The sequence below is a fragment of the Terasakiella sediminum genome, assembly GCF_033100395.1.
GTDB lineage: Bacteria > Pseudomonadota > Alphaproteobacteria > Rhodospirillales > Terasakiellaceae > Terasakiella.
The window spans coordinates 1-57,671 of sequence record NZ_JAWLVJ010000022.1 but is presented as its reverse complement, the minus strand read 5'-3'; the positions used below and the strand labels follow the sequence as shown (position 1 = coordinate 57,671).

The window sequence follows — 57,671 nt, the reverse complement described above, 5'->3', positions numbered from 1 at the left end:
TCATTGGGGATTTGCAGGTTTTCGATATTCTGGCGGATCGTTTCGGCGAGACGGACCTGTTCTTCGCTGTTTGAGGAATTGGTCAGGATGGCGAATTCTTCACCGCCGATGCGGAAGCAAAAGTCGCTGGCGCGTTTACAGCAGCGTTTGATCTCTTGGGCCACTTTCTTCAGCGCAACATCCCCTTCCGGGTGACCATATTTGTCGTTCAGCCGTTTGAAATAATCCACATCCAGCATCATGAGCGTCAGCATGGTTTTCTTGCGCCGTGCCCGTTTCAGTTCACGCGCAAAGATATCGTCGAAATGGCGGCGATTATAAAGCTGGGTGAGTTGGTCGATGTATGAAAGTTTTTCCAGCTTTTCATTGGCTTCGCGCAGTTTTTCTTCCGCTTCCATTCTGGCTTTGCGTTCACGCAGCAAGCCGAGCGTGCGGTTGGACAACCCATCGTACATGGTCAGGACCGCATCTATCAACACACGGACAGACCCGTTCATTTTTCGATCCGCGATTTGTTTTGCTTTTATCAGATCATGACCTTTTTCCATACTTTCTACCACGATGGCGAGACGTTTGTCATCGTCAATGATATGGAAAATCAACCAGCGGATCAGGAACTGGATGATCTCTTCAATCAGATCATGCAGCGGCTTGTCTTTGCCATTTTTCTGAATTTCCAGCACCTTGGGCAGGAAGGAAGAATGCGTCAGCTGATGCGAGTGCAGCCAGGAATCATCATCAAAAAACTTTCGCCAAATCTCTTCTTCTGCTGCAAAATGGAAATCGGCATATTTCGCCAGATCATCAAACGCTTTGGACACATCCATGGTTTGGTTGTTGATCAGCGTTGTCGCCAGTTCATTTAAGAGTGACACCAGTTTTCGATGTTGTTCATCGATTTCTTTATGCCCGGTGTTAAAATTATCGTTCCACGGAAACACTTCAAACTTATCTTGTGACATAACCCCTCCTGCCATGGGGGCACTATACCCAAATGTATAAGGCCCATCTACAGGATTTTACGTATCTTTGTCATGAGTCGCACCCAAGGGCTGCAAAAGCTTTGTCCCAAAAGCTGATATATTTATTTTCAACGAAACCAAAAGTATATTACAGTGGTATTACCATGGATAAAATTAACCCCTGATATGCATTTTTTCGGGCCAAATCGCTATTCCTGTTTGTCACAAAGGCAAGAATAAGGCAGTATGTGCAGCGCAGTAAAGCAGACAAATTAAGGGGAAAATTATGACTGAGCCTGTCTTGAGCACCATCGAAAAAGCATTGGCCATTAACCTGGACCCATTGCACTACGGGACAATCGTTGAAATCGGTGCCGGTCAGGAAGTCGCAAGGCAGTTCTTTCAGGCAGGTGCAGCCGCCGGGACGATCGCCAAATCCATGTCTGCTTACGATATGGTTTTCAGCGACCAGATTTATGGCGCAAGCCCGGATAAACGTTATGTGTCGCGCCCCCGTCTGGAAACCATGCTGCAGCGGGAATTTGACCTGACTGTTGAACGCGTGGCCGATCACCGCGATAAAGACACCCGCTATTTCGCCTTTGCCAACACCGTGACTGCCCAAAGCTTCCACAAACGTGCAGAATGTCACGGCTGGCTGGGCATCAAACTGCAAACAAAACCGGGGGCTGAACCAGATGAGATTATCCTGCATGTGCGTATGCTGGATGACACCAACCTGGAACAGCAGGAAGCCATCGGTATTCTGGGTGTAAACCTGATCTATGGCGCATATCACTATGCCGATGATCCGGTTAAACTGATCAACAGCCTGAAAGACAATATCAAATGGGGCCGTATCGAGGTTGACCTGATTGAATTTAACGGTCCGAAATTTGATAAAATCGACAACCGCCTGATGGCGATTGAACTGGTACATGCCAGCCTTGTGCGCGCGGTCCTGTTCAGCCCGGAAGGCAAGGTCGTTATCCCGGCCGAAGCCCTTTACAAACAACGCATCCTTGCCATGCGCGGCAAGTTTGAAACGGTGGAACAACGCTTCATCGACCGTTTCACCCACGCGAAATCACGCTTTGAAAAACGCAATCCGGGTGAAGCACGCGGCATCATCAGTCTAGCGGAAATTTCCATGGCCCAGCTTGCCAACAAAGAAGGCACAGACGTTGAAACCTTCCTTGCCCGTGTAAATCAGTTGTGTGAAGCGGGCTATCATGTGCTGATTTCTGAACTTTATCGCTACTTCCGTGTGCGTCAGTTCCTCAACCGTTATACCAATCAGGACGTGGCACTTGTCAGCGGTGCAAATGCCATGAAAGACATTTTCCTGGAAGAAAACTACGAAGGTCTGGCAGGCGGTGTGCTGGAAGGTCTGGGGCAAACCTTTACCGATAAGACAGTTGCTTATGTCTATCCAAGTGACGATCAGCAGCTACGCATCAGTTCCATCAAAGTGTCTGATCATATGAGACCGTTAGTATCATACTTCCATGATAACGGTCAGATTGAACTGGTGAAGGACTTCCAAGAATAAAGCTTGAAACTGTTGCCACCAAAGGACACATGTGCCTATCATAACTGATAAAAACAGTGAGGTAGGCATATGACAGATCAATCAGAAGAAGCACGCTGGCAGTTTGTAAGAAAAGAACTGCAGCGCATTGACGGCACGTCCCCCACCAAATTCAAGGCGAGTGAGAAACATAAAAAGATGGCGCGCTCGCCTTTTCAGTTTTTACGCGGCAGTGCCCAGCTTTTCTATGCGGATATCGCCGCTAACCTGATCACGATCCCCTCTGCTTTCTATGATGCCCCGCTCACCCGGATTATGGGCGATTGCCATTTTTCCAACTTCGGTTTCTTCACCGAAGAAGGCAGCCACAGCGATACGGTCATCTGGGCACCCAATGATTTTGATGACGCCTGTGAAGGTCCCGCCGTCTTTGATATCCTGCGCTTTCTGACCAGCCTGCATTTACTGGGCGATTATCTGGAAGGCCTAAAAGCCGGACGGTACAGCACGGAAGAAATCGAAGACCCAGAAGACAAACCCGTCCCTTCTGCCAAGGCCATCAACAAAGCTTGCGCAAAGTTTCTGACGGCCTGGGCAGACACAGCCAAAGAGATTGCTGTCAATCTTGATTTGCGCGATCAAGAGATTGAAAAGTTCGGCAAGAAACATTTCCTCCATCCTCATATGGCAAAAACCCACCAGCGCACAGCCGTTGGCAAAAAGTTCATGACCAAATCCACCGTTGGCAAGCTTGCCCATATCGTAGGAAAAGGCGTGCGCTTTAAATCTCCACATGAAAAACTTGCCCCCATTGATGCGCGCCGCCGCGCTGCTGTTATTGCCGCTATGCGCCCCTATATGGATGATGAAATTCTGGATGTCGCCTTACGTCTGGGGGCTGGGACAGGTTCCGTCAATGTGGATCGTTTCTACCTTCTGGTCGGCCCAAAAGGCCCGGTGACAGAAGCTGAATTGCCGCTGGCCCATGTGGTAGAGGTAAAACAACAACGTGAAGCCGCCATGATCCATCACTTCCCGGATATGAGCCCCATCAACACATTAATGCCAGCGCATCTGACGGTAGAATGCCAGCGCCGTATGAACCGCCGCCCGGACCTTATCCTGGATGACCTGGAATGGGATGGGCATCATTGGCTGGTGCGATCACGCCACCACGCGCGCTACGGTGTGGACCCGGAAGATATCATGGAAGCGGACAATCCAGATAAGGCCTTCGTGCAATATGCCGAAGCCTGCGCCCAATCCCTTGCCATTGCCCATTCACGCGGGGATCGTCGTTCCACCCTGTTTGAAACAGCGATGGTCGATGCGATCAAAACCCATGGTGATGAACTGCTTGCAACGGCTGAAACCTATGCACAACAAGCGGTGACGGACCATGGATTGTTAACTCAGGCGATAGGATAAAAGATGCCAACAGTATTGATTACCGGGGCAAACCGGGGCTTGGGCCTGGAATTTGTCAAACAATATGCCGAAGCTGGCTGGAACGTCCTCGCCTGCTGCCGCCAACCTGATGCCGCCACGTCTTTGAAAGAAACTGACGGGAACGTGTCCCTCCATGCATTAGACGTGTGTGATTTTGGCGCGGTGGATCAGTTGGCACAGAACCTTTCTGACACGCCTATTGATGTGCTGATCAACAACGCAGGTGCCTTCGGGCCGCGCGGGGAAGCAATCAGCGAAATTTCTTACGGAGAATGGGAAGAGGTCCTGCGCATCAACATCCTCGCCCCGACCAAAATCGCCAGCGCCTTTTTGCCCCATATTGAAAAATCCGATCAAAAGAAAATCGTCTTTATCTCCTCCATCATGGGTAGCGTCGGCAACAATTCAGTGGGCGGGGAATATATCTACCGATCTTCGAAAGCTGGCCTGAACGGTGTCATCAAAAGCCTGTCCCTTGACGTTATGCTTAAAAACATCGCTGTCCTGGCCCTCCACCCCGGCTGGGTCCAGACCGACATGGGTGGTGCAAATGCTGCCATCACACCGTCTGAAAGCATCACAGGCATGCGAAAGGTGATTGACGGGTTGAGCATGGAAAACACGGGCCAGTTCTATTCGTATGATGGCACTGACATTCCCTGGTAGATCGCAAACTAATTCATCGTATAATAAGCAAAGACCCCAAAAGCAACCAAGGCAATCAAATTCAACACCAAACGATAAGGTGGTGCGTGCGTTACGTCTGTTTTACAGGACGGGCATTTGGTCGATTGCATATCCACCGGATTGCCGCAGTCAGAACAGACATATTTGGTGTGCGAAATTGTCTTGGGGACGCGTTTTTTATAAGCCATTTTTATCCTGGTTCATCTAAATAGGGATCAAGGGATATAGCCTCACGGCCTTCAAAATTCAATCGGCCATTCAGGAAATTGAAGATGCGATCCGTCATCACATCGCCTTAGACCACACCTGTCGCACTATTTCCCCTGCCTCTCTTTGCCAAACACATCTTTTGAAAGCGTATCATAGCGATCACGCATGGTTGGCGGAAGCCAGCGTGTATAGAAGGAGGTAAACATTTTGGATGTTCTGTGCGTTTTGGAAATTCGGTTTAAATCAGCGATCAACGCGTCGTTCCAGGCTCCTTTGGTGCATCCCACATGACCAAACTGATAGGGTTTATCCCAGGCAATGGACAAAAAAATCAGATCATCTATGCCCTTATTATCCTTTACCTGATAGTAAGCCTCTTCCGCACGGCCCAATACGGCATCAATATTGCGCGAAAGAACGTGTTTTAAATCCGTATGAAGATCAATCTCCCCAGTGCTTTTATCCAGTTTTTTCACCCGCCCGATATGATCTCTCAAAACCTTGTCGATGATGGGGGAATAAGATCGTTCCGCATCGTATCGAAGCCTGATTTGATCGGATTTCACCATCAGTTCAAAATCAACCGTGTGATCATCTGTCAGATAGGGCCGCATTTTTTCAAAACCTGCCTTAGTTGTCAGCACACCGTTGGGGTAGATCGCGATGTAAGGGGCAGCAAAATCGATAAATTCCTCACGTTCCTTATTCTTTAACAAGGCCCCGTTACAAACAGGCTTACCATCACGCATCATTTTCAGAACCCGTTGGATAGTCATCGGGACCTTCTTGTGATTATAATCCGGGGTTTGGGAGATATAAAAATCAACCGTCTTATCCGCAATCCCTTCCCCTTTATCAGTCCCTTGGGTCATCACAAAAGGAGGAAAGCTGGTGACAGACCAGGTCACCGTTTTCACCGCTGCACCAGGTTCAGGGACAGGAAGTTTGCGCACCTTCTCCTTAAGTTCCGCCAAAATCTGTTTTTTGCGCACCGATTTCTTGCTAACCCCGATATAAAGCGGAATATAGTCAATTTCGGTAAAAGAAAACCCTTCGGTTTCCCGTGCAAACAGGAAATTGCTGGGAATGATCGAATAATCAACGCGGCCTGAGCGGATCAAAGAAAAGATCGTATCGATATTGGGGACCTGCTGCACCTGCATGGTATCATCGGTGTAATCTTCCAGCAAAGAGGTGCCCAAATGAAAGACACCGCGCAAATCTTTGATCTGATCCAATGTTACGTCTTTTTCTTGCCTTGAAATCAGAACGATTGGCAAAACAGCGATGGGACCATAGAAATCCAGAAAGGTTTCCCGTTCGGCATTTTTAAAAATGCAAGGGGTAAGATCAGCCTTTCCGGTCTCTAACGACTGGATAATCCGCTTCCACGGTTCATCCTTGACCAGTACTTCTGAAAAATTTTCCTGAATTTTCTGCAGGCAGCGCGCATCGCGCGGAAGTCCCTTGAGCATATCATGCGAAACGGTCACCACAACAGGATCAGCCGCCAGTACTGGCACTGCGGCCCCAAAAATGAGGCAAGAAAGAATAAGAAGGAACTTTTGAATATTTTTCTTCACGATACCCTCCCCCAATCTTTCCAGTCTATCTCTTTACCCTCAATTCTTCAATGAATATCAGAGGTTACTCAATCTTGTCATTCATAATTCACAAGGTGATGAATATGGTACAAACCGCACGGTAATCGGTAAATAAAAAAAACACAAACAACTTAGGTATAAGAATCGCAGTTTAGGGTTTCTTTTTGAGATCAGTTTTGGTATCTACGGGCACAGAATTTGGGGGCCAACTCGAAAACCCATATTCAGGGCTGCTTATTGTCGGTATTCGCCTTGGAAATTCGATTTGGTTATTCCTGTTTTTATCTATGGCAAAAGGAATATTGAATATGACGGATTCAAGCGCGATTCACTTTGATAAGTGGAAAGATCAACAAAGCGCAGCTGAGCAAATGATCCCGCTGGTTGGTCAACTGTACCGCGATAACGGTGTAACCATCCGCGTTTTTGGACGTCGTATCCAAAACCACAACACTATCGACATCCTGAAAGCACACCGCTACGCAAACCAGATGGTTGGCGAAGTTCTGGACGTTCGCAAAAGCCTGGAACTGCTGAAAACCATGATCGACATGGATCTGGCGCCTGCCCGTGTTGATTTGGGCAAGCTTTGCCACACATTTACACAAAATGGTGGTGATGCGAAATCCTTCCTGACTGAACAACTGGCAAGCATCAACACAGGTAAAGGCACTGTACTGGACGAACCACAAGACGTTGTTCTTTACGGTTTCGGTCGTATCGGTCGCCTGCTCGCCCGTATGATGATCGAACGCGTGGGTGCGGGTAACAAAATGCGTCTGCGTGCCATCGTTGTTCGTGGCGGTAAAGACGGTGACCTGCAAAAGCGTGCCTCTCTGCTGCGTCGTGACTCTGTACACGGTCCTTTCAACGGTTCCATCACTGTTGATGAGGAAGAAGGCGCAATCATCGCAAACGGCGTTTACATCAAAGTCATCTATGCAAACAGCCCTGCTGACGTTGATTACACAAAATACGGTATCAAGAACGCTCTGGTCGTGGACAACACTGGCCTGTGGCGTGACGAAGAAGGCCTCGGCCAACACCTGAAATGCCCAGGCGCTGCCAAAGCGCTTCTGACAGCACCAGGTAAAGGCGACATCAAGAACATCGTATACGGTGTAAACCACGAAGATATCGCTGACAGCGACACCATCCTGTCTGCAGCGTCTTGTACAACAAACGCCATCACACCTGTCCTGAAAGTTCTGGACGATGAATACGGTGTTGAAAACGGCCATGTTGAAACAATTCACGCTTACACCAACGACCAAAACCTGATCGATAACTACCACAAAGGTGATCGTCGCGGTCGTGCTGCTGCCATGAACATGGTTCTGACATCAACAGGTGCAGCTTCTGCTGTTGCCAAATGTCTGCCACAGATGAAAGGCAAGCTGACAGGTAACGCGGTTCGTGTCCCAACACCAAACGTTTCCATGGCGATTCTGAACCTGAACCTGAAGAAAAACACCACTGCTGAAGAAATGAACGACTTCCTGCGTGAAGTTTCCTTGTATTCTTCCCTGCAGGATCAGATCGATTACACTGCTTCTACCGAAGCTGTATCTTCTGACCTTGTTGGTAACCCGCACGCAGGTGTTGTTGACAGCCAGGCTACCATCGTTGATGGCAACCGTCTGGTTCTCTACGTATGGTACGATAACGAAGCAGGTTATTCTGCACAGGTTATCCGTATGATGCAGGAAATCGCTGGTCTGAAAATGATCACTGTTCCTGCGGAATAAAGATCACATACTGATCCATAAAAAACGGCTGAGAAGGTTTTCACTTTCTCAGCCGTTTTGTTTCTTTAAGCCACTTTCGGGATTTCTTTTTTCGGGGTGGCATTTTCGATGATCTGCCCGATCTCACTTTGGCAGGACCCGCAGTTGGTTCCGGCCTTTAAGCTTTGACCGATGGCTTCCACCGTCATCGCCCCGCCTTCTGTGATGGCACGCTGAATTTCCAGCAAGCCCACATTAAAGCAGGAACAAACGATATCACCTTTTTCCGGCATGGCCCCCGCTGGCTTGGCGGTCAGAAGCGTTAAGCGTTCATCCGATGTGATTTGATCCTGTTCAAACAACTGGGCAATCCAGTTGCGTGACGGGATGGCATCTTTATCTTCAGAAACAATCAGAACACCTGTCGGTTTATCGTCCTTGATCACCGCAAAACGACGGTGATTGCGCTTCTTATCCACAAGGGAAATCGTATCCCCATTGCCCAACAGGACGTTGGCATAATCATCCCAGTCAGATGGTTCCCCCAAGCCTGCCAGATCATAGATATAACAGCCATTGGATTTGGTTCGACACCAATAGGCAAAGCCCTGTGTTTCGATCTTTTCACGTGTGATCAGCAAACCATGCCAATCAGGGACATATTTATCGATGGTCACAGGTGTGTGCTTGCTCTCCGGTTGGCCCGAAAACGGATCAACCACCGGATTGACCAGACGTCCCACAACCGCGTGGGAACTGTTTTCATCACTCCAATGCATGGGCATAAACAGTTCTGAGCTTCGCAACGCATCCGTTGTCTTAAGACGCAGAACCGCATGCCCCCATTTAGAAGTCACCTTGACCAGATCGCCTTCCGTCAGACCTTCTTTATTGGCCGCTTCCGGATTGATTTCCAGATATGGTTCATGGATATGGCGTGACAAGCGCGGCGTCAGGCCCGTACGCGTCATCGTGTGCCAATGGTCGCGAATACGCCCCGTATTCAGGATATAGGGGAATTCCGCATTGGGTTCATAAACTGGCGGCTTGAACTTGGTTTCCACCATATTGGCTTTGCCAGACGGGGTATAGAAAAAACCGTCGCTAAAGAAACGCTTCTTCGGATGAGTCCGGACCGGCCATTGGGTCGGGACCATATCGTCGAAATGCTCTTTATCCAGTTCGATCCAGCCAGACAAATCAAAATCACGCGTGCCTTCATTTTCAAAGGCAGATAAGGCGACATGTTCCTTAAATACATCGAAGGAAATGTCATACGGGAACTGGTCTTCATACCCCAGCGCATGGGCAACTTTGGTCAGAATTTTCCAGTCGGGCAAAGCGTCACCCGGCAGGTCGGTGAAATTGCGTTGGCGTGAAATGCGACGTTCCGTATTGGTCACCGTCCCGTTGCGCTCCCCCCATGTGGCGGCTGGTAACAGCACGTCCGCATAAGTTGCTGTATCCGTATTATCCATACAGTCAGACACCACAACAAACGGGCATTTCTCCAACGCTTCACGCACGCGATTGGCATTGGGTAAGGAAACAACCGGGTTGGTCGCCATGATCCAGATGGCTTTGATATCGCCATTATGGACCGCTTCAAACATATCAACTGCTTTAAGGCCGGGTTTACCCACCATGTGTGGCGCTTCCCAGAAGGTTTTAACCCGGTTCAGATCAGCCGGATTATAATCCATATGGGCCGCCAGCATGTTGGCAAGACCGCCAACTTCGCGCCCGCCCATGGCATTGGGCTGGCCGGTAACCGATAACGGACCACAACCCACCTTGCCGATCCGTCCCGTATAAAGGTGACAGTTCAGGATAGAATTTACTTTATCTGTACCTTGCGAAGACTGGTTCACCCCCTGGCTATAAGCGGTCAGAGTCTTTTCCGTCTTCAGAAACATTTCATAAAAAGCCATGAGGTCGGCCATGGGCAGATCACAACGACGCGCAACTGACTGATAATCTGATGCTTCCACGCGGGCGGTATTCAACGCATTGACACTATCTTCCACATGGTGGCTGACAAAATTATGGTCAATGGCGTCATGTTCCTGCAAATAGTTCAACAGACCATTAAACAGCAACACGTCATGGCGTGGTTTAATCGCCAGATGCAGGTCTGCGATATCGCAAGTTGCCGTCTTGCGTGGATCAATAACGACAACTTTGGTGCCCCATTTTTCCTTAGCCGCTTTCAAGCGCTGATAAAGAATAGGGTGACACCACGCAAGGTTTGATCCCACCAGCACAACCAAATCAGATTGTTCCAGATCTTCATAAGTTTGCGGTACGGTGTCGGACCCAAAAGCACGTTTGTGGCCTGCGACACTTGAACTCATACACAAACGAGAGTTCGTATCGATATTTGCTGTGCCCATAAAGCCTTTGATCAGCTTGTTGGCGACATAATAATCTTCCGTCAGCAATTGACCCGAAACGTAAAAGGCAACCGCATCAGGTCCATGCTTGGCAATGACATCCGCAAAATTCATCGCCACATGGTCGATGGCTTCGTCCCAGTCCGTATTGCGACCAGAGATTTTCGGTTTGAGCAAGCGCCCTTCCGGGGTCAGCGTTTCTGCCAACGCACTGCCTTTTGAACAGAGCTTGCCAAAGTTGGCAGGGTGATCAGGATCACCCTCAACTTTAATTGCGCCATCTTCTTGTTTGGTGACCAGCACCCCGCATCCGACGCCGCAATATGGGCATGTTGTGCGAGTTTGTTCAGCCATTGGTCCCTGTTGCCTCCGCTTCAACGAAGATACGGATAATGCCATCTTTGCTGGCAACCGGGATCACGCGTGTACATCCGTGATCCGGGTCCAGAACTTCCCCTGTGGTCAGATCGATGTTCCAGTTATGCAAGGGACAGGCAACAGCCTTGCCATGCATAATTCCCTGGGACAAAGGTCCACCGGAATGTGGACATTCATCCACAATGGCGAAAACCTCGTCATCTGCCGCACGGAAAACAGCGATATCACCACGGGCACTCTTTACAACGCGAGAGCCCAGTTTCGGGATATCATTCAAATGTCCAACTTCAATCCAATTGCTCATAATCATAACTCCCTGGTTTATTCTGCTGCCATAACGGCAAGTGGTTTAAATTCTTGTCCGGCTTCTTCTTCATTGACCGCCTTGGCCCATGGATCATCCTGCCAGAAGGATTGTGAGAAGATGAAGCGCTCATAAAGTTCTTTGCGGCGTGCTTCGTCATCCACGATGATGGATTTCACGTAATCAAGACCAACACGTTCCACCCATGGGGCAGTACGTTCCAGATAGCGGGCTTCCTGACGATAAAGCTGGATGTAAGCGCCTGCATATTCCAGCACTTCTTCTTCCGTTTTCACCAGACAAAGGTCATCGTTGGCTCGCACATGGATACCGCCGTTACCCGCAACGGATAGCTGATAACCGCTATCCACGCAGATCACACCGAAATCTTTAATGGTGGCTTCGGCGCAGTTGCGTGGGCAACCGGATACCGCCATCTTGAATTTGTGCGGCATGTAAGAGCCCCAGGCCATTTTTTCCAGCTTCACACCCATATCCATGGACATTTGCGTCCCGAAACGGCACCACTCTTTACCGACACAAGTCTTCACCGTACGAAGTGATTTACCATAGGCGTGACCTGATACCATGCCGGCGGCATTCAAATCCGCCCAGACAGATGGCAGGTCTTCTTTCTTGATGCCAAACAAGTCGATCCGTTGACCACCTGTCACTTTAACGGTCTTCACGTCAAATTTTTCAGCAACATCCGCGATGGCACGCAATTCTTTCGGATTGGTCAAACCACCCCACATACGGGGAACGACAGAATATGTGCCGTCTTTCTGAATGTTAGCGTGTGCACGTTCGTTAATGAAGCGAGACTGCGCATCATCGACATATTCACCCGGCCAAGCACACAGCAGGTAATAGTTCATGGCAGGACGACAGGATGAACACCCATTTGGCGTTTTCCATTCCAGCGCCTGATAAACGTCATGGATAGACTTCAGTTCCTGATCAATGATCGCTGCGCGTACGTCATCATGAGTATGTTCTGTACAGCCACACATTGGTTTAACAGAAACTTCGCTGTACGCATCGCCAATGGTTGCCTTAATGACATTTTCCACCAGATTTGCACATGTTCCGCAAGAGGCAGAAGCTTTGGTGTGGGCTTTGACTTCATCAAGCGAAGTCAGGCCGTTTTCATTAATTGCTGTTACGATATCGCCTTTACATACGCCGTTACAGCCACAGATTTCCGCATCCGCCGGAAGTGCTGCAACGGCTTCAATGGGGTCCTGCGCGGCACCACCACCCGAGGCAAAAGCCTGACCAAAGATAAGCAGGTCGCGCATTTCAGAAACATCAGCGGCCTCTTTCAACAAAGAGAAATACCAGGCGCCATCAGCCGTATCGCCATACAGAACCGCACCCTGAATTTTATTGTCTTTCAAAACAACGCGCTTGTAAACACCACGGGCCGCATCGCGCAAAACGATGTCTTCGCAGTCCTCCCCACCGGAGAAATCACCCGCAGAAAAGACATCAACACCGCTGACTTTCAGCTTGGTTGACGTAACCGAACCTTCATAAGCGCTATCTTCTTTGCCTGTGATGTGATCCGCAAGCGCTTTACCCATTTCATAAAGCGGGGCAACCAGACCGTAGCAAGACCCGCGGTGCTGCACACATTCCCCAACGGAATAGATATCCGCATCAGAGGTAACCAGCTGGTCATTCACCATAATGCCGCGTTCCACATCCAGATCAGCAGAAGCTGCCAATGTGGTGTTCGGGCGGATACCAACAGCCATAACGACCAGATCTGCATCGATTTGGCGGCCATCTTCCAGCACAACTTTGCTGACACGACCATCTTTACCAACGATCTCTTTGGTGTTCGCGCCCGTCAGAACGTCAATATCACGCCCTTCCAGTTCTTTCTTCAACAGATGACCTGCGGCTTCATCCAGCTGACGCTCCATCAATGTGTCCATCAGGTGAATGACAGTCGCTTTCATACCACGACGTTGCAGACCATAAGCTGCTTCCAGCCCCAACAGACCACCACCGATGACGACAGCGTTTTTATATTTGGAAATCGCATCATCCATGGTTTCGACATCTTTCATGTCGCGGAAGGTGATCACACCTTCAAGGTCTTTACCCGGGACCGGGATGATGAACGGGCTGGACCCCGTGGCGATCAGAAGCTTGTCATAAGATTCTTCAATGCCGTTTGCAGATTTAACAACCTTGTTTTCGCGATCAATTTCTATGACTTCCGCATTGGTGTGCAGCGTGATGCCGTTTTCTTCATACCATTCAGTCGAATTGATCATGATCTCATCAAATGTCTTTTCACCAGACAAAACCGGGGAAAGCATGATGCGGTTATAGTTCCCGTAGGGTTCGTTCCCGAACACAGTGATTTTGAAAGTTTCGGCATCGCGCTTGAGGATTTCCTCCACACAGCGCATGCCTGCCATACCATTACCGATTACAACGAGCTTTTTCATTTTTAAGTGTCCTTTCAAGCGGCTTCTTGATCATCAGAGGAGGAGTTTTCTGTTTCTTCAGAAGTCTCTGGCTCTGGATCGCCATGTTCATATTCTTCAAGGAAGGTAAGCAGTTCTGCGCGCAGTTCGTAGTAGCGCGGATGCTCCAGCAATTCTTTACGGGTGCGTGGACGTGGCAGATCCACTTCCATGATCTTACCGACAGTAGCGTGCGGACCATTGGTCATCATGATAACGCGATCCGCCAGAAGGATGGCCTCGTCCACATCGTGGGTCACACACATGGCCGTTACCTGGGTGCGTTTCCACACATCCATCAGTACTTCCTGCAACTCCCATCGTGTGAGACTGTCCAGCATGCCAAACGGTTCATCCAAAAGCAGGAATTTCGGTGACAGGGCGAATGCGCGGGCAATACCCACACGCTGACGCATCCCGTTTGACATCTCAGATGCCATCTTGTCCATACTGTCGGCCAGACCGACACGGGACAGGTAATATTCAACGATGTCACGGCGCTCGAACTCGTTTGCGTGTGGATACACTCGTTCCACACCGATCATCACGTTGTCACGCGCAGTCAGCCATGGGAACAGGCTGGGTGCCTGGAACACAACGCCACGATCCGGGCCTGCGCCGTCTACCTCGGTCCCATCAAGGATGATACCGCCGCGGGAAATTTCGTTCAGGCCAGCAGCCATGGTCAGAACCGTGGATTTACCACAACCGGAGTGTCCGATGACGGAAACGAATTCACCTTTCTTAAGCTGAAGGTTAAAGTCATCCACAACTTTCAGCGGGCCATTTGGTGTCGGGTAAACTTTATCCACGTGGGAAAAGTCAACGAAGCGATGCAAGTCACCACTGCGCGGTTCTGCACGTTCCTTCGCCTTTTTCGGCATACGCGCACCTGGCATGATGGGGCTTACGGCTGGCAGTGGAGAGAACTCCCCGGTTTCAGCGCTTTTTTCCATACCCACATTGATCAGATACTGGGTGACTTCCTTACGCAGCTTTTTAAAGTTTTCGTCATGGTTCATTGCTGTTCTGTCACGCGGACGTGGCAGATCTACAACAAAGTCAGGACCCAATGTCGCATTCGGCCCCGGTGTCAGTGGGATAATACGGTCCGCAAGCAAGATGGCTTCGTCCACATCGTTTGTAATCAGGATAACTGTTTTCTTTTCCTGATCCCAGATACGTTCAATCTCATCTTGCAGGTTAGCACGTGTCAGGGCATCAAGGGCGGAAAGTGGTTCATCCAGCAGCAGGATTTGCGGGCTCATGGCGAGCGCACGGGCAACGGATACACGCTGGCGCATACCGCCGGAAAGTTCAGATGGTTTGCGGTCTTTCGCGTGTGACAGCCCCACCATATCAATGTAATGCAGAACACGCTTTTCTTTAGACTCTTTGCTTTCATTTTTGAAAACACTGTCTACAGCCAGCATCACATTGCCAAAGACCGACATCCATGGGAATAGGGAATAGCTTTGGAAAACCAATCCACGGTCCGGCCCTGCTCCTTCGATCTTTTTGCCGTTAAGAAGGATTTCTCCTGTATCGGGCTCAATCAATCCGGCGATTGCAGAAATCAGTGTGGTTTTACCGCTTCCTGAAAAGCCGACGATGGCAACGAATTCACCTTCTTTGATGTGAAGATTGATATCGTTCAGGACATCTGTGCGATCAGCCCCTTTACCGTAGCCTTTATTGACGTTGTTCAATTCTAGAAATGCCATGGGAAAAAATCCTTCTTTTCGACGTTTGTTCGGCGCTTATCGTTTGTCAGAGAATGTGAAGAAGTCCTGTAGCGTGTACATCACACGGTCCAGCGCAAAACCAATCAGACCGATGGTAAATACAGCGACCATAATACGTGCGAGGGAGTGAGAGCTGCCGTTCTGGAATTCATCCCAAACGAATTTGCCCAGACCAGGGTTTTGAGCCAGCATTTCAGCGGCGATCAAAACCATCCAGCCCACACCCAGGGAAAGACGAAGACCAGTAAAGATCAGCGGCAGGGAAGAAGGTAGGATCATCTTGAAGATCGTTGTTTTAGAGTCCAGACGCAGAACACGTGAAACGTTCAGCAGGTCCTTATCAATCGATGCAACACCCAGCGACGTGTTGATCAGCGTCGGCCAAAGTGAACAAAGCGTCACAGTGATCGCAGACGTCAGGAACGACTTGTCAAACATCGGGTCTTTGGTCACGTACAGCGCTGAAACCACCATGGTTACAATCGGCAGCCAGGCAAGTGGCGAGACGGGCTTGAAGATTTGGATCAGCGGGTTAAAGGCCGCATTCACTCCTTTGGAAAGACCGCAGGCAATCCCAAGTGGGACCGCAACGATTGTGGCCAGAAAGAAGCCCATAAAGACTGTTTTCAGACTGGTCAAAATTTGGTCAATGTAAGTTGGCTTACCTGTATATTGACGAACCTTGACTTTGACATCTGGATTTTTGGCAAGCTTGGCAGCGTTGCGTTTTTCCTGACGCTCATAGAATTTCTTTTCTTTTTCACGTGTTTCAACGTGATCGTCCCACAGAATGAACGTTTCTTCCAGAACCGCCGCTGGGCCAGGAATGTTACCCAGACTGGTTTTGATAGAAGTGGACGCCTGCTGCCACGCAAAAAGGAAAATCATGATGGAAAGCAGCGGAATTCCGATCGCCTGCCAGATTTTCTTCAGCGCATCAGTGGAAGAGGTCGCATTTGGCACTACGCGGGCCAGAAGACCTACATCGGCTGTTTGTGTTGAAGTGTCAGACATAATACACCTGTAAAAAAGTAAATATAAAAAGGTTTTAACGAATAAGGTTGAGGGAAAGAGTGGGGCCGCCTTTATTGTCGAAGGGTGACGACCCCTACCCTTGCCGCGTTAGGGATTATTCAGCAGCAGCGACTTCAGTGCCTTTGATGACCTGCTTGCCTTTCAGACCGATCCCGAATTTTTCGAGATAAGCGTTTGGCTTGCGACCGTCATAAGAAACATTGTCGATGAACTGAGTTTGTTCTGGTTTAAAACCGTCTGTGTCCCAAGGAATATCTTCTTTGGCGATGTGACCTTCTTCCAGCAGCATTTTCGCAGCTTCCAGATAGATGTCAGGACGGTAAACTTTCTTTGCTGTATCGATGTACCACTGGTCAGACTTACCTTCGGCAATTTGGCCCCAGCGACGCATTTGTGTCAGATACCAGATGGCGTCAGAATAGTAAGGGTACGTCGCGAAATAACGGTAGAATACGTTAAAGTCAGGAACTTCGCGTTTGTCGCCTTTTTCATATTCAAACGTCCCTGTCATGGAGTTTGCGATTACTTCCGCATCCGCACCCACATATTCAGATTTCGCAAGAATTTTCACAGCTTCTTCGCGGTTGGCGTTGTTATTTTCATCCAGCCATTTCGCTGCACGGATCAAAGCTTTGACAACAGCTTTATGTGTGTTCGGGTTTTTCTCAGCCCAGTCATTGGATACACCAAATACTTTTTCCGGGTTGTTCTTCCAGATTTCGTAATCTGTGATAACCGGAACACCGATACCTTTGAATACAGCCTGCTGGTTCCAAGGCTCACCCACACAGTAGCCATAGATCGTACCAGCTTCCAATGTGGCAGGCATTTGCGGTGGTGGTGTTACAGACAGAAGCGCATCGCCCTGGATCTGACCGGAAATGTCCGTTTTGGAATAGTAGCCAGGGTGAATACCACCAGCCGCCAGCCAGTAACGCAGTTCATAGTTGTGGGTAGATACCGGGAATACCATACCCATGTTGAACGGCTTACCTTCTGATTTGTATTTTTCAACAACTGGCTTCAGGTAGTCAGCTTTGATCGGGTGAACGGGCTTGCCGTCTGCGCCAACCGGAATATGCTTTTTCATCTCTTCCCAAACTTCGTTGGAAACAGTGATGCCATTGCCGTTCAGGTCCATAGAGAAAGCAGTTACGATATGAGCTTGTGTGCCGAAACCAATGGTCGCGCCGAGAGGTTGACCAGCCAGCATGTGTGCGCCGTCCAGTTCGCCATCAATGGTACGGTCCAGAAGAACTTTCCAGTTCGCCTGTGGTTCAAGCGTTACATAAAGACCTTCATCTTCGAAGAAGCCTTTTTCGTAAGCAATCGCCAGTGGCGCCATATCAGTCAGTTTGATGAAACCGAACTTCAGTTCTTCTTTCTCCAGATCCAGCATCTCCGCAAATGCTGAACCGCTAAAGGCAGAAACTGCAAGTGCTGCACCAGCCAGAATGGATTTAAATGATTTCGTCGTCTTCATAAGGCTTCTTCTCCTTAAAGTTTGAGCCTGTTCCCCCTCGTTTGGATCGCCAGAACCAGATGAGGTAAAAAACAAAAACGCTGCTGACAAAAACGCACCAGAGAGTGTGTGCGTCTTGTCAGCAGCGTTGCTGATGGTATATGTGATCTAGCACCCTTGCCAGATTACTAACTTACAATACAAACATCGTGCCAACTTTGGCTCAAACTTGATATTTGTTGTTTTTCAATACCTTATGATTTTTTTGAGGTTTCCACCTGTAATCCTTTAGTATGAATACGTTTTGTGCAGTGCGTCATTTTTAATCATTAACCTTAAATTAACTGCATATTTTTTAATCATTTTTATTTAATGACTATTTTTTGATCACTATCAAAGAAATTCATTTCTGGTTCCGGCGTCACAGCACCGCCTGCGGAAAGTAACTCATCGTAAATTACTGAACAAAAAGAACGCGCTATCATCTCTGGTGCAGGCGCAATATTGGCCGTATGAGACCAGCGTGTCATTTGATCAAACAACCATTCCGCCCCTATTGCACTTGGTCTATTGGCATTTTCACCAGATAAAATAAGGAAATCCGGGATATATACCCGGTCTTTTTCATGATGAAGCCGCAAATCACCTGACAAAGACCCTACAATAATTTCTGCTGGGACATCCAGATATTCATGCCGGGACAGAATTTGGGCAATCACCGGAAAATTCCCGGTATCCCCCGCCCAGACAGCAGCTTGATGCAACGCCTTCATCAACCCGCCGAGAGATGCCGCATTTTCATCCACCCAGGTTTCGCGCAATCCCAAAAGCTTTTCCGGACACTGCGGCCAGATTTGCGAGGTTGCCCCAACAATCACGCCAATATCCTGTGCGACAGCCAGAGAATTCCAAGGCTCACCCACGCAAAAGCCATCAATGCGACCTTCACCCAGATATTGATCCATAAAGGGCGGCGGAATAACTTCCAGATGAACATCCTGATCAGGATCAATCCCACAGGCCGCCATCCAGTATCGCAAATGATAGTTATGACAAGAAAACGGAAAGACCATGCCAAAGCGCAAAAGCTCTAGCCCAGCTTTCTTTCGTTTTTCAATCACCGCCTTCAAAGCAGCCCCGGTCTTTTTAAGATCCAGTTGACCGAGAAGATCAGGTTCTTCTTCCTGCAGCAAACCAAACAGATGGTTCGATACCGTAATTGCATTGCCATTGCGCCCCAAAACAAAGGGCGCCACGATTGCCTTGCTGTTGGGCATAGAGCCCAAATTGGCAGCAATCGACATCGGGGCCAGCATTTGTGCCCCATCCAGGTAGCCAAGATATAACTTATCGCGCACATTTGCCCAGGACACCTCTTTGTGTAAGGACAAATCAACGCCGTTTTCTTCGGCAAACCCTTTTTCTTTTGCAATCGCCAGCAACGCGCAATCTACAAGCGGGACAAACCCGATTTTTATTGTCTGTATTTTATCTGTCATAGCATCATCCCAACAATTCTGCGGCAGTTACGATAGAGCTGGCGATATCGCTGATCTTCTGGCCTTTGTTCATCGCAGTTTTGCGCAACAGGGCATAGGCTTCAGCCTCACCCAGGTTACGCTGCTGCATCAAAATACCTTTGGCCTTGTCGATAACTTTACGTTCTTCCAAGGCACCTTTGGCTTCGGCTAACTCTTTATGTAATTTGCTAAAGGCGTTAAAGCGACTGACTGTCATATCAATGATCGACTGCACCCGTTCACTCTTTAACCCATCCACAATATAGGCACTAACCCCGGCATCAACGGCCTGGGCAATAGTCTGACTGTCTGACTGATCCACAAACATGGCAATCGGCCGCTTGACCTCGCGACTAACCTGAAACATCTGTTCAAGCACATCCCGGTTGGGGTTTTCCAGATCAATCAGGATCACGTCCGGGTCCAGCGCAAAAATACGTTCCGACAGATTTCGGGTATCCTGCAGCCATTCCACACAGTCCAGTCCACTTTCGCGCAATCCTTCAAACAGGATCGCTGCACGCGCCTTGTTCTCGTCAATTAGTAATATTTTTAAATCCGTGTCCACGAATGGTTCACTCCGATCTTTGTTCTTTCCCCAAACCAAAGCAAGACCCGTGCCGTTTTGAAATCCTTTAGTATTGGCACTTTAGAACCAGTCACAAACTTGTGCGCTGCACAAAAAGAAAGCAAATGCCGCCCGTTTTTTCATCAACCTGCGATCACTTTCACATAAACCCGCAGATTTTAGCCATTTCACAAGGTGGCATGATACCTGCGTACATATACTTACATAGGCCCTATCGCCAGACCGCCTACAACGGTTGGCCTCTTTTCAACAGTTTTTATGAAAGAGGAACCCATGCTCGCTAAAATCATTGATTTCCCATCAAAAGAGAAATCCGAAACAACATCCCTCAGCAGCGTCCTGAGTTTTTTAAACCGCGTTTCCAACGTACCAGACACCACCACAGACTTTGCCGAAGCAACAACAAAAATCTTTAAAGAAGTTTGCACTTATACAAGCTGGCCCATCGCGCATCTTTACCTCAAATCCAAAGAAACGCCCGAGACATATATATCTAATGACATTTGGTTCCTTGAAAAAGGGCTGGACCCCCGTGCCATTGCCGACTTCAAATCCATCAGCGAACAGACCATCTTTGAAAAAGGCAAAGGTATCATCGGCATCATCGCCCAGGAAAAACAGGCAAAGGCAGTTGAAGATGTCACCGTCATAAAACAGTTCCTGCGCGCCGATGCAGCCAAACGCAGCGGTGTGCGCGGTTTCTTTGGCTTTCCTATCCTGATTAACGATGAATGCGTCGGCGTTGCAGAATTTTATGGTCGCGAGATTGGTCTATTGGATGAAACCTCGCTGGAAATCATGCAATATGTCAGCGCCCAGCTTGCCCGCCTTTACGAACGTGAAGAAAGCAACGCTTACCAAAGACGTATCGTCAAACAGTTTGAAGAAAGCGTACTTTGTTCCATCGAAGACCTCGCTGGACGCGCCAAAGAACTCAATGCTGCTGGCGACGGCGTAAAATCACAAGCCAAAAGCAGCACAGCCCAATGCAGCAAAGTTGTCTCTGGCAGTGAGTCCATCTTACAGAACATGAACACCCTGCAGGAAACCATGACCCGTCTGATCGATGTGGAAGAACAGACCATTCAATCCAATGACAAGGTCAACCGCACAGTGGAAGATCTGTCGCGTAATGTTGGCTCGGCCATGGCGGAACTTAAGAAACTCAGCCAACTAACCGCCCATATCGAAACCATTGTTCAAAATGTCACTGAAGTTTCCGGTCAGGTGCGTATGCTGGGGTTGAATGCTGCCATCGAAGCCGCACGCGCCGGACAAGCCGGCAAGGGTTTTGCGATTGTCGCGGGCGAGATCAAAATGCTCGCTCAGCAATCTGAACAATCATCACAGGCCATTTCGGATCAGTTGATTGATATTCAGAAAATTGCCAACTCCGGCATGGGACTGATGAATACAGTCACCCAATCCATGGCGATCCTGGAAGATACAACATCGCATATGAGCCACGTTGTCTCCGATCAACACAGCGCGACAGAGATCATTCGCGATAACCTGGACGATGCCCAAGCCACCTTTAAGGGGATCGACCACGATATCGAAACCATGAACAGATCATCACAGGACCTTTTAAGCCTGTCACGCAACGTCAGCACACATGCACAGACGGTGGATCAGGTCAGCACCACCATCGAAAAAGCCAGCCGTGATTTTATTCAGGCTATTCAGGACAAATAAATCCATACGTAACCTGAAAAAAATAAAACAGGCCTCGCTTATAGAACGGGGCCTGTTTCTCGTTAACCTGCAGACAAACTTAGAAGCTGACTTTTAGGCCAGTCATAATACCGAAGCCTTCATTGTCACTTGTATTGTTCGCTGCTGTTGCGGACGCGTCATCAAAATCAACCCCAAAAACAGAACCGATCATTGTCACGCCTGCACCCAGATCGTAAGAACCAGACACCGTCCAGTAATCTTTCTGGTCTTCCTGTTTTGCAGACGAACCACCGTCATCCATGTTCAAACTTTGGATTGTTGCAGAAACGCCGTATGGACCAGTTTCGTAAGAAACACCGAAGTCCCAACCGTCAGAGTTTTGATTGCTTACAGCCGCAACATTTTGTGTGCGGTAGTAAGAAGAACCGATGGTGAAGCCAGCAACACCAACATTCAAACCACCGCGAACAGTTGTTTCGTTGTTAACAGATGTACCATTTGTACCACCGTTATCAACCAGTTCACCACTTACATCTGCAGCAATCGAAACGCCACCGAAATCACCGTTATAAGCAATACCTGCCTGATAAGAGATATCGTTGGCTGTGTTTGTGCCACCAACATTTACTGCACCTGAAGGCGATTCAGGCACAAGACCATAAGAAGCCCCCAGCTGGAAACCACCAAGATTTGGCGTCAGGTAGACAATTTTCTGACCATCACTGCCGTCCGCTTCGGTATTGCCGCCAAAGTTTGCCGCTGTACCAATTGTTTCAGAAATCCAGTTTTCTGAATCACCAATGGCCTGACCGACATTCGGGGCAACATTGTGCATTTTCGCGCCCGCACCAGATGTGGATCCGAGATAGATTTTACCCAGACTGTCAGAAGAAACTGAAACGAAGACATCATCCTGGGTTGTCGCGTTGGAGTCAGCTTCCAGATCGATGTTGACGCCGATTGTCAGACCGTTATCCAGCTTGGTCTCCCCACGGAAGTAAAGCTCGGTATCCTGTTGAACCAGCACACTTGCAAAATCATTTGTACCGTTTGTTTCCTGATCAGCATAACCAACATATGCATTAGCGAAACCACCGACAGAAAGCTTGATCGGGTCAGCAGCGTTCGACGAAGTAGAAATAGCCGCAACAGCAAACATTGCTGTTGTGGCAAATAGAACTTTTTTCATTTCCATTACCTTGTTGATGAATATTAATATCAGGCTAGCTATACTTAACTAAACCGCCATAAACATACACTTCACAGAAATAGTTAAGTAGATCAATATCATCAACACCATAACCAATATGATCAATATACTTCGGATTGCATGATAAAATGTAAACACCTATTGACATATTTTCACTAGACCAACCAAAAATACTTATTTATATTTTCAACGAATTTTAAAGGAATTAGATATCCCCTTTTTATATTCAAAATATCATATATGTTATTTAATTCAGGCAATATGATACTTACCCATGCTTTTGATGAATTAAGCACGAAGAGTTGGCATCACGACGCAGTTGCATTGTGATGCCAATTTTTTTGATTTTTGCAGGGCTTAAACGGTTTTCAAAATATCCAGCACCTGACGTTCAACTGGTCTCAACTCACTTTGTACACGTGTCATAACACCAATCGAACGGTGCACGTCCCATCCGTTTATCTGTAGCGGAACAATCTCGCCACTATCGATTTCATCCTTCAGGGTACATTTTGATGCGATCCAGACACGATTATCCAGTAACGTCAATTTCAAGGAAACCCGAAATGAATTGGATTCAAGCAAGTTGTCGAAACCGCCTTCACCAGCATTCAAAAGCTGCTGATCAATGGTTTGGCGCGTTACGCCGTCAATATCATTCAAAATCAACGACCAATTCAGCAGCTCGACCAGATCAAGCTCTTCTTTCTCCAACAAGGGATGACCTTTGCGCACCATCGGAACCACATGGTCCTGATACAGATGTTTAAACTCTACGCCTTTTATCGGATTTTCAGGGACTGCGGAGCCAAAGAAAAAAGAAATTTTCCCAGCCAGAAGCCGGTCCACAAGATAGACCTCTGAACCTTCAACAACAGAGACTTTGACCCCGGCATTTTCATACTCAAAGTGATTTATCGCCTCTGCCAGCAGGTTGCGCGGTGCACTTTTTAAAACACCAATATTAATGAAATCAGATACGGTAGAAGATTTAACATTCTTGTAGGCTTGAAGAACCTGTTCAAAACCGGGAGCGACAAGTTCAAAAAACTTTTCACCGATGGGCGTCAGTGATGTGCCCTGATAGCCTCGTTCCAGAAGTTGCGCGCCGATAGAGAATTCCAACTCCGACAGGCTGCGAGAAATTGCCGAACGTGAAAGGTTCAGCTTTTCTGCCGCCAGTCTTACATTTTGTTGTCGGGCCACCTCCATGAAGCAACGCAAATGACGATAACTGATCCGATGATCCATAATTCTGGAATTCCCCTTCAGGGTGAGGAAAGACAAGCCCTCTTCCCTCACCTAGACCCTTGAAGGTTAGAGACCCGTTTTCGCCATCGCAACGGCCGTGTCGGACATGCGACATGAAAAGCCCCATTCGTTATCATACCAGGACAGAACGCGCACAAGCGTGCCTTCCATAACGGTTGTCTGGGTCATATCAAAAGATGATGAATTGGAATTATGGTTAAAGTCGATGGAGACCAGCGGCAGATCATACGCGCCCAGCACACCTTTCAGGCGACCTTCTGCGGCTTCTTTAATAGCTGCGTTAATCTCTTCCACGGAAGTTTCACGCGCAGCTTCAAATGTCAGGTCCACCATGGACACATTTGGCGTCGGCACACGAATGGCCGATCCATCCAGTTTACCCAGCAGTTCTGGCAACACCAGACCAACGGCCTTGGCTGCCCCGGTTGAGGTCGGGATCATGGACAAGGCGCCTGCACGGGCACGACGCAGATCACTATGCAGTGTATCCACCATGCGTTGATCCCCGGTGTAGGAGTGAATAGTCGTCATGTAACCTTTCACCATCCCAACTGTTTTATGCAGCACATCAGCCACAGGGGCGAGACAGTTTGTTGTGCAGGATGCGTTGGAAACCACCTTATGATCATTAGTCAGCTTGTCATCATTCACACCAAACACAACGGTCAGGTCAGACTCTTTACCCGGTGCAGAAATCAGCACTTTCTTGGCACCTGCATCAAGGTGTTTTTGCGCAGCGCCACGTTCGACAAACAGGCCAGTACATTCATAAACAATGTCAATATCAAGGTTCGCCCAAGGCAGATTTGACGGGTCCCGTTCTGCAATCACCTTAATCGTCTTGCCGTCAATCACAATGCCTTCTTCAGAAGTCGTGACATCTGCATCCAGCACACCATGCACCGAGTCATATTTTAAGAGATGTGCGTTATCAGCGACGGAACCCAGATCGTTAATCGCAACGATTTCAACATCATCACGCTTGCCTTCTACGATGGAACGCAGACACAGACGCCCAATACGTCCAAAACCATTAATTGCGACACGAATAGCCATTGTGAATACTCCTTTAATCCTTTTATTTCTTCAGCGTACTTATTCAATTTTAAAAATGCCCCCGGAAGGTGTAGATCGATCCTCCCTCCCGGGGATAGTTGACCTATGTTTCACTCTAGGGAAGGTGCGACAACACAGGTGAGGCAAAAACTTTGTCAAAAGGTGCAGAGGGAGCAACATATTGCATCAGAGACGCTCCCTCTGACCTTAAGCCCTATATCGACATGACCTATGGCAGTAAGCATGTAGATACGGACATTCCGTTTTCAGGGTTTCCCCCGTCTATTCTTATGGCCCAAAGGAGCAACAAAATTTGCCGGATCACTGCTCCTTTGGACCAAACTCGTGCGCGGCTCTCGAATTCCACGCACGGGCATTCAAATCTCTTCCTTTATCTCCTTTGGAAAGGACAGCACACGTGCACTATCCATCCCCAAAACTTTCTTCTGCAGATCATCCGCTGTCATCAAACCTGATTGCGTATCCAGGCTTGCCGCGACACTTGCGCCGTTTACAGCCGCCATGTTCAGGGCACTGTAAACAGTCTTCTTGGTGCGAAGCGCATAAGCAATCGTTGCGTTAAAGGCATCCCCTGCCCCGATGGTGGATTCAACCTCACATGGGATAGAGGGTCTGAACAAAATGGTTTCCGGCGTGGACAGATAAGCCCCTTCCGCCCCATTGGTAACAACCAGATAGCTGCACCCTATCTTATGAATCTTGTGTGCAAGCGCGGCCAATTCAACCCGCGCGCCCTTTTCACCCAGGCCGTCCCGGATCAATTCAGGATAATTTTCTGCATTTTCCTCAATCGAAGAAATATCCACATATCCTTCAGCCAGAGCTGTTGCTTCTTCTTTATTGATCGCCAGCAAATCTACATGCTGAAAAGCATCCAGCACCTGTTCCTTGCGGCGTCGGATCTGGCGAATGCCAGGATTACAGGCCACAAAAGCACCTGCCTCCTTCGCCAGCTTCACAATCTTCGGGAAAACCGTGGCGGACTGCCCACTGAGTGTGGAAACATACACAAGGTCAATTCCGACAAATATCTCAGGTGTGATATCACCAAGGCTCAAAGTCGTGTTGGACCCACGATGAACAAAGATTCCAGCATTGCGATCATGCGATGAAACAATGATGGATTTACCTGTCTGTTCAGTCGGTTCTTTCCGCACCAGGCTGGTATCAATCTTTTCTTCCGCTAAACGACCCAGCACACGATCAGCATCCACATCATTGCCAAGCTTTAAAACACAGCCGACCACCCCACCAAGACGGGACATGGCAACAGCTGCGTTACAGGCTCCACCGCCGACTTGGGTTTCAATTCGGGTGGCTTCAACTTTTTTACCCTGCTCCATCATCAGATAGGAATTTGTGGCGTTCTTAAGCGTAATACATTCAATATCCGAGGTGTCGATTGACGTAATCACATCAATTGTCGCCCCACCAATGACTAAAACTTTCATCTCAGTTCCCTAACTCATTTTTATGGACGTCGCGGGTCATATAGGCATCCCACGGCATCATTTTTTCCTGATGTCGTTCTTCGGTCAGTCGAAGAAACAACGGGCTTGTGATCATTAAGTTTGCTGTTGATGGATTGCATGCAAGGGGCACGTCATAAAGAGTCGACATGCGCACCAGTGCTTTTACATCCACATCGTGGGGCTGTGCGGTCATCGGGTCCTGAAAAAACACCAGGGCATCCAGCTGACCTTCACAAATAAGCGCACCCAATTGTTGATCCCCACCAAGCGGCCCGGATTTCAAACCTGAGATATCCAGTTCCGGGTGGTTAGAAGACAAAATCTTAGCCGTCGTGCCCGTTGCGTAGAAACGCAAATTCAGCAACGCAGATTTATTCTGCATGACCCAATTGGAAAGAACTTCCTTCATGGCATCATGGGCAACAAGACCAACAACAAGGGGGCGCGAAATCATCAGCTTTCTCCAACTTCAGCAATGCGCAGGATGTTTGTCGTTCCGGCATTCCCAAACGGCACACCTGCGGTAATAACAACCGTATCCCCTTTTGCGACCATTTCTTTTTCTTCACTGACGCGAAGGGCCGCTTCGACCATTTCCTTGATATTGTCCACATCCGGGCTAACAATCGGCTTGATGCCCCAAACGAGACAGAGCGCACGGGCTACCGACAGATCATAAGTCAGCGAGATAATCGGCGCTTCCGGACGTTCCCGGGCCGCACGCAAGGCTGTTTTGCCCGATGTGGAATAACAGATGATGGCTTTTGCCTCCAACGTACTGGCGACCTGACGGGCAGCCGCACTGATGGCATCTGTGTTATTACTTTGACTTGTGCCGCGTGATGCATCCATCAAGGATGTATGCAACGGATCACTTTCCACTTCTGAAATGATGCGGTTCATCATCGCAACCGCTTCGGTTGGATATTTCCCGGCAGCTGTTTCAGCCGACAACATCACCGCATCCGCCCCGTCATAAACAGCAGAAGCCACGTCTGATGCTTCGGCCCGCGTTGGTGTGGGTGCTTCGATCATGGTTTCCAGCATCTGGGTTGCCACAATCACAGGGCGACCAAAGCCGCGTGCGGTTGAAATAATATGTTTCTGCAGGGCTGGTACCCGTTCCGGCGGCAGTTCGACGCCCAGGTCACCACGCGCCACCATCACCGCATCGCTTTGTTCAACGATACCGGACAACTGGCTAAGTGCCGTTGGCTTTTCAATCTTGGCAATCAGCTGAACGCGCGGACCTGTGAGTTCACGTAACTCAATCATATCTTCCGGGCGTTGCACGAAAGACAGAGCAACCGAACTCACGCCTTGTTCCAAACCAAAGGCCAGATCAGCGCGGTCTTTTTCTGTCAATGCGGAAACCTTGATCTCCGCATCCGGCAGATTCAGACCTTTGCGGTCTGACAGTTTGCCGTCAACCAAGGCTTCGGCCACCATGCGATCCGGTGAAATTTCAATCACCTTCAGACGCATACGCCCATCATCCAGCAACAAGCGATCACCGACTGATAGAGCTTCGAAAATTTCCGGATGCGGCAGGGTCACGCGCTCAGCATTGCCCGGCACATCATCCGTATCAAAGATAAAACTCTGCCCGACTTTCAGCTCCACTGGACCGTCAGCAAAAGCACCGATGCGAAACTTTGGCCCTTGTAAATCCATGAACATACCGAGGGGGCGACCAAACAGTTCTTCTGCCTTACGCACAGCAGCAATGCGCGCCGCATGATCATCAAATGTACCGTGACTAAAGTTCAGGCGGAACACGTTTGCACCCGCTTTGGCGAGGTCTAAAATTGCCTCAACCGTATCTGTTGCGGGGCCCAGTGTGGCCACAATTTTGGCACAGCGGTGCTGTTGTGAATGACCGATGACATTCATCTTGAAAAAATTCCTTTTTGGTTTTGTTAAGCCTTAATCAGGCTCGCGACAATGTACGCGACACACAATCTTGCCATCGCTCATATTTTCCTTGTCGCTCGGTTTCATCCATAGTCGGCGTGAAGCGTTTCTCCAGCGCCCAAAGTTTTGCAAATTCATCCGGTGCTGGCAGCACACCTGCATGCAAGCCCGCCATATAAGCTGCACCTACAGCCGTTGTTTCCAAGATCGTCGGGCGATCCACAGGCGCACCCAGAATGTCGGACAGGAACTGCATGGTCCAGTCAGAGGCGGTCATGCCGCCATCCACACGCAGGATGGTTTCTTCACCTGTCGTATTTTCCCAATCCTTATGCATGGCTTCCAGCAGATCACGGGTCTGATAGCCCACACTCTGCAGGGCTGCGCGTGCAAATTCATTTGGCCCTGTACCACGCGACAATCCAAAGATTGCACCGCGTGCATGGGCATCCCAGTAAGGTGCGCCAAGCCCGGTAAAGGCAGGCACCATCACCACATCCTGGTTTTCAGCAGCATCCTGTGCCATCGCCTGTGTTTCAGACGCATCCGTAATCATTTTCAAACCATCGCGCAGCCATTGCACAACGGCACCTGCAATAAAGATAGAGCCTTCCAGGGCATAGCTTGTCTTACCGTCAATCTGATAAGCCACCGTAGTCAACAAACGATTGTTTGATCGCACCATCTGATCGCCTGTGTTCAACAAAGCAAAACATCCGGTGCCATATGTGGATTTCATCATGCCTGCGCTAAAGCAAGCCTGACCGACAGCCGCACTTTGCTGATCGCCAATGGCACCACCGATTTTGATGGGCGCACCGAAGAATTCTTCCAGTGTCTGGCCGTAATCAGCCGAACTGTCTTTCACTTCTGGCAGGACAGATGCTGGAACGTCAAGCAGAGCCAACAGTTCATCATCCCATTTGCCATTGCGAATATCATACATCATGGTGCGCGACGCGTTGGTGGCATCGGTTGCATGAACCGCCCCACCCGTCAATCGCCAGATCAGCCAGGTTTCAACGGTGCCGAACATCAACTCACCCGCTTCTGCCTTGTCACGTGCACCATCGACACTTTTCAACACCCAACGGACCTTATTACCGCTAAAGTATGAGTCAATCAGAAGGCCCGTCTTATCCACCACCATCTCTTCATGGCCGGCTTCAACCAGTTCTGCACAAAGTTCTGCAGCACGGCGATCCTGCCAGACGATGGCGTTATGGATGGCTTTTCCGGTGTTGCGATCCCACAAGACAGTGGTTTCACGTTGGTTGGTGATGCCGATACTGGCGATCTCACCTGCTTTTAAATTTGCTTTTTCAAGGGCAGCGCGGCATGTCGAAACAGTTGTGTTGAACAAATCTTCCGGATCATGTTCCACCCAGCCCGGATTGGGGAAATGTTGATCAAAGTCTTCCTGGGCCACTGAGACGACTTTCAGGTCCGTATCAAATACGATTGCCCGCGTCGATGTGGTGCCTTGATCAATTGCCAGAATGTAGTCAGCCATTTTTCCAATCCTTAACTTCAATATATGAAGCGTTCAGTATGCGTATAAAATAATGAAATTTCTAAATAAATTTTCTCTCGATTGGGGTGATGCACAATTTGGGAACCAGCACCACCCCGCTCGGGGAGAGGAAAAAGTTAATTACTTTTTCCAGGACTTAATCAGCTCGTCATAATCGACGGTGATCGGGGTTGGTTTCTCGTTCGCCAGTTTGGCTTTTGGAGAACCAGGTTGGGACAACCAGTATTCCTTGTCCTTCTTAGGGTTCAGCTTCGGACCTTTGTCGCCCTGAACGCCAGCGCGCTCCAGACGGGCCAAAACTTTATCCTGTGCTTTTGCAAGCGCATCCATGGCTTCTTGTGGTGTTTTTGCACCAGAAGATGCATCACCAATGTTCTGCCACCACAACTGAGCCAGCTTTGGATAATCAGGAACGTTGGTACCAGTTGGGGACCACTGAACACGTGCTGGTGAACGGTAGAATTCAACCAGACCACCCAGTTTAGGTGCACGTTCTGTGAAAGACGCGTGGTTGATGTCGCTGTCACGTACAAACGTCAGACCCACGTGGGATTTCTTCAGAGATACGGACTTGGAAACAACAAACTGTGCGTACAACCATGCAGCTTTTGCACGATCAACTGGCGTAGATTTCATCAGTGTCCAGGAACCAGCATCCTGATAACCCAGCTTCTGACCTTCCTGCCAGTAAGCACCTTTTGGTGATGGCGCCATACGCCATTTTGGCAGACCATCTTTGCCCATTACAGGCAGGTTTTCTTCAACCATGGAGGCTGTAAATGCTGTGTACCAGAACATTTGCTGTGCGATAGACCCTTGTGCAGGAACAGGACCTGCTTCAGAGAAGACCATACCACCCGCAGATGGTGGGGCGTATTTCTTCAGCCAATCAACGTATTTTTCAACAGAATATACAGCAGCCGGGCCGTTTGTTGCGCCACCACGTTCAACGCTTGAGCCAACAGGGCGGCTGTTTTCGTCTACACGAATGCCCCATTCATCAACGGGAAGACCGTTTGGTTCACCCGCATCACCAGCACCAGCCATAGACAGCCATGCATCAGTGAAACGCCAGCCAAGGGATGGATCTTTCTTACCGTAATCCATGTGACCGTATACGCGCTTGCCGTCGATTTCTTTTACGTCATTTGTAAAGAAGGCAGCGATGTCTTCGTAAGCAGACCAGTTAACAGGAACACCCAGTTCGTAGCCATATTTCTCTTTAAACTGCGCCTTGATCTTTGGATCAGTGAACCAGTCGTAACGGAACCAGTATAGGTTCGCAAACTGTTGGTCGGGCAGCTGATAAAGCTTACCATCAGGACCTGTTGTGAAATCCTTACCAATAAAGTCATCAACGTCCAGCATTGGGTTGGTTACGTCTTTACCTTCACCCGCCATCCAGTCAGTCAGGTTACGAACCTGCTGATAGCGCCAGTGTGTACCGATCAGATCGGAGTCATTGATATAAGCGTCATAGATGTTTTTGCCGGACTGCATTTGGGTTTGCAGTTTTTCAACAACGTCACCTTCACCAATCAGGTCGTGATTGATTTTGATGCCTGTGATTTCTGTAAATGCTTTTGCCAGAGTTTTTGCTTCATACTCGTGCGTTGCAATTGTTTCAGAAACAACGTTGATTTCCATACCTTTGAAAGGTTCGGCGGCTTTAACAAACCAGTCCATTTCTTTCATCTGGTCCGCCTGAGAGAGGGTCGAAGGCTGGAATTCAGACTCTACCCATTTCTTGGCTTCATCCATCCCAGCATAAGCTGGAGAAGCTGCCAAGCCAGCCAGAAGTGCAACGGCTGCTGCTCTCATAGCAAGTTTCTTTTTCATTAGGAATACCTCCACTGTTTTAAATTGTGCCCTGCAGATGTTCCTAGTCTCTGCAGGACAATTGAATTTCATCAAACCCAACGGAATACTGATCCGGCATAGATGAAACAAACTCCCAGTGCGCCGTACAGCGGACCACCGAAGATGGCGAGCCAGCCGAGACAGATAAATGCACTGCCGAGAAGCGAAATAAACAAACGATCACCGGGCGTAGTCTCAAAGCGCAGGATACCAACACGGGGCAACTGCGGGGCTTTGATGGCCCTAATAGTCATGATGATCAGCAAGCTTAAAATAGTCAGGAAGAAGGTGGCCGTTTGCCAGGTCCACGCCATCCAGCTTAAATCCAAATCCATAACGTCCTCCTTTCCTTATACGCGGCCCAGGGCGAAGCCCTTGGCGATGTAGTTACGAACAAACCAGATCACGAGTGCACCTGGAATGATGGTGAGTACTCCGGCGGCGGCCAGCACACCCCAGTCGATACCAGCGGCACCTACTGTACGGGTCATGGTCGCAGCGATCGGTTTTGCATCAACTGATGTCAGGGTCCGTGCCAGCAGCAGTTCTACCCATGAGAACATGAAGCAGAAGAAGGCAGCCACACCCACACCTGATGCGATCAGGGGCATAAAGATTTTCACGAAGAATTTCGGGAAGCTGTAGCCATCGATATAGGCAGTCTCGTCAATTTCCTTCGGCACGCCGGACATGAAACCTTCCATGATCCATACAGCCAGCGGGACGTTAAAGAGAACGTGAGCCAGTGCCACAGCGATGTGCGTATCGAACAAACCAACCGAGCTGTAAAGCTGGAAGAACGGCAGGGCGAATACAGCTGGTGGTGCCATACGGTTCGTCAGCAGCCAGAAAAACAGGTGCTGATCCCCCAGGAAGCGATAGCGAGAAAAAGCATACGCTGCAGGCAAAGCCACCGAGATGGAAATCACCGTGTTCATCACAACATAGGTGATGGAGTTGATGTAACCGGAATACCAGCTGGGGTCCGTAAAGATGGTGATATAGTTCTGAAAGGTCAGGTTATCAGGCCACAGCGTAAAGCTGGACAGGATTTCCTGGTTTGTTTTCAAACTCATGTTCAACAGCCAGTAAATCGGCAGCATGAGGAACACGATATAAGCAACCATGATTACAGCGCTTTTGCTGATCCCAAGGCCCCTCAAAAGAGGGACACTGGTTGTCTGTGCGGTAGTCGTAGCGGCAGTCATAATCAGCCCCCTTTCTTGTCAAGATTGGTCATGATGGTATAGAGAACCCAGCTCACCAGCAGAATGATCAGGAAGTACACGATCGAGAAGGCAGCAGCCGGACCAAGATCGAATTGTCCAATGGCCATTTTCACCAGGTCGATGGACAGCAGGGTTGTTGAGTTACCCGGCCCGCCACCTGTGACCACAAGCGGTTCAGTGTAGATCATGAAGCTATCCATGAAGCGCAGCAGGAAGGCGATCAGCAACACACGGTGCATCTTTGGCAATTCGATGTAGCGGAAGGTTGCCCAACGGCTTGCCCCATCGATTTTCGCCGCCTGATAGTAAGCTTCTGGAATGGACTGCAAACCAGCGTAGCAAAGAAGGGCTACAAGCGATGTCCAGTGCCAGACATCCATGATGATAATGGTCGCCCAGGCATCAAAGATGTTTTGTGAATAGTTGTAATCAATTCCCATACCGTTCAGCACTGCCCCTAAAAGACCAATGTCTTCGCGGCCAAAAACCTGCCAGATGGTACCAACCACGTTCCAGGGAATAAGCAGTGGCAGAGACATCAGAACCAGACTAGCCGGTACACCCCAGCCTTTTTTCGGCATATTCAGCGCCACAATGATACCCAGCGGGATTTCGATGGCGAGAATGGTTGCGGTAAAGAAGAACTGGCGACCAAGGGCGTCGTGGAACCGTTCAGAATTAATGATTTCTTCAAACCATTCGATCCCGGCCCAGTAAAATTCGTTGTTACCAAACGTATCCTGTACGGAATAGTTCACCACCGTCATCAACGGAATGACCGCACTGAAGGCAACCAGCAGTACAACCGGGAGAACCAGGAACCATGCTTTATTGTTCATAGGCTTGTTCATTTAAGCAACCTCCCCGTCTACGATCCAGCTTTCGGAATAGACATTCACTTTCTGCGGATCAAATTTCACACGATTGGCGCGATCACTGATCGGCATGCCTTCTGGCACCATCACATTGACTTCACTGCCAAAGAAATCTGCACGCACAATCTTGTGGCGACCGACATCTTCGATACGTTTGATGGTAACAGGCAAACCTTCGCCATCCACACCAAGGGATGTAAATTCAGGGCGCACACCGATTTCAACGTTGGAACCGGAAATACCTTGATATCCATGGCCCAACTCAATGGTGCAGCCTTCGATATAGGCGTGTGTGCCATCAACGTGGGCTGGGATCACATTCATGCCCGGGCTTCCGATGAAGTAGCCGACAAATGTGTGGGCAGGACGTTCAAACAATTCCTGTGGCGTGCCCATCTGCACAACGTCACCGTCATACATCACCACAACTTTATCTGCGAAAGTCAAAGCTTCCGTCTGATCGTGCGTCACATAGATCATGGTGCGGTTCAGCTTTTTGTGAAGCGCCTTCAATTGCATCCGCAACATCCACTTAAGATGTGGATCAATTACAGTCAGCGGTTCATCAAACAGGATCGCTGATACGTTCTGACGAACCAGGCCACGGCCCAGGGAAATCTTTTGTTTCGCATCCGCTGTCAGACCGCTTGCTTTTTTATTGAGCACATCAGTCATTTCCAACATGGCGGCGATTTCGGTGACGCGCTTGTCAATTGTCGCACTGTCATGCCCACGGTTCTTCAGCGGAAAGGCCAGATTGTCGTAAACCGTCATGGTGTCATAGACCACCGGGAACTGGAACACCTGCGCGATATGGCGTTTTTCGGTTGGAAGACGCGAAACATCTTCGCCATCAAACAAAACCGCGCCTTCACTTGGGGTCAACAGACCGGAAATGATGTTCAGCAGTGTTGACTTCCCGCAACCAGATGGACCAAGCAACGCATAAGCCTTGCCGTCTTCCCAGACGTGGTCGATTTTCTTCAGCGCATAATCCGAAGGCCCGGAAGGATGCGGCAGATAGCTATGTGCCAGGTTTTTGAGATGAATCTCAGCCATTTTAACTCTCCTCCTTAAGCAGCTTCGGCATATTCAGGTGCGAAGATGAGTTTTTCATCTTCATCGAAAATGTAGAGTTGATGCGGATTGACATAGAGTTCCATCTTCGATCCCAACTCCGGCTCATGCACCCCGTGTGTCAGGGCAACCCAGCGGTCAGCGCCATGGATGACGTGGATAAAGCTTTCAGAACCCGTGATTTCAGAAACCGCAACTTCAACCTGGAACGCAAGCGCATCATCCGATGGGCGTTGCAGTTTCAGATGATCCGGGCGGAAACCTGCCAGAATGCGACCATCAGGAAGATTGGCAAGTTTGCCTGTAGCCGCAGCCGTCTGACCTTCCCCGAACAGAAGCTTTGATCCGGCTTTCGCAACAGAAACAAAATTCATGGGCGGGTCAGAGAAAACGCGTGCAGTCGTCACATCCTGTGGATTGCGATAAACGTCCAGCGTTTCACCAAACTGTGTCATGCGACCTTCCCACAGGGCTGCCGTGTGACCGCCCAAAAGCAGGGCTTCGGTTGGTTCGGTGGTTGCGTATACAAAAACAGCACCGGATTCAGCAAAGATACGCGGAATTTCAGCGCGCAGTTCTTCACGCAACTTGTAATCCAGGTTGGCCAGCGGCTCGTCCAGAACCACAAGGTCAGCGCCCTTCACCACCGCACGTGCGAGCGCGGTTCGTTGCTGTTGTCCACCGGAAAGTTCCAGTGGCTTACGATCCAGCATTGGCGTCAGTTTCATCAGCTCGGCTGCTTCGCGCACCTTGCGATCAATTTTTGCGTCATCCAGTCCTTCGATACGCAAAGGGGAAGCAATGTTTTCATAAACCGACATGGCGGGATAATTGATGAATTGCTGGTATACCATGGCAACATTACGTTTCTGCACAGGCACACCTGTTACGTCTTCGCCATCCCACAGGACACGGCCTGCAGTCGGTTTGTCCAAACCTGCCATCAGGCGCATCAAAGATGTCTTGCCTGACAGGGTTGGACCTAACAATACATTCAAAGATCCCTTTTCCAATGTCAGGGTAACGGGGTGAATATGGGTTTCCCCACCTACAACCGTCGTTACATTTTCAAGAGATAAAGTCATTTAGTCCTCTCTGTTTAAGCTGCGCTCTGTTTGGCATCGAGGAAGGTTTTAACCTTCTCTTCAAGGATGCTCTTTTGCGCATTCGTCATATGCAGGCCGAGTTTGGAACGACGCCATAAAATGTCTTCCACCGAAGTTGCCCATTCTTCGTTTATCATAAACATAACTTCGGTTTCTGTTAATGTCGCCCCGAAATCTATACCTAAATCTTCTTTTTTGTGCTTTTGGTCAAGTATTTCCCATGCCCGCAAGCCATACATTCGTACCAATCGCGTTGCCCAAGCCTTATCCAGGTAGGAAAATTCCTTGCGCAATTGTTCGATTTTTTCGTTTACCGTGCTGACATCAAACTCCCCCCCAGGCAGTGGCGCATCTTTCGTCCATGCCGGTTTGATATGGGGGAAGTATGGTGCGATTTTAAGCAGCGCGGCTTCAGATAATTTGCGATAGGTCGTGATCTTGCCACCAAAGATGTTCAGAACCGGGGCATTATTTACATCCCCATGGTCCTTCAACACATAATCCCGTGTCGCTTCCTGTGCTTCACTGGCACCGTCATCATAAAGCGGACGCACGCCGGAATAAGACCAGACCACATCAGCTGGCGTAATCTTTTTCGTAAAGTAGCTTTCTGCACTTTTACAAAGATACGCGATTTCATCTGTTGAGATTTCAACCCCGTTGACTTCGCCCTTGTGATCTTCATCAGTTGTGCCGATCAGGGTGAAATCATTTTCATAAGGGATAGAGAAGAAAATCCGGCCATCTTCGTTCTGGAAAATATATGCACGTTCGTGATCATAAAGCTTCGGCACAATAATGTGACTACCACGAACCAGGCGAACCCCTTCGTCGCTGAAAGACAGATTACAGTCTTCCATGACATTCTGAACCCAGGGGCCACTGGCATTAACGAGATATTTCGCTTTAATTTCAGTTACTTTACCTGACTGCTGATCTTCAACTTCAACAATCCAGATATTGCCGTCACGGCGTGTGGAAATACATTTTGTGCGGGTCTGAATCACAGCGCCCAAACGTTTGGCATCAATCGCGTTCAGTACGACGAAACGTGCATCATCCACCCAGCAGTCTGAATATTCAAACGCCTTTTTAAAGTGTACGTGCAGCGGATCCCCGGCTTCATCGTTTCGCAGATCTACACTGGAAGCACCGGGTAAAATCTCGCGACCACCCAGGTGATCATAAATAAACAAGCCAAGGCGCAGCATCCAGGCCGGACGCATATCTTTCTTGTGTGGAAGTACGAAACGAAGCGGCCAGATAATATGCGGCGCATTCTTTAAAAGAACTTCACGTTCGATCAGAGATTCACGCACCAAACGGAATTCATAATGTTCCAGATAGCGCAGGCCACCGTGGATAAGCTTGGTGCTTGAAGATGATGTTCCCTGGGCCAGGTCATCTTTTTCACAAAGATAGACACTTAAGCCGCGACCAGCTGCGTCCCGGGCAATTCCACACCCGTTGATCCCGCCACCAATCACAAACAGATCATATGTTTGATCTTTATTCATTCGAAACTTCCAATTCAGTAAACTTTGTTGATCCCAAATTGGCTCGAAATTTTCGTTTCGTCAATATTTATTTTCGTTTAATTTCGAATATCGCAAATGCGAAAACGAATTGCTGCAATGCGAAAATCTGCATTTTCGTTTTCTCACCCTCCGTAAGTGATTGTTTTAAATAAAACATTATATAGTTATGATTAAAACCTTCACTTTCGTTCGATTATTTCGCATTGCTGTACTTGTATATAATTTTCGTTCCCGCTAAACTAGGTTCATACATTTCGAAAGGCGAAAACATGACACTTTCCTTTAGGCAACAGCAGATTCTCGAACTCGCGCAACAAAATGGCCGCGTCACGGTGGATGAATTGGTAGAACGGTTTGACGTTACCCCGCAGACCATCCGCAAGGATCTGAATGAAATGTGTGACAGCAAGCATTTTAACCGCGTGCATGGCGGCGCGATGATTGCGTCAGGTGTTGCAAATGTTGGCTATGATCAACGCCGCACCATTGCAGAAGCTGAAAAGCAAGGCATCGGCGAACTATGCGCCAAACTGATTCCCAATAATTCATCCCTCTTTATTAATATCGGAACGACGACAGAAGCGGTGGCTCACTATCTTGTGGACCATAAAGACATGTTGGTCATTACCAACAATCTGAATGTGGCAAACACACTGATCACCAACCAGTCTTGCGAAGTGATTATCGCAGGTGGCGTGCTACGCCCAGCCGATGGCGGGATCATTGGCGAAGCCACCGTTGACTTTATCAAACAGTTTAAAGTGGACTATGCGGTAATCGGCGCGTCCGCCATTGACGAAGACGGTGCCTTACTTGATTATGATTATCGCGAAGTACGTGTCGCCCAGGCCATTATCGAAAATGCACGAGAAACCATTTTGGTGGCCGATAAAATCAAATTCGAACGGTCCGCCCCTGTGAGAATCGCCCATTTGTCGCAGATTTCCACCTTTGTGACCGATGCGCAAGTGTCCGATAAGCTAGGAAAAATCTGTCTTGCCAATGATGTGAAGGTTCACTCTCTACCCAAAATTGGAGAATAATTCGCCCTTCTCAATCAGGCATATCTTCTTCACATATATATACTTTCCCCTTTCGTCTCCTTTTTCACTTACTACCAAAAGCGAAACTAAACGAAAATAAATGTCGTAAATTCGAATATTATTTGTTATATTCCGAATACGCATTGCTATTCGTACGCATATAACAAAACGGATCAGCCCTCTTAATAACAACAATGAAAAGAGACTGTGCAGGCAATGCGCTTAACACAGGAGAGGACCTATGCGACAAACACGTAAAATCAAATTCGGCATTCAATCCAGACTGTTTCTGGCGATTGGCATTATTCTGGGCCTGATGGTGATGACATCTACCGTGGCGTGGAATTCATTTTCCAAGGTGGATCATGCGGTGGATGACTTAAGCACATCCAGCATCCCGACCATTGTAGATACACTGAAACTAGCCAACACCTCTATTCAGGCAGCATCCCTTGCCCCGCTTCTTTCTTCTGCGGGCAGTAAAGAAGAGCTGGAAAATGTCCACAAACGGTTTGTCTGGTCCGGCTCCCTCGTTACTCAAAAGCTTGATGTGCTACAAAGCCGCCTGTCTGATACAGAAAAACTCGGCGCGGTGACAGAGGCGCATAAGTCCCTATTGCAGCAGGAAATTAACCTGAAAGACATCACCGCGTCCCAGATTGAGTTACAAAACACCTTTAACAACCTGATCATGGACCTTGTGTTTGCCTATAGTGATCTGGATGAATATGTAACTCCTGTGCTGGAAGTGATCAATGTTGATGTATCGCGCGGGATTAAGTCACTGTCTGAAACAACTGATTTTGAAAAATCTGAAAAACTGAGCAGGGATCTGGCAACTGCGACTGCCTTGGGTGAGATCAAAGCCAATTCAAACCTGGCCTTCGGCATGTTAATCGCGGCTATTTCGGTGCCGCCCGGTGATGCGATGGATGAAATTCAGTCCAAGTACCAATGGGCCGAAATTCGCCTGACCAAAGCCATTGAAAGCATTGCAGGCACCCCTGATGGCGACAAGATCGGCCCGCTTGTGAAAGAGCTGATCTCTTTCGGCATTGGCAAGAACAGCGTGTTCGCCTTGCGTGAGACGGAATGGGAAAATCAGGCAAAACAAGCGGAAATCCAGAAAAACACCAAAGCCCTTTCTGAAAAAATGAATGCGGTGACCACATCGCTGGTCACCCATCAGGAAACCGCCTCCCAACAAGCCGCTGAATCTACAAGTGGCACTATTGCGTCGGCCAAAAACATTCTGATCACCATGGCCGCGATTGCGATTGTAGCCTCTATGATCATCGTTTTTGTCTATATCCGTCGCAATCTGACGGCGCGTCTTCTGTCCGCCATCAATTCCATGAAAGAAATTGCCGATGGTAATTTCGAAGCCGAAGTCAAAGTCAGTGGCCGTGATGAGATTACCCAGATGTCAGAAATGCTGACCATCTTCTGTAATACAGGTCAGGAAGCCAAACAGGCCAATGACCGGGTCATGGAAGAACGTGAACGCGCACAGGCAGATCGTCAAACACAGATGAACAATCTCGCCAATGAATTTGAAAGTTCCGTTGCCAAAAGCCTGTCTGAATCAAAAGATGCTGCGGTCACCATCCATGCTTCTTCTGACACCATCGCGCGCAAGGCCGAAGATAATTCCATCAAGGCCACCAACATTGCCAGCGCAACGGAAGAAACGACGGTAAGTATTGAAAATGTCTCCACCGCGTCCAAAGCGCTGGAAGAAAAAATCTTTGAAGTGGGTAATCAGGCCTCTGACTCGTTAGCCAGCGCGCAATCTGCCGTGACGGAATCGGAAACCGCCTGCCAGTTGATTGAAGGTCTTGCATATTCCGCGCGTGAAATTGGCAACATTGTCTCTTTGATCACGGATATTGCCGAACAAACCAATCTTCTGGCCCTTAACGCAACCATTGAAGCCGCCCGTGCCGGTGATGCGGGCAAAGGCTTTGCGGTTGTGGCAAGCGAAGTCAAAACACTGGCTGATCAAACCGCAAGTGCGACCGATGAAATCGACACCCGCATCCGTGCCATCCAGAAAAGCACCGGATCAGCCGTTGATGCGATCTCAACGATTAGCGAGCGGATTTCCACCATCCATAGTTCGGCTGAACATATGTCCACAGCCATTAACAGCCAGCAGGAATTCGTCACCGAGATTGCAGAAAACGTCAATCAGGTTGCCATTGCCATGCGTGATGTAAATACCAACATCTCCATGGTCTCCCAGGCCGCGCGGGAAAATACCGAAGATATGGGCAAGATTGTCACCTCTGCCGGATTGCTGATGGACCTGTCACAGACCATCCAGTCTTCCGCAGACGGTTTTGTTGCAGGGATCAAAGCCTGATTTTAAGAATGTTCAAGCGCATCACTCAGCATATGCTGGGTGATGTCGAGCATTCGATTGGCAAAGCCCCATTCATTGTCAAACCAGCACAGCATCTTCACCGTCTTGCCACAACTGACCTGCGTTTGGGTCCCATCTACAATGACGGAATGGGGATCATGGTTAAAGTCGATGGACGCATGCATTTCTTCGGTAAATCCAACAATACCAGGGAAGGTGCCCAAAGCTTCTTCTTTCATCACCTGATTAACCTCTTCCACCGTTACATCTGTTTTCAGATTAATGGACAGATCAAGGGCAGAAACATTAATGGTCGGCACGCGAAGATGCAAACAGGAAAACTTGTCTTTCAAATGCGGATAAAACCGTTCAATCCCTTTACCCAGCGAGGTACCGATCGGAATGATCGATTGCGCGCCACTGCGGCTAAGGCGCATATTCTGCGGGTTTGAACCATCCACCATTTTCTGATCATTCATGGCGGAATGAATGGTGGTGGACACCCCGTTTTCAATGCCCCATTTGCGTTCCATAATGTCAAGGATCGGGATCAGGCAGTTAGAGGTACAGGAAGCAGCAGAAACGATAATGTCATCCGATTTCAGACTATCCTGATTAAGCCCATAAATAATGGTCGCATCCACATCGGCAGATGCGGGCTGAGACAACAGAATTTTCTGCGGCCCCGTATCCAGGAATTTCTTGGCTGTCGCGGTATCGGTAAAGCTGCCACTACATTCCAGCAGTACATCGATATAAAGCCCGGACCAGATCAAATCTTTGGGGTCGGCATGGTTGGAAACAACGATCCGGTCGCCATCAATCACCAGACAGTCGCCATCAACCTCCACCTCCTTGGGGAAGCGGCCATGGGTGGTGTCATAGCGGGTCTGATAGGCAACCGCGTCAATATCATCCAGACTGTTAATCGCCACGACTTTAAAGTCATAAGCGCTCGCATCTTCATAGATGGCGCGTAAAACAGACTGACCGATCCGGCCATAACCATTAATGGCGACTTTTTTCATTTTCTTTATTCCGAATTCGTGGCGCGACATAACTGCCTATTACTTATCCCACTTGTTTTGTAGGGGCAACTCTATTCACCATTACGACAATACACATTATCATCATAAAATATTCCAGTGTCACACTGATCCTTTGTTTCAGTTTCCTAGCGACGGAATATTTCCTCTTTGCAAAAGCAAGTCCGAAAAATTGCCCTGGTCCGATCATAGCTGCAGAAACACAGCTTATATCACTCACACAAACACAATGATCGTAAAATAGTTCGAGGAAACTTTTTAATATGTCACAAAAATGGCTCTTCGCTTTCCATTCCCTTATTCTCTTATTTGCATTTCGATTCCTGATGCCTTTCTTTAGCGGTAATGACAACGACCCTGTTGGCATATCTTCACTTATCCTCACGATTTGCATTCCTGTTATTACCCTAGGCTCAATCACCCTCTTTGGCCTCTATAAAGAACTAAAATGGGCCATCCTATTGGCACAAGTACTTTTCACCATTTATTGCCCTACAATCTTAATGCTTATCTTAGCTATTTTTGGCTAATCGTTCTTCTTTCGTTATAGGACAATTTGACCATCATCAATGCCAATTCAGGGATAACACCATACATCATATAAGATAGCTTTATTCATGGATTTAAAATGACGCGTCTTAAGTTTATCTTCCTGTTTTTAATCACTGTTTGCCTCAGCATCCCCGCTTTTGCAATTGAAGACGATGAAGCCCTGGAACGGTTGGAAAATGCACAGGATATTAACGAATTGTGCGCAGGTTGCCATGGAATGCATGGTCAGGGCGGCGGCAAAGGAATTTACCCCCGTCTTGCAGGCCTGTCCGCCGATTATATGGCAAAACAAATCGAGGATTTTAAAACTCGCAAACGCATTAATCTCCCGATGCTACCTTATGCCAATGACCGGGAACTATCGCCTGAAGATGTGCGCGATATCACCGAATATCTGGCAAACATCCACCTGTCCAACCAACTGCCTAAAACAGACGGCGAAATTGATGGGCTGGAACGTCTTAAACAGGCTGAAAAAGTTGTGCAGATCGGGCGATACAAAGGCAATGTGAACCATGGGTCCAGTCTCTACATGCAATATTGCCGCTTCTGCCATCAGCGCGATGGTCTGGGAACAAACCGTGTGCCGCCCTTGCGCGGCCAGCATATTCCTTACCTGAAAAAGCAACTGGAAGATTTCCGCGCGCAAAAGCGCGAACATGATAACTGGAAAAACTACCTCGGCACCATTGAAGACGAAGACATTCGCGACATTCTGGCTTTTTTGTCCATTATGGACGATTAACAAACTACCCAAAGGAAATCAGATGAAAATCATACATGCTCTCTTTGCAACGATCCTGATGACAGGTCTGTCCTTTGACGCCTTTGCCCAGGCCGACAGAATTGGCGGTCGCTGGATTATGCAAAACCATTTCAGTGAGGTTGTAACCGACCAGCATTTCAAAGGTAAATTCCGTCTGATTTTCTTTGGCTACACCTTCTGCCCGGATGTCTGCCCGACGTCGCTTTCCAATGTGGCAGAAGCCATGGACCTGTTGGAAGACATGGATGAAGAATTTCAGCCACTGTTTGTATCGGTTGACCCAAAACGCGACACGCCCCAGGTCTTGCGTGAATATGTATCCAACTTCCACCCCAAACTGATCGGCCTGACCGGAACGAAAGCTGCGATTGACCGTATTACAGATCGTTTCAAAGTGTCTTATTCCGTGGTGAAGGATGACAAGAACGATGAAGAATATTACCTGATCGATCATAGCGCCGGGCTCTATTTCATGAGTGAAACGGGCATCTTCATCCGCAAATTCGCCCATGGTATTTCCGGCGAAGAAATCGCAAACCGCATTAAAGATATCCTGAAGAACGGACAATGAGCGTCAAACCTTCCGTTCAGTTTCAGCAAGAAAGCAGTGATCAACAGACGCATCAGAAAGAGGTGCGCAGCATGTTTGATGTTGTCGCCCCCAAATATGATCTGATGAATGATGTCATGAGCATGGGCATCCATCGCCTGTGGAAAGCAAAATGCGTCAAACTACTAGATCCCTGTTACGGCGAAACCATTGTGGATCTGGCGGGTGGTACGGGTGATTTAGCCGCCCAGTTTATCAAACGCGGGGCAAAGGCCATTGTGTGTGACCCGTGTCTCGGCATGATGAACGCCACATCCGTCAAAAAATCGGATCAAATCGACTGGGTGGCAGCCTATGGGGAAACCCTGCCCTTTGCCGATAACAGTCTGGACGGTCTCAGCATCGCCTTTGGTTTACGCAATATGTCCAACCCTGAACAGGGGTTACGCGAAATTTACCGCACCCTGAAACCGGGTGGGCGTTTTCTCTGTCTTGAATTTTCCCATGCAGCGCCCTGGTTAAAGCCCATCTATGATGCTTATAGCATCCATATCATCCCGCAATTAGGGGCGCTGATCGCAGGGGAAAAACAGGCTTACAAATATCTGATTGAATCTATTCGCGAATTCCCTGATCAGATAACATTGGCGGGGATGATGCATGACTGTGGCTTCCAGAAGGTTCAGTTTCAGAACCTGTCTTTTGGCATTGCCGCCATTCACACAGGGATAAAATAATTTGACTTGGCGTGCCTGTTTATTTTGACCATTATCAATGACTTATATATGAATAATCAGCACTCTGAAAACCAAGATCAAAAGCAGGAATACGAAAACCATGGCACAGCAGCTTCTCCCCCTTGGCCTGGCATTTATCATGTTTGCCGTTGGTATCGGTTTGCGCTTTGAAAACTTCAAGGAAGTTGCCCTGCATCCCCAGGCCTTTTTTGTGGGGCTGGCCAATCAGGTTTTGGTTCTGCCGCTGATCGGCCTATTGGTCGTTTCTTTCTATAACGGCCCTGTTGAATTTGCCCTTGGCATCATGATCCTTGCGGCGTGCCCCGGTGGGATTACATCCAACCTGATCGCGGTTCTGGCAAGTGGCAATGCGGCGCTTTCTGTTTCTATGACAGCCGTAACAAGCCTTGCGTCCATCTTCACCGTACCTGCGGTTCTTTATGGCGCACATCTGTTTTTGATGGGGGATGGCCACGCTATCCAGATGCCTGTGGGACGTGTAATGGCTGGAATTTTCCTGATTACAGGCGTGCCTGTACTGTTGGGGATGTTCCTGAACCTGAAACTGCCCAGCCTGTGCAAATCCGTCATGCCCTACGTCAGAAGCACCGCAACCCTGATTTTTGCCCTGATCGTTGCCGGTGCCTTTATCAGTAATATGGACAATATCACCACGCATTTCTTTGACGTCGGGCTGTTTCTGGTGCTGCTGAATATCGCAACCATTGGCTTGGGCTTTCTGATTGCGCGCAAATTAAACTGCAACCGGGCGGACAGCATCACCATCTGCCTGGAATGTGGCCTGCAGAATGTGGCGCTTGCCATCTTCATCGCTATTAATATCCTGAATGACGCCAATCTGATGATCCCGGCGATCATCTATGCACTGGTGATGAATGTCAGTGCCGCTGTCATCATCTTTCTGGTACGCGCAACCACACCTAAAGCCCTTCCCCATCCAAGCAAATGATCAAAACCAGACGGATCATTGACGCGCCTTATCCATCAAACTTTCTGTTTGATATCGCACAGGATGTGGAGAATTACCCTTACTTTCTGCCCCATTGCATCGGCGCACGTATTCGTGAAAAAGGTAAGGATCTTTGGCGGGTGGAAAATGTCTATCGCTGGGGGCCTGCCAGTTACAAGTTCATTACTCATGCGGATGTAAGACCACACAGTACCATCCACATCACCTCTGCACCGTCAGAGCCGATCCAGCTGGAGGTAAAGTGGTCATTTGAAGAGATCACTGAAAGCCAGACCCAAATCACCTTTGAAATGGGCTTTGCCACCCGTCTGCCCTTACTTGAAAAACTGGTTGGCGGCATGCTGGATCAGATCGCAGAAGAAACAGAGCACGCCTTTTTAAAACGTGCTCAGTCCCTATCTTGATTAAGGCAAATCTCCGCGTCTAAAGACAGTAAAGCCGATCAAAGCCATGACACCGCCCAGAATGACCGGATAGGCAACCGACCAGGCCATATAGCCCACATGCCCAAAGCTATCCAAAATCACATAAGCTGACGGGCCAAGCAAGATCAGTTCAGGGTCAAATAGCATCATGGAGGCTGTTCTAAAGGTCTGCAACGGATTGGCAAGTGCAATGGCCACAACGGCTTCAGTAGGTGCATGTGCTTTAATGATAGACCCTAAAAGGATCAAATCAAGAAACAACAGCATCACCAGCCAGGTGAGAAACGCCACGGCTTGCGATACATCGGTCGAACGCGCCACGCTGGAGGTCATAAAGCCGATCCCTAAAAAACAAGCGGCAACCGAGATCAACAGGAAGGTGTAATAACCAAAATGGAACCACGGGATATCCCATCCCATGATCAGCCCCCAGATGACCGTGCCGGACATAGCGCCAAAAACGGGCAGGAACACAACGATAAACCGTCCCAGGAATTTACCCCAGTACCAGCCACCCAGCGAGACAGGCAAAGCAAGCAGATATTCAAATACCCCTGCTTCGCGATCACCAGCCAATGATCGTACCGTTGAAAGCAAGACAAAGATCGGCAGGATCGCCATGGTAATCTGGATAAAGGTCACCAAGAGGCGCGACAGACCCGTCACCCCCATAACGCGGGATTCCGTCACCCCAAAGGCCAGAAGGCCAACGACCAGTCCGCCAAAAATCAGGGCGTAGAGAAAAAACCATTTTGCGCGCAAAGATTCCGAGATATCGAGCTTTGCAGTCATCCACATGCCGGTCATCAGTTTATTCCAATCTTGTTTTTAACCTCGGCCTCGGCATGTTCTTCAAGGTCAAGCGGATCACAATTGATCATCACTTTTTCCTTCAACACACGTTCAACCATGGTTCTGAAATCGACGCTGTTTTCTTTCTTTTCTTTAAAAGCGGCATAGCCATATGCCATCGGCGACATATAACCTTCCACATAATGGGCGTTGCGGGCGGGTAACCAGTCTGTGCCGCTTTCATAATCCATCACCCAAATTTCGGTTTCCGGCTTGGCTGCCCAGGGCTGTTTATTCAACCAGGTGACCGCATCGCCAATATCGTCAAAATTCATGTGATGCATCAAAGGCCCGCCACGGACCTGGCTGACGAATTTCACATCACTGATCACCATGCGGCAACGTTCACACATATCTCGCCCGATATGGACCTTGCCGGGCCCGGTCTTATCATCACCGCAACCTGCAAGCAAAAGGGGAAGGAGTACAAAAAGCTTAAGCCACCTGGACATGCTCTTTCCTTCCATTCTCATCCATATGCACCGCCTTGATCAGCCCGGCATAACGCGACAAGGTACCAAGAAAACGCAGACGGTCCGGTCCGGCAACTTCGCCTGTCCAGTGAAGATTATCTTCTGAGGTAAAGTTCCATTCTCCAATAGTGCGCGCAAAGGCATCCACATGCTTGGAAACCGTGATTTCACATTTCAAACGCCCGGATGTGCCAATGGCATCTTCCACATGGTCATCCAGAACGATGCGCCCGCGATCCATTTCCACAACCCGGTTTACCAGCGCAGCGACCTCTTCCAGACGGTGGGATGAAATGATCATGGATTTATCGGACCGTTCCGCCAACAAATCAAACAGGACCTGACGTGCGGCCGGGTCCAGGTTAGCGGTTGGTTCGTCAAACACCATCAAATCGCACGGCCGACCCAAAGCCATGGCAATCAGCAGTTTCTGTTTCTGGCCACCGGACAGTTTGATAAAGGGCTTGCTGGCGACTTCATCAATCACAAGCCCCATACGCTGCGCAATCTCATTGATCTGCACCATATCGGTATGGCAGACACCCGCCACATATTTCACCAGATCATTGACCGGAATGCGCAAAGGTGGTGGAATTTGCGGCACAAAACCGATACGACCCAAAACATCCTGACGGTGCAGACGTGGATTAATGCCATCAAACAAGACTTCGCCGTCATGGGTATATTCCCCCAGCAGGCAGCGGATGATGGTCGTTTTACCCGCGCCATTTGATCCGACCAAGGCAATGCGATCCCCCAGATCGATGGACAGGGACAGGTCATCCAATGTGCGCTGTTTTTTGAACAGCTTGGTGACACCTTTTATTTCAATAAAACTATCAGCCATATCAAAGCATTCCATCTAACCCCTTAACCTTGAAGCTCAGGGCTTGGGTTGGGCATTTATCAACGCACATGCCGCAACGAGTACAGTCGGCCCCCACTTCGATCTTGGTATCATCAGCATAGCCCATTTTGGTGATATCCAAAACATGGGGCACCAGACAAACCTTGCGACATTCCCCTTCATGCAGGCAGTTTTCCAACTCGTAACTGATATGCACAGGTGAAACAGTGCCCACAAAGCCATACGTCAACCCGATTGGACACACATAACGACACCAGAAACGGCGGGAATAAAACACCTCAATCAAAAACAGGATACCGACCCAGACAAGGGCGAAGGTCGCGCCGTAGGTAAAGGCCCGGCTTAGGATACCAACGGGTGAAATGGTTTCAAACACCGTATAGCCCGTTACAAAGGCCAACAGGGCAAACATTACATACAGGGCGGAACGCAGACGGCGATCCAGCGGATGATCTTTTACCAACCCTTTTTCCACCAGTTTCAGATGAAGCATTTCTGCCAGTTCGGACACCAGATGATAGGGACATACCCAGGAACAGAATGTGCGTCCGCCCAACAGCCACCACAGCAAAAAAACCGTCACCGTCCCGATGACAAGGTTAATCACCATATGTTTGTAAGCCAGCGTCACCTGTAAGGCAGAGTTCAAATCCGCCATATGGAAACCAACAAAACGAGAGGCTGTTAGCGCCCCTTCCACCATCTGAATGTCAAACTGGAAGGACAGCACAAACAGCAGGTTAATCACAACGATGGAGATCCAGCGGCGCACCTTCCATTTGTTGGATGAATGACCTGATGCAATTTCTTCCTTAATGGCTTCGCGGCGGATTTTCACCTGTTCAGCCGTTTTCTTATAAGCATGAAGTTCTTTTGCACCTTCTGTCCAGGTGTCTTTGGCTGGACGTTCGGGCTTTTTACCCAGCATGAGCTGAAGGGAACTTACAAACCGTTTCATGCTGCACCTGCCTTGGCCTGTGCATCCACATCCATTTCAATACAAGTGGGTTCAACCGGACACATCATTTCACACATCCCACAGCCCACGCAGGCTTCCTTAATCACCGGGGTCATCCCTTTGCCATCGCCCATGGGGACAAGTTCAATCGCGCCCTTGATCGGACATTCGCGCACACAGAGATCGCAAATTTCCAGATCATATTCATGATCTGCCACCTTGATCGGGTTCCAGCGATCAACCTCCAGATAACGGTGCAGTCCCTCAAAATCTTCACCGCGCGCCTTACCTTTAAAACCAAGACCTTTGCGCGCCAAACAGTTTTCCGGCTTGGTCAGTTTGGCAAGGGCCATGGTGACCTGTTCTTTCTTATCGATATCGTGGCTTAACGCCCCTGTAGGACAGGCCAGCACACATTGAACGGCATCACAGGAAAAGTCACAGGCCTGCGCCCTGGCATCCAGATAAGGTGCACCAATACCAAAACCGTCATCCACATCAGCCAGCACCAACGCTTCCACTGGGCAGACCTGCACGCACTGCCCGCATTTGATGCAGGAAGCGAGATATTCTTTTTCATCAATTGCCCCAGGTGGACGCAGGCGTGGTGTGGCCTGTGCCGCAATTGGCAACCAGCCTGCCATAGCAAGCCCAGTCACCCCGACACCTGCCACAGTCGCGCGCAAAAATTCTCGTCTGGCACGTTTACTTGCCGGGCTGTTTGGGTTTCTTTTTTGTTTTTTTTGGCTCATTACTTTGCAGTTCCAACGTTTGGATTGCTCAGACCGAAGGGGTCATAACGCGATGTCCCGGCATCTTCGTCGGCAATCTGACCCGTTTTCCGGGTCGTTTTATGTTCAAATTCTGGACTAAACTGAGGTTTGCTGTCCTTGAGCATGATCAATGGCTCGGTAAAAGGCGCAAGTCGTTCCAAAAAATCCACCAAGGATAACAGCGGTGTACCTAAGAAAAAGGCAGCATCCGGTACATCCATCCAGATGCGATCTGCAAAGACTTTGGGACTATAGGGTTTATCACCGATCCCGTCCTTATCCAGATCGAACCCTTCGTAATCATCCCAGTAATTGCCTTCCCATTCATTTCGCGCGGCACTGGCGAAATTGGCGACGGAAACCTGCCGGATATTGTCGCGAAAGACATTTTCCTTCACCAGACTTCCGGTCCAGTCACTTAAGAAATTGATCCCGACGCGATTAAAGGCAAAGGTGTTGCGATAGACCCGATTTGTCGTCTCCGGCTGATACGGCGATAAGTCACTGTAAAGACCGATGCTGCTGTAGAGAATTTCATTATCCACCACATCAATGTTGGATGATTCTTTCATCCCGATGCCCATGCCAGCTGCCCCTAATGCATGGTAAATCTTGTTGTTGCGGATCACTACATCGTCGCTATACATCAGGAAAATCCCGACCGTATTCTTATGAATATTGTTATCTTCCACCCGGTTATATTTGGCATACATAAAGTGAATGCCGTAGCGACCATTACGAATATCATTGCGCGCAATCACATTATTGGCGCTGTACCAGACCACAAAATCGCGGGAGTTGGAGATTTTATTGTCCGTGATTTCATTTTCAAAACTGTACCACAGACGCACGGCATCCCCGCGCAGCCCAAGGTCACGTTCTTTCGAGGTAAAAGTATTGTTCTTGATGATGTTGTTGTTGGACTGGGACAGGTCGATACCGAACAGACAGTCCAAAACCAGATTGTTTCGCACAACATTATATTTGCCACGCACGTGAATGCCCGCATCTACATCGTTGTGCAAAACACCTGAATTCTGAAAGGTCATGCCCGTGATCGTGGCACCATCCGTTTCAATCAGCATCACTGTGCCTTCACCGCCCGCGTCCACAATCACCTTGCCCTGCCCATCGATTTTGATCGGTTTGGTCAGCTTGATATGTTCGTTGTATACACCGGGCGGCGGCACCAGTGTTTCACCTTCTGCCGTCTGATTGATCAGTTCCTGCAGTGTCAGCGCGGCATGACCTTGCGTGGTGAAAAACACCAACGCAAGGACAGCCAGGCAGAGTTTCAAACATTTAGACATGGTGTGCACATACCCCCATATGAACTCACTCGCCTTCGATAATGTGCTTACGCCTCAAAAGCATTGCGAGCAGCATACAAACCGTTACACCCAACATCAGGAAAAAACCTGTACTTGGATAGGATAGTGTCACAAACTGCGCAACCTTTCCTTGACCAAAGACAGTTGGCATGAAGGGTTTCAGCGTAAAGGCGCCCATATCGTTCAGGCTATGGCCGTACCACCACAGCCAACCCGCATATTCCATCAGGAAGAACACAGGCAGCAGGGCAGGAACACCGGGCAAAACCCAATAGAGCAAGCCACCATTTTTAAGCGTAATCACCACAACAACCGCCATGGCTGCCATGGTTGCCCAGACAACAAACGTCCCGATGGTCGTCATCAGTTCAACAAGCGGGACGATCTCTGCCTGATTGTTAAACCAGCGTCCCAGGCTTTTTTCATAGTGCCAGAACATCACCTGCTGTGTGCTGCCAATCCAGGCTTCACGTTGGGCAACAGGTTTGCGGGATTGATCGGCTTCGAACGAGGCACGCAAGACTTCCATATCGGCTTCTTTACCCGTCTTGCCACTTGACTTGGCTTCTTCCAAAATCTCTTTAAGGGATTTCGGTTTCGCCGCTTCATTACCCTGATGGAGTTTTGCGAGAATATCTTTCAATTCCGTTTGACCGCTACGATCCAGCGTCGCATTGACTTCTTCACGGCTCACCAGGCTGCTTTCACCACTTTCAGCCAGGGACTCTTTCAGCTTTGCCACAATGGGGCTGAGTTCTTCACCTTCTTCCTCATTGCCGTGACCAAGCGAGACCACAAGCGCATTCAGATATCCGGCATTCTGCAGTGCCAGACCGTTTGCGCCATAAAAGGACATATACATCCAGACAGAAATGGCAACAAACCCCACGCTGAGAACAGCCGCACGAACCTTGGCTTTAAAGATCAGGAAACCAACCAGCATCACGCCCAACATGCTGAACAGGAATTGGGAAAGGCCACGTTCAATCACGCCCCCTGCGGCAATTGGATACATCCCTACAAAGTGGTTGATCGCATCCATTTCATGCACACAGTCGAGTGTTTCGACTTCATAGACTTCGGTGCTTTGCAGCGGCTGACAGCCGTTGAAGACGCCATTGATATGGAAATCAATACGCACGCCATCAGGAAAAGCTTCGGGCGGATATTGGGGGGCTTCAAGGGCTACCCACCAGGTCGGCTGAAAATACATCACAGCCACAAGAACCAAGGCAACCAGCGTCAAGCCGCGGGTCACAAGGCCACGTTTCTTTTGAGTTTCATCCGTCATTGGATACAACCCCCTCTTTTAGAACCACTTAAATATGATCCTTTTCGGATTTATACAGGCTTAAAAGAACCCGGCCCTAAGTGAAAACCGGGTTCTTTGATCTGACTTAGTTGAAGTCAGGGTTTTCCCAGCCTGGAGGGCCCAAGCGGTCAGCCGGTGGTGACAGGCGTGACACATAGTTCATCACATGCGCCATATCTTCATCAGAGAAGTTTGCAATCTGTTTCACCATATCCGGGTTCGCGTTACGGCGTTTGCCGTCACGGATCCATTCAAACTGACGCATGATATATTTGTAGTGCTGGCCCTGGATCAGCGGGAAGAATTTCTCAGGAATTCCTTCGCCGCGTGCACCGTGGCAACGCACACAGTTATCGGCATACAGTTTTTCACCTTTTTTAAACTCAGGCGTGCCTTCTTCCCAAGGGCCTTTGCCGTTTTCAGGGTTCATTGGCAGTTTGGAAATATACATGGCAACGTCAGCCAAAGCCTGTGCCCCACCAATTTCACTTTCAAGCGCGAAAGGATACATGGTTGGGTTATCGCGGTTTTTCGCGCGAATGTCAGACAGCTGTTTGATGATCACACCAAAATGCTGACCAGCCAGCTGTGGGAATGTGCCGTCTTCTGTTCCCCAGCCTTCAAGAAGATGACAGGCGGAACATACTTCATATACTTCGATGCCGTTTTCGTGATCAGGTGTCAGGCTCAGTGCTTCTTCCTGTTCGCCACCGCCTTCATTCCAAGCCATGGCTGGGGCAGCAATTAAGCCTGCTGCGAGGCCTGTGAGAAGTGTCTTTTTGATAGACATAAAAATCTCCGTTAAATTCGTTAGTTACTTGGAACGATCGACTTGTGACAAATAGTCGGCGATCAATTTCATTTCTTCCATTGAGAGCTTCTTCACAAATGGAACCATTGTCTTACTTTTGCCGTTTTTGCGGATTTTTTCCTTGATGTCAGTCATCTGCGCCACAATGTACGCACTTTTCTGGCCGGCAACATATGGGTAAGCTTTGTTGGCGGGCTTTTTACCGTCCTTACCGTGGCAGGATTGACATTTTTTCTTTTTGTAAAGCTTTTTGCCTTTTTCCAGGTCTTCCACAGAAATTGGATCTTTCGGCGCTTTTGGTTGAGCCGGAGCCAAACCTGCCAGGTAATCAGCAACATCTTCGATTTCCTGTTTGGAAATTCGCATCTCGCCTTCTGCTGTCACCAGCGCACCACGCATACCTTCAGTCCGGGGCTTGCCGGATCCATCAGGACTGCCAACACGTTTACCGGAAAGAATGTCTTCGATCTGTTTGATCAAATATTTTTTGTTTTGACCTGCGATATTCGGATAATCCAAAATCGCTTTCACGCCCCCTTTGCCGTGACAGGCCATACATGTCTTGCGGCGATAGACCTTGCGGCCCGGGTGTTTTTTCTTCTTGGTCTTTTCAGCTACTGCAACTTCAAATGGTTTAACCGACGCGGCTTGAACAGGTGCAATACCTATTGCCGAAATTACACCAAGTGCAATCAATGCTGAAGTGGTTTTCATGATGAATTTCATAACCGCCTTCCTAATAAATAAAAGAAAAAGGGGGAGGTAGCCCGAAGGCTACCTCCAAAAGGGAGAGGCAAATTTATTGCTTAACCTCAACCGCACCGTTTTGTTCCAGGTAAGATTTGGCACGCAGACCAATGTCCGCTGCTTTCACTTGATATTGGAACCACTGCTGCGCCCAAAGTGTACCGTTGTGGTAATCTTTCTTCGCTGCATATTCTTCAGATTTCTTCTTCGCATCAGCTGCAAAGTTCAACTGGTCAGTCGCGTCAGTTACGAGAGCAACAACAGATGGGAAATCTTTGAAGTTACGGCTTGTGATGTAGGCGACAACACTGTCGATAACTGCTTGTGTATCAACGTTTGTCTTAACCTGTTTCTGGTAGTCAGCTTCAAGGTAAGTCTGACCTTCGTCTACCTTACCAGAAGATGCTGCCATGCCTTTTGGACGAACCAACAGGTAGCCTTGCATCTCAAGGTGAAGTGCTGAACAGAATTCAGTACAGTAGTAAGGATAGATACCTGGCTTATCCGCAACAAAGGTTGCAGAAACCGTTTTACCAGGTTCAGCCGACAGGTTGACGTTAAAGTCAGCAATTGCAAAACCGTGTGTCTGGTCTTGTGCACGTTCAAGGTTGGTCAGGTGGAAGCTTACTGTTTCACCTTCTTCAACTTCAACGATTTCAGGCGTGATGTGTGAACGGATCAGTGTACCATAAACGTGTGTTACACCATTTTCTTTCACAATTTTCTCACGACCAGGACGTGAACGATAAGCAGATTTCTTATCAGAACGGCTGTCCCAGCCAACTTTATAACGGTTGTGAGTTTTCAGCTTGTCAGCAGAAATCGCAACAGCGTAATGCGGCTCACCCAACGGAATTGGCATATCGTACAGCAGTTCCATTTTGTCACCAGAGATATCGATCAGCTGGTGGTTTTGTGGGTGAAGCGGACCTACAGGCTGGAAGCGGTCAATCGCAAGCTTGTTAAGAGATACAAGGTATTTACCTTTTGGCGTTACTGAATCGCCTTCCATAGTCATCAGGTGACCGATGTTGTAGTGGACGGAGATTTTATCCAGAACTTTACCTTCACAGTAGTCCCATTTTGTAACCTGGCTGTCTACGTAGATAGATGTGTAAACGACACATGGCTTGCTGTCATACTGGGTATGAAGCGGGCCAAGGCCAACAGACAGTTGCAGGTGAATGGATTTCTGCAGGTCAAGAATTGGAATACCGTATGGATCTTTCGCTGCGAAGTCCTTGTTTTTGATCAGGTTCATAACCTTTTCAAAGCTGTAAACTGTCGCGTGCGTATCCAGCTTACCGGAAACGATAAAGTACTTACCGTCCGGGCTTACGTCCATACCATGTGGTGATTTTGGCTCTGGAATCAGGTACAGGATACCTTCTTTCACAGCTGTATCAATTGAAAGAACGTCATGACCATTGATCTTGTCTGCTTTACCGGCTGCAACCAGTTCTGCAGCTTTCTTCCAGTTAATCATATGGATGAAGTCAGTATCTTTTTGTGAACAACCCGCTTCAAATGGTGGGCGACCATTTTCGATGCCACCGATGTAACGTTCTGTACAGAAAGAGTTTGTAAAGGACCAACCATCAGATGGGCCTTTACCGAAGTCAGACAAATCCTGGCTGTATGGTGGAAGCTCTACAGAGAAAGATTTAGATGGGTCCAGACGACCGATTTTCTTGTCAAATTTCCAGTAAGTTACAGCACCGCGATATTTGTCGTTAAATTCAGACAGCGGATAATATTTGCCGCCCAGTGGTGCCGCATATTGTGCAGCCTGCAGGACGTAATCCGTGTTTGGTGTCACGAACGGGCCACCATGTTCCGATTTCATGATCGGGTTTACAACGATTTGCTTTGTTTCAAAATCGTGCAGATCAATCACAGCCAGACGCGGGTTGGCTTTATCGTTGATGAACAGGTACTTACCGTTATATTCACCGTTTGTCTCGGACAAAGCTGGGTGGTGGGTATCACCGAATGTGACGTCTTTCCCGTTAATTTTGCCTTGTGCTAAAACAGCTTTGGACTCATCGTCGAAGCCATAGCCCTGCCATGGTTCCGGCGTATAAGCCGCAATGTATTTCAGAATACGCATTGAAGGGATACCGTAGACAATCACTTGCCCACTTTGACCACCTGAACTGAATGCGATGAATTCGTCGCGTCCCCCCGTTGGAACGTATGTTTTTGCAGCGGCCAAAACATCTTTCTGTGTCAAACCACGATCTTTCATGATTTTTTCAAGATTGTCCTGGGCTGCAACCTGAGTAGACGCCAAGCCCATACCAAGGGCTACGGCAAGGCTCAGGGCCTTTCCAAATTTGTGAATCATAGTGCCACCTCGATCCCAACTGTTACATGTGCTTAAAGCACACCCCTCCCATTTACGGATGTAAACGAGTTATGAGATGACAATATTCCTTCACACCTTAGTACCTAATTGATGTTGATCAATTAACCACAAAGTATGCCACTAAAAATGTGTATTTTAGACACCTGCAAACCCAAGACTGCAAAACCTTACAAAGTGTCAATCTGAGAGTTTCGATTGGTTAGGTCAGGTTTGATCCATTCATCTCCGCCCCTCCCAAAAAAAACAATTTTATTGGATCACACTCTAACAGGCTTTTTATTATCGTAATAATAGATCTGGTTTTTAAAAGCCCTGACCCGAAAATGATCGGTTATAATCCTTTCTTCGATATCATTATACAATGCGCCAAAAAACACCCCTCTGGTTTTCATGCTTCTATTTATTTGACTGTCCTGACGCTTGGGGTCAGGAAAGGCCATAGTTGTTTCCATGTGCCAAAACAGATTGCCAAGCCACGTAATTGCCCAAGAGGCGACATTCAATCTATTGTAGGGTGAATATGGGTCCTGTGTTGAATAATCTGGATTTAGAATGTATTTGGCTTCAGGCTTTATCCTTAAAAGTTCGCTCTCAACTTTTTTAATTATTTCAGCAGAACGCTCTCGTGATTTCAGTTTTCCATCCGCGTTTTGCGCCCAAACTTCTTGTGCTAATTCATGACAATCTTCAACTGGACCCGCTGCACTAAAGTGGAGGATACTTTACTCTGTCATGCAGCCTTCATTTCAAACTTCATAGGGCTGATGTTGCCCAAGTATGAAT

48 protein-coding genes (1 of these 48 running past the window's edge) are annotated in these 57,671 nt (G+C 48.6%); 12 read left to right on the top strand and 36 right to left on the bottom strand.

What is annotated here, in order from left to right; translation table 11 throughout:
* Positions 1 to 962 carry the 5' portion of a GGDEF domain-containing protein gene (locus RYZ26_RS15975; RefSeq protein ID WP_317684241.1) on the bottom strand. Its footprint begins 169 nt before the window's first position, so the window shows 962 of its 1,131 coding nt (coding positions 1–962); the start codon lies at positions 960 to 962; its stop codon lies beyond the left edge, outside the window.
* A 286-nt stretch (positions 963 to 1,248) separates the two neighbouring features.
* Here RYZ26_RS15975 and RYZ26_RS15970 point away from each other — a divergent pair, with 286 nt between their 5' ends.
* The 3 genes from RYZ26_RS15970 to RYZ26_RS15960 all read left to right on the top strand — a co-directional run bounded on the left by RYZ26_RS15970 (position 1,249) and on the right by RYZ26_RS15960 (position 4,608).
* Positions 1,249 to 2,514, top strand: a complete 1,266-nt coding sequence (locus tag RYZ26_RS15970; protein ID WP_317684240.1) for a hypothetical protein — start codon at positions 1,249 to 1,251, stop codon at positions 2,512 to 2,514.
* A gap of 69 nt (positions 2,515 to 2,583) precedes the next feature.
* Complete coding sequence (locus RYZ26_RS15965) at positions 2,584 to 3,921, top strand: DUF2252 family protein (protein ID WP_317684239.1); 1,338 nt, start codon at positions 2,584 to 2,586, stop codon at positions 3,919 to 3,921.
* Positions 3,922 to 3,924: 3 nt separating this feature from the next.
* Complete coding sequence (locus RYZ26_RS15960) at positions 3,925 to 4,608, top strand: SDR family oxidoreductase (RefSeq protein ID WP_317684238.1); 684 nt, start codon at positions 3,925 to 3,927, stop codon at positions 4,606 to 4,608.
* A gap of 8 nt (positions 4,609 to 4,616) precedes the next feature.
* Here the strand turns inward: RYZ26_RS15960 and RYZ26_RS15955 are convergent, their stop codons facing one another.
* Together RYZ26_RS15955 and RYZ26_RS15950 are read right to left on the bottom strand one after the other, a co-directional pair.
* A complete protein-coding gene (locus RYZ26_RS15955; RefSeq protein ID WP_317684237.1) occupies positions 4,617 to 4,817 on the bottom strand; it encodes a hypothetical protein in 201 nt (66 codons plus the stop codon).
* Between the two features lie 126 nt (positions 4,818 to 4,943).
* The gene (locus RYZ26_RS15950) at positions 4,944 to 6,362 is read right to left on the bottom strand and encodes a TIGR02285 family protein (RefSeq protein WP_317684236.1); all 1,419 of its coding nucleotides are present in this window, start codon (positions 6,360 to 6,362) and stop codon (positions 4,944 to 4,946) included.
* 389 nt (positions 6,363 to 6,751) lie between these two features.
* On the opposite strand from RYZ26_RS15950, the gene RYZ26_RS15945 reads away from it, so the two are divergent.
* Positions 6,752 to 8,191 (top strand): glyceraldehyde-3-phosphate dehydrogenase, encoded by a 1,440-nt coding sequence (locus RYZ26_RS15945; RefSeq protein ID WP_317684235.1) that lies wholly within the window; start codon positions 6,752 to 6,754, stop codon positions 8,189 to 8,191.
* A 65-nt stretch (positions 8,192 to 8,256) separates the two neighbouring features.
* On the opposite strand, the gene RYZ26_RS15940 is transcribed toward RYZ26_RS15945, so the two are convergent.
* From RYZ26_RS15940 to RYZ26_RS15905, 8 genes are all read right to left on the bottom strand, one after another.
* Complete coding sequence (locus RYZ26_RS15940) at positions 8,257 to 10,917, bottom strand: molybdopterin-dependent oxidoreductase (RefSeq protein ID WP_317684234.1); 2,661 nt, start codon at positions 10,915 to 10,917, stop codon at positions 8,257 to 8,259.
* Positions 10,910 to 11,245, bottom strand: a complete 336-nt coding sequence (gene nirD / locus RYZ26_RS15935) for a nitrite reductase small subunit NirD (protein WP_317684233.1) — start codon at positions 11,243 to 11,245, stop codon at positions 10,910 to 10,912. Before nirD ends, RYZ26_RS15940 begins: the two co-directional genes overlap by 8 nt.
* A 17-nt stretch (positions 11,246 to 11,262) precedes the next feature.
* Complete coding sequence (gene nirB / locus RYZ26_RS15930) at positions 11,263 to 13,710, bottom strand: nitrite reductase large subunit NirB (protein WP_317684232.1); 2,448 nt, start codon at positions 13,708 to 13,710, stop codon at positions 11,263 to 11,265.
* Between the two features lie 14 nt (positions 13,711 to 13,724).
* Positions 13,725 to 15,452, bottom strand: coding sequence for an ABC transporter ATP-binding protein (locus tag RYZ26_RS15925; protein ID WP_317684231.1), 1,728 nt, complete (start codon positions 15,450 to 15,452; stop codon positions 13,725 to 13,727).
* Between the two features lie 36 nt (positions 15,453 to 15,488).
* Complete coding sequence (locus RYZ26_RS15920; protein ID WP_317684230.1) at positions 15,489 to 16,487, bottom strand: ABC transporter permease; 999 nt, start codon at positions 16,485 to 16,487, stop codon at positions 15,489 to 15,491.
* Between the two features lie 115 nt (positions 16,488 to 16,602).
* A complete protein-coding gene (locus RYZ26_RS15915; RefSeq protein ID WP_317684229.1) occupies positions 16,603 to 17,991 on the bottom strand; it encodes a CmpA/NrtA family ABC transporter substrate-binding protein in 1,389 nt (462 codons plus the stop codon).
* 344 nt (positions 17,992 to 18,335) lie between these two features.
* The gene (locus RYZ26_RS15910) at positions 18,336 to 19,469 is read right to left on the bottom strand and encodes a CmpA/NrtA family ABC transporter substrate-binding protein (protein ID WP_317684228.1); all 1,134 of its coding nucleotides are present in this window, start codon (positions 19,467 to 19,469) and stop codon (positions 18,336 to 18,338) included.
* Positions 19,470 to 19,473: 4 nt separating this feature from the next.
* Positions 19,474 to 20,058 carry an ANTAR domain-containing response regulator gene (locus RYZ26_RS15905; protein ID WP_317684227.1) on the bottom strand — a complete coding sequence of 195 codons (585 nt, stop codon included), beginning with the start codon at positions 20,056 to 20,058 and terminating at the stop codon, positions 19,474 to 19,476.
* 294 nt (positions 20,059 to 20,352) lie between these two features.
* Here RYZ26_RS15905 and RYZ26_RS15900 point away from each other — a divergent pair, with 294 nt between their 5' ends.
* Complete coding sequence (locus RYZ26_RS15900) at positions 20,353 to 21,774, top strand: methyl-accepting chemotaxis protein (protein WP_317684226.1); 1,422 nt, start codon at positions 20,353 to 20,355, stop codon at positions 21,772 to 21,774.
* 79 nt (positions 21,775 to 21,853) lie between these two features.
* On the opposite strand, the gene RYZ26_RS15895 is transcribed toward RYZ26_RS15900, so the two are convergent.
* The 14 genes from RYZ26_RS15895 to glpD form a co-directional block, all read right to left on the bottom strand.
* Entirely contained in the window at positions 21,854 to 22,945 is a 1,092-nt protein-coding gene (locus RYZ26_RS15895; protein ID WP_317684225.1) for a porin, read from the bottom strand.
* Between the two features lie 378 nt (positions 22,946 to 23,323).
* A complete protein-coding gene (locus RYZ26_RS15890; protein WP_317684224.1) occupies positions 23,324 to 24,217 on the bottom strand; it encodes a LysR substrate-binding domain-containing protein in 894 nt (297 codons plus the stop codon).
* 66 nt (positions 24,218 to 24,283) lie between these two features.
* Entirely contained in the window at positions 24,284 to 25,294 is a 1,011-nt protein-coding gene (gap, locus tag RYZ26_RS15885) for a type I glyceraldehyde-3-phosphate dehydrogenase (RefSeq protein ID WP_317684223.1), read from the bottom strand.
* 377 nt (positions 25,295 to 25,671) lie between these two features.
* A complete protein-coding gene (locus RYZ26_RS15880) occupies positions 25,672 to 26,766 on the bottom strand; it encodes a carbohydrate kinase family protein (RefSeq protein ID WP_317684222.1) in 1,095 nt (364 codons plus the stop codon).
* 1 nt (position 26,767) lies between these two features.
* Complete coding sequence (locus RYZ26_RS15875; protein WP_317684221.1) at positions 26,768 to 27,241, bottom strand: methylglyoxal synthase; 474 nt, start codon at positions 27,239 to 27,241, stop codon at positions 26,768 to 26,770.
* Complete coding sequence (gene pyk, locus RYZ26_RS15870; RefSeq protein WP_317684220.1) at positions 27,241 to 28,680, bottom strand: pyruvate kinase; 1,440 nt, start codon at positions 28,678 to 28,680, stop codon at positions 27,241 to 27,243. Before pyk ends, RYZ26_RS15875 begins: the two co-directional genes overlap by 1 nt.
* A 37-nt stretch (positions 28,681 to 28,717) precedes the next feature.
* A complete protein-coding gene (glpK, locus tag RYZ26_RS15865; RefSeq protein ID WP_317684219.1) occupies positions 28,718 to 30,214 on the bottom strand; it encodes a glycerol kinase GlpK in 1,497 nt (498 codons plus the stop codon).
* 141 nt (positions 30,215 to 30,355) lie between these two features.
* The gene (locus tag RYZ26_RS15860) at positions 30,356 to 32,074 is read right to left on the bottom strand and encodes an ABC transporter substrate-binding protein (protein ID WP_317684218.1); all 1,719 of its coding nucleotides are present in this window, start codon (positions 32,072 to 32,074) and stop codon (positions 30,356 to 30,358) included.
* 71 nt (positions 32,075 to 32,145) lie between these two features.
* A complete protein-coding gene (locus tag RYZ26_RS15855) occupies positions 32,146 to 32,430 on the bottom strand; it encodes a DUF2160 domain-containing protein (RefSeq protein WP_317684217.1) in 285 nt (94 codons plus the stop codon).
* Between the two features lie 15 nt (positions 32,431 to 32,445).
* On the bottom strand, positions 32,446 to 33,222 hold the full coding sequence (locus RYZ26_RS15850) for a carbohydrate ABC transporter permease (RefSeq protein ID WP_317684258.1): 777 nt from the start codon (positions 33,220 to 33,222) through the stop codon (positions 32,446 to 32,448).
* An 83-nt stretch (positions 33,223 to 33,305) separates the two neighbouring features.
* Complete coding sequence (locus tag RYZ26_RS15845; RefSeq protein ID WP_317684216.1) at positions 33,306 to 34,175, bottom strand: carbohydrate ABC transporter permease; 870 nt, start codon at positions 34,173 to 34,175, stop codon at positions 33,306 to 33,308.
* Positions 34,176 to 35,258 (bottom strand): ABC transporter ATP-binding protein, encoded by a 1,083-nt coding sequence (locus RYZ26_RS15840; RefSeq protein ID WP_317684215.1) that lies wholly within the window; start codon positions 35,256 to 35,258, stop codon positions 34,176 to 34,178.
* Between the two features lie 14 nt (positions 35,259 to 35,272).
* Positions 35,273 to 36,361: an ABC transporter ATP-binding protein gene (locus tag RYZ26_RS15835; protein WP_317684214.1), complete on the bottom strand. Its 1,089-nt coding sequence runs from the start codon at positions 36,359 to 36,361 to the stop codon at positions 35,273 to 35,275.
* A gap of 14 nt (positions 36,362 to 36,375) precedes the next feature.
* Positions 36,376 to 37,899, bottom strand: a complete 1,524-nt coding sequence (gene glpD / locus RYZ26_RS15830) for a glycerol-3-phosphate dehydrogenase (protein WP_317684213.1) — start codon at positions 37,897 to 37,899, stop codon at positions 36,376 to 36,378.
* 290 nt (positions 37,900 to 38,189) lie between these two features.
* Here glpD and RYZ26_RS15825 point away from each other — a divergent pair, with 290 nt between their 5' ends.
* Together RYZ26_RS15825 and RYZ26_RS15820 are read left to right on the top strand one after the other, a co-directional pair.
* A complete protein-coding gene (locus RYZ26_RS15825) occupies positions 38,190 to 38,963 on the top strand; it encodes a DeoR/GlpR family DNA-binding transcription regulator (protein ID WP_317684212.1) in 774 nt (257 codons plus the stop codon).
* Between the two features lie 241 nt (positions 38,964 to 39,204).
* Positions 39,205 to 41,328, top strand: a complete 2,124-nt coding sequence (locus RYZ26_RS15820; RefSeq protein WP_317684211.1) for a methyl-accepting chemotaxis protein — start codon at positions 39,205 to 39,207, stop codon at positions 41,326 to 41,328.
* A gap of 2 nt (positions 41,329 to 41,330) precedes the next feature.
* Here RYZ26_RS15820 and RYZ26_RS15815 read toward each other — a convergent pair whose 3' ends face one another.
* Positions 41,331 to 42,356 carry a type I glyceraldehyde-3-phosphate dehydrogenase gene (locus RYZ26_RS15815; protein ID WP_317684210.1) on the bottom strand — a complete coding sequence of 342 codons (1,026 nt, stop codon included), beginning with the start codon at positions 42,354 to 42,356 and terminating at the stop codon, positions 41,331 to 41,333.
* A gap of 646 nt (positions 42,357 to 43,002) precedes the next feature.
* Here RYZ26_RS15815 and RYZ26_RS15810 point away from each other — a divergent pair.
* The 5 genes from RYZ26_RS15810 to RYZ26_RS15790 all read left to right on the top strand — a co-directional run bounded on the left by RYZ26_RS15810 (position 43,003) and on the right by RYZ26_RS15790 (position 46,374).
* Positions 43,003 to 43,671, top strand: coding sequence for a c-type cytochrome (locus RYZ26_RS15810; protein WP_317684209.1), 669 nt, complete (start codon positions 43,003 to 43,005; stop codon positions 43,669 to 43,671).
* Positions 43,672 to 43,693: 22 nt separating this feature from the next.
* Positions 43,694 to 44,263: an SCO family protein gene (locus tag RYZ26_RS15805; RefSeq protein WP_317684208.1), complete on the top strand. Its 570-nt coding sequence runs from the start codon at positions 43,694 to 43,696 to the stop codon at positions 44,261 to 44,263.
* Entirely contained in the window at positions 44,260 to 44,979 is a 720-nt protein-coding gene (ubiE, locus tag RYZ26_RS15800; RefSeq protein ID WP_317684207.1) for a bifunctional demethylmenaquinone methyltransferase/2-methoxy-6-polyprenyl-1,4-benzoquinol methylase UbiE, read from the top strand. Before RYZ26_RS15805 ends, ubiE begins: the two co-directional genes overlap by 4 nt.
* A 100-nt stretch (positions 44,980 to 45,079) precedes the next feature.
* On the top strand, positions 45,080 to 45,949 hold the full coding sequence (locus RYZ26_RS15795) for a bile acid:sodium symporter family protein (RefSeq protein WP_317684206.1): 870 nt from the start codon (positions 45,080 to 45,082) through the stop codon (positions 45,947 to 45,949).
* The gene (locus RYZ26_RS15790; RefSeq protein ID WP_317684205.1) at positions 45,946 to 46,374 is read left to right on the top strand and encodes a type II toxin-antitoxin system RatA family toxin; all 429 of its coding nucleotides are present in this window, start codon (positions 45,946 to 45,948) and stop codon (positions 46,372 to 46,374) included. Before RYZ26_RS15795 ends, RYZ26_RS15790 begins: the two co-directional genes overlap by 4 nt.
* Here the strand turns inward: RYZ26_RS15790 and RYZ26_RS15785 are convergent, their stop codons facing one another.
* The 10 genes from RYZ26_RS15785 to nosZ all read right to left on the bottom strand — a co-directional run bounded on the left by RYZ26_RS15785 (position 46,375) and on the right by nosZ (position 56,867).
* The gene (locus RYZ26_RS15785; protein ID WP_317684204.1) at positions 46,375 to 47,187 is read right to left on the bottom strand and encodes an ABC transporter permease; all 813 of its coding nucleotides are present in this window, start codon (positions 47,185 to 47,187) and stop codon (positions 46,375 to 46,377) included.
* 14 nt (positions 47,188 to 47,201) lie between these two features.
* Positions 47,202 to 47,699, bottom strand: coding sequence for a nitrous oxide reductase accessory protein NosL (locus RYZ26_RS15780; RefSeq protein ID WP_317684203.1), 498 nt, complete (start codon positions 47,697 to 47,699; stop codon positions 47,202 to 47,204).
* Positions 47,683 to 48,567, bottom strand: a complete 885-nt coding sequence (locus RYZ26_RS15775) for an ABC transporter ATP-binding protein (RefSeq protein ID WP_317684202.1) — start codon at positions 48,565 to 48,567, stop codon at positions 47,683 to 47,685. The genes RYZ26_RS15780 and RYZ26_RS15775 overlap by 17 nt, the downstream gene beginning before the upstream one ends.
* A 1-nt stretch (position 48,568) precedes the next feature.
* Entirely contained in the window at positions 48,569 to 49,546 is a 978-nt protein-coding gene (locus RYZ26_RS15770; RefSeq protein ID WP_317684201.1) for a NapH/MauN family ferredoxin-type protein, read from the bottom strand.
* The gene (locus RYZ26_RS15765) at positions 49,543 to 50,298 is read right to left on the bottom strand and encodes a 4Fe-4S dicluster domain-containing protein (RefSeq protein WP_317684200.1); all 756 of its coding nucleotides are present in this window, start codon (positions 50,296 to 50,298) and stop codon (positions 49,543 to 49,545) included. The genes RYZ26_RS15770 and RYZ26_RS15765 overlap by 4 nt, the downstream gene beginning before the upstream one ends.
* Entirely contained in the window at positions 50,298 to 51,629 is a 1,332-nt protein-coding gene (nosD, locus tag RYZ26_RS15760) for a nitrous oxide reductase family maturation protein NosD (protein ID WP_317684199.1), read from the bottom strand. Before nosD ends, RYZ26_RS15765 begins: the two co-directional genes overlap by 1 nt.
* Positions 51,630 to 51,654: 25 nt before the next feature.
* Positions 51,655 to 52,941 (bottom strand): hypothetical protein, encoded by a 1,287-nt coding sequence (locus RYZ26_RS15755; protein WP_317684198.1) that lies wholly within the window; start codon positions 52,939 to 52,941, stop codon positions 51,655 to 51,657.
* A gap of 106 nt (positions 52,942 to 53,047) precedes the next feature.
* Positions 53,048 to 53,752 carry a c-type cytochrome gene (locus RYZ26_RS15750; RefSeq protein WP_317684197.1) on the bottom strand — a complete coding sequence of 235 codons (705 nt, stop codon included), beginning with the start codon at positions 53,750 to 53,752 and terminating at the stop codon, positions 53,048 to 53,050.
* Positions 53,753 to 53,776: 24 nt separating this feature from the next.
* The gene (locus RYZ26_RS15745; RefSeq protein WP_317684196.1) at positions 53,777 to 54,487 is read right to left on the bottom strand and encodes a c-type cytochrome; all 711 of its coding nucleotides are present in this window, start codon (positions 54,485 to 54,487) and stop codon (positions 53,777 to 53,779) included.
* An 85-nt stretch (positions 54,488 to 54,572) separates the two neighbouring features.
* Complete coding sequence (gene nosZ, locus RYZ26_RS15740) at positions 54,573 to 56,867, bottom strand: Sec-dependent nitrous-oxide reductase (RefSeq protein WP_317684195.1); 2,295 nt, start codon at positions 56,865 to 56,867, stop codon at positions 54,573 to 54,575.
* Between the last annotated feature and the right edge of the window lie 804 nt (positions 56,868 to 57,671).

Bases quoted from the DNA above. Each gene is read 5' to 3' on its own strand.
- RYZ26_RS15795 (WP_317684206.1), top strand. From the start codon at position 45,080: ATGGCACAGCAGCTTCTCCCCCTTGGCCTGGCATTTATCATGTTTGCC.
- RYZ26_RS15875 (WP_317684221.1), bottom strand. From the start codon at position 27,241: ATGATTTCGCGCCCCCTTGTTGTTGGTCTTGTTGCCCATGATGCCATG.
- RYZ26_RS15770 (WP_317684201.1), bottom strand. From the start codon at position 49,546: ATGAAACGGTTTGTAAGTTCCCTTCAGCTCATGCTGGGTAAAAAGCCC.
- gap (WP_317684223.1), bottom strand. From the start codon at position 25,294: ATGGCTATTCGTGTCGCAATTAATGGTTTTGGACGTATTGGGCGTCTG.
- RYZ26_RS15890 (WP_317684224.1), bottom strand. From the start codon at position 24,217: ATGGATCATCGGATCAGTTATCGTCATTTGCGTTGCTTCATGGAGGTG.
- glpK (WP_317684219.1), bottom strand. From the start codon at position 30,214: ATGGCTGACTACATTCTGGCAATTGATCAAGGCACCACATCGACGCGG.
- RYZ26_RS15805 (WP_317684208.1), top strand. From the start codon at position 43,694: ATGAAAATCATACATGCTCTCTTTGCAACGATCCTGATGACAGGTCTG.
- RYZ26_RS15850 (WP_317684258.1), bottom strand. From the start codon at position 33,222: ATGGTTGCTTATATCGTGTTCCTCATGCTGCCGATTTACTGGCTGTTG.
- RYZ26_RS15945 (WP_317684235.1), top strand. From the start codon at position 6,752: ATGACGGATTCAAGCGCGATTCACTTTGATAAGTGGAAAGATCAACAA.
- RYZ26_RS15965 (WP_317684239.1), top strand. From the start codon at position 2,584: ATGACAGATCAATCAGAAGAAGCACGCTGGCAGTTTGTAAGAAAAGAA.
- RYZ26_RS15845 (WP_317684216.1), bottom strand. From the start codon at position 34,175: ATGAACAAGCCTATGAACAATAAAGCATGGTTCCTGGTTCTCCCGGTT.
- RYZ26_RS15815 (WP_317684210.1), bottom strand. From the start codon at position 42,356: ATGAAAAAAGTCGCCATTAATGGTTATGGCCGGATCGGTCAGTCTGTT.
- RYZ26_RS15880 (WP_317684222.1), bottom strand. From the start codon at position 26,766: ATGAAAGTTTTAGTCATTGGTGGGGCGACAATTGATGTGATTACGTCA.
- RYZ26_RS15955 (WP_317684237.1), bottom strand. From the start codon at position 4,817: ATGGCTTATAAAAAACGCGTCCCCAAGACAATTTCGCACACCAAATAT.
- pyk (WP_317684220.1), bottom strand. From the start codon at position 28,680: ATGAATGTCATCGGTCATTCACAACAGCACCGCTGTGCCAAAATTGTG.
- RYZ26_RS15970 (WP_317684240.1), top strand. From the start codon at position 1,249: ATGACTGAGCCTGTCTTGAGCACCATCGAAAAAGCATTGGCCATTAAC.
- nosZ (WP_317684195.1), bottom strand. From the start codon at position 56,867: ATGATTCACAAATTTGGAAAGGCCCTGAGCCTTGCCGTAGCCCTTGGT.
- RYZ26_RS15860 (WP_317684218.1), bottom strand. From the start codon at position 32,074: ATGAAAAAGAAACTTGCTATGAGAGCAGCAGCCGTTGCACTTCTGGCT.
- nirD (WP_317684233.1), bottom strand. From the start codon at position 11,245: ATGAGCAATTGGATTGAAGTTGGACATTTGAATGATATCCCGAAACTG.
- RYZ26_RS15825 (WP_317684212.1), top strand. From the start codon at position 38,190: ATGACACTTTCCTTTAGGCAACAGCAGATTCTCGAACTCGCGCAACAA.
- RYZ26_RS15925 (WP_317684231.1), bottom strand. From the start codon at position 15,452: ATGGCATTTCTAGAATTGAACAACGTCAATAAAGGCTACGGTAAAGGG.
- RYZ26_RS15915 (WP_317684229.1), bottom strand. From the start codon at position 17,991: ATGAAGACGACGAAATCATTTAAATCCATTCTGGCTGGTGCAGCACTT.
- RYZ26_RS15750 (WP_317684197.1), bottom strand. From the start codon at position 53,752: ATGTCTATCAAAAAGACACTTCTCACAGGCCTCGCAGCAGGCTTAATT.
- ubiE (WP_317684207.1), top strand. From the start codon at position 44,260: ATGAGCGTCAAACCTTCCGTTCAGTTTCAGCAAGAAAGCAGTGATCAA.
- RYZ26_RS15835 (WP_317684214.1), bottom strand. From the start codon at position 36,361: ATGACTTTATCTCTTGAAAATGTAACGACGGTTGTAGGTGGGGAAACC.
- RYZ26_RS15920 (WP_317684230.1), bottom strand. From the start codon at position 16,487: ATGTCTGACACTTCAACACAAACAGCCGATGTAGGTCTTCTGGCCCGC.
- RYZ26_RS15775 (WP_317684202.1), bottom strand. From the start codon at position 48,567: ATGGCTGATAGTTTTATTGAAATAAAAGGTGTCACCAAGCTGTTCAAA.
- nosD (WP_317684199.1), bottom strand. From the start codon at position 51,629: ATGTCTAAATGTTTGAAACTCTGCCTGGCTGTCCTTGCGTTGGTGTTT.
- RYZ26_RS15765 (WP_317684200.1), bottom strand. From the start codon at position 50,298: ATGAGCCAAAAAAAACAAAAAAGAAACCCAAACAGCCCGGCAAGTAAA.
- RYZ26_RS15745 (WP_317684196.1), bottom strand. From the start codon at position 54,487: ATGAAAACCACTTCAGCATTGATTGCACTTGGTGTAATTTCGGCAATA.
- RYZ26_RS15855 (WP_317684217.1), bottom strand. From the start codon at position 32,430: ATGGATTTGGATTTAAGCTGGATGGCGTGGACCTGGCAAACGGCCACC.
- RYZ26_RS15940 (WP_317684234.1), bottom strand. From the start codon at position 10,917: ATGGCTGAACAAACTCGCACAACATGCCCATATTGCGGCGTCGGATGC.
- RYZ26_RS15785 (WP_317684204.1), bottom strand. From the start codon at position 47,187: ATGACTGCAAAGCTCGATATCTCGGAATCTTTGCGCGCAAAATGGTTT.
- RYZ26_RS15960 (WP_317684238.1), top strand. From the start codon at position 3,925: ATGCCAACAGTATTGATTACCGGGGCAAACCGGGGCTTGGGCCTGGAA.
- RYZ26_RS15910 (WP_317684228.1), bottom strand. From the start codon at position 19,469: ATGACAGATAAAATACAGACAATAAAAATCGGGTTTGTCCCGCTTGTA.
- RYZ26_RS15780 (WP_317684203.1), bottom strand. From the start codon at position 47,699: ATGTCCAGGTGGCTTAAGCTTTTTGTACTCCTTCCCCTTTTGCTTGCA.
- RYZ26_RS15810 (WP_317684209.1), top strand. From the start codon at position 43,003: ATGACGCGTCTTAAGTTTATCTTCCTGTTTTTAATCACTGTTTGCCTC.
- glpD (WP_317684213.1), bottom strand. From the start codon at position 37,899: ATGAATAAAGATCAAACATATGATCTGTTTGTGATTGGTGGCGGGATC.
- RYZ26_RS15840 (WP_317684215.1), bottom strand. From the start codon at position 35,258: ATGGCTGAGATTCATCTCAAAAACCTGGCACATAGCTATCTGCCGCAT.
- RYZ26_RS15900 (WP_317684226.1), top strand. From the start codon at position 20,353: ATGCTCGCTAAAATCATTGATTTCCCATCAAAAGAGAAATCCGAAACA.
- RYZ26_RS15895 (WP_317684225.1), bottom strand. From the start codon at position 22,945: ATGAAAAAAGTTCTATTTGCCACAACAGCAATGTTTGCTGTTGCGGCT.
- nirB (WP_317684232.1), bottom strand. From the start codon at position 13,710: ATGAAAAAGCTCGTTGTAATCGGTAATGGTATGGCAGGCATGCGCTGT.
- RYZ26_RS15755 (WP_317684198.1), bottom strand. From the start codon at position 52,941: ATGACGGATGAAACTCAAAAGAAACGTGGCCTTGTGACCCGCGGCTTG.
- RYZ26_RS15820 (WP_317684211.1), top strand. From the start codon at position 39,205: ATGCGACAAACACGTAAAATCAAATTCGGCATTCAATCCAGACTGTTT.
- RYZ26_RS15790 (WP_317684205.1), top strand. From the start codon at position 45,946: ATGATCAAAACCAGACGGATCATTGACGCGCCTTATCCATCAAACTTT.